Here is a 57157-nt window from a genome sequence, read left to right as displayed (position 1 = left end):
GCGCAACCGATCGCCCTGCCGGACCTGCTCGTGCAGGGCCTGGGAACCGCCCCGCGAGGCGGCGTCCTTGAGCACGCCGATCAGGTAGCGGTGGCGCTCCTGGGGGTGGTTGCACAGTGAGTACTGGCGCACCAGGCCATCGGCCAGGTGCACGTCGATGTGCGCGCCGGCGCTGAACGCCGGCAACGCCTGGCCGTCGGCCGCGGCCAGCTCGTAGCTGCAGATATCCACGGCTTCATCGTGACGCGCGGTCACCACCACCTCGATCATGAGGCTTCTCCCACGGGCGCGCGCTCACGGCTGATGAGGCGGTCCAGCACGCGCCGCGACTGCACGCCGCCGGCGTCGATGTTGAGTTTGAGCAGGTTGCGCAGCGGGTTCGCCAGCAGGTTCTGCTGCTGGCGCTCGAGCATCTCCAGGTCTTCGCTGAAGATCTTGCCCTGCCCTTCGCGGATGCTGGCGGTCAGCGCCTCATCCTGCGGGTTGAAGTTGCGCGCCATGCCCCAGAAGTACCAGATCGAGGTCTCGGTTTCCGGGGTGATGAAGTCCACCACGATGCTCGACGCCTTGTGCTCGGCCGGCGCGTCATAGCCGCCCTTGCCGGCATGGGCCACGCCCACCTCGATCAGCACATGGCTGGGCGGGGTGAAGCGGCAGATCTGCCAGCGGTCCACCGGCACGTCGTCGGCCAGGTTGTTGCCGCGCAGGGCCATGCGCCAGAACGGCGGCGGCAGGATGTTTTCCATGTACCGGGCGGTCACCACCTCGTCGCCTTCCACCGTGGTGACCGGCGGCGCCTCGTCGATTTCCTTCTGGCCGATGCTGGACGCGTGCACGTAGGTCTCGTGGGTCAGGTCCATGAGGTTGTCGATCATCAGCCGGTAGTCGCAATTGATGTGGAACAGCCCGCCACCGTAGGCCCACTCGTCGCTGACGGCCCATTCCAGGTGATGGATCAGCGCCGGGTCGGCCTGTTCCTGGTCGCCTGGCCACACCCAGATGAAGCCGTAGCGCTCCACCACCGCGTAGGTCTTGTTGCAGGGGAAGCCGCGCACGCGCTGGCCGGGCATGGCCACGGTCTTGCCGTCGCAGCCCATCACCAGGCCGTGGTAGCCGCACACCAGGTTGCCGTCCTCGACGTAGCCCAGGGACAACGGCGCACCACGGTGCGGGCAGAAGTTTTCGACGGCGGCTACCTGGCCCTGGGCGCCGCGATAGAAGGCGATGTGCTCGCCACAGATCTGCCGCCCCAGGGGCTTGTCGGCGATTTCATCGGGGGTGCAGGCGACGTACCAGGTGTTCTTTGGATACATGGGGAGACCTCTCAGGTTTTGTTTTTATGGATCCATGGAATCCTAAAAACCCTGAGCAGGTCAACAAAAATAACAGACAATGGATCCATTGACCCCAAAACCATCCCTCAAACCAGCTGCAGGCCCGCCAACGCCCGGGCCAGGCTCTGCTGGTCAAACGGCTTGGCCAGCCGCGCAAAGGCCGTGGTGGCGCTGTCCACCTCGCCAAAGCCGCTGACGATCAACACCTGCAACCCCGGGCACAGCGCCAGGGCGCGGGCGGGCAGTTGCGGGCCGGACATGTGCGGCATCATGTGGTCGGTGATCAGCAGGTCGAAGCCGTCGCTGCCCTGCTCCAGCAGCGCCAGCGCCTGCTCGCCGGAGGCCGCGGTGTGCACGCGGCAGCCCAGGTCTTCGAGCATGGCTTCGGCGCTGACCAGAATCAGCGGGTCGTCGTCCACCAGCAGCACGCTCAGGCCCTTGGCCGTGCTGACCTGGCTGCTGGCGCTGGCCACCGGGGCCGTCACGGGGGCACCTTCGTCCACCGGCAACCACAGCTCGGCGGTGGTGCCGCCCGGCCGGGCGCTGCGCACCACCAGCTTGCCGCCCACCTGGGCGGCCACGCCGTCGACCATCGACAGCCCCAGGCCGGTGCCCTTGCCCACGCCCTTGGTGGTGAAGAACGGCTCGGTGGCCCGTGCCAGGGTCAATGGATCCATGCCCTCGCCCGTGTCGGTCAGCGACAGGCACACGTAGTTGCCCGCCGCCACGCCCTCCCGGGGCTCGGTGAGCTGGCATTCACGGGCCTCGATCACCAGCACGCCGCCATCGGGCATCGCGTCCCGGGCGTTCACCGCCAGGTTCAGCACCGCCAGTTCCAGCTGGTTGCCGTCGGCGCGCACCGGGCGTACGAACAGCGGAAAGCGCGTTTCGATCTGGATGCGCGAGCCCAGCGAGCTTTGCAGCAGGTCGGCCATGCCCCGCACCATCACCCCCAGATCCACCGCTTCCAGCACCAACTGCTGGCGCCGGGCGAAGGCCAGCATGCGCCGGGTCAGCGAGGCGCCGCGCTGGGCGCCCTGCACGGCGTTGTTGAGCAGCGGCGTGATGTGCGGGTCCGGCGGCAGGCGCCGGCGCACGATCTCCAGGCTGCTGAGAATCACCATCAGCAGGTTGTTGAAGTCGTGGGCGATGCCCCCGGTCAGCTGCCCCAGGGCTTCCATTTTCTGTGACTGGAACAGCGCCTCGCGGGCCTCGTCGAGGGCGCGCTGGGCCTCCACGCTTTCGGTGATGTCGCGGGTGATCTTGGCGAAGCCCAGCAGCGTGCCGCTGTCGTCGCGAATGGCGTCGATGACGATGTTGGCGAAGAACCGCGTGCCGTCCTTGCGCACCCGCCAGGCGCGGTTCTCGAAGCGCCCTTCGGCCAGCGCCGTGGCCAGGCTGCGCTGGGGCTCGCCGGCGTTGCGCGCCGCCTCCTCGAAGAACATCGAGAAGTGCCGGCCGATCACCTCGTCGGGGCGGTAGCCCTTGATGCGCTCGGCGCCGGCGTTCCAGTTGGTGATGATGCCGTCGGGGTCGAGCATGTAGATGGCGTAGTCGGTGACGCCCAGCACCAGCAGGCGAAACTGCTCCTGGGACTGGCGCAGCGCCTCCTGGGCCTGGCGCTGCTGGGTCAGGTCGCGGGTCACCTTGGCGAAGCCGATCACGCTGCCGTCGGGCGCACGCACGGGGTCGATGATCACGTGGCACCAGAACTGCGAGCCGTCCTTGCGCACCCGCCAGCCCTCGCTTTCGAACCGTCCCTGCTGCGCCGCGCAGGCCAGCGCCAGGCCGGGCTTGCCGGCGGCGCGGTCCTCGTCGGTGTAGAACCGGGAGAAATGCTGGCCCAGGATCTCCTGCTCGTCATAGCCCTTGAAGCGCCTGGCGCCGGCGTTCCAGCTGATGATTTCGCCGTCCAGGTTGAGCATGTAGATGGCGTAGTCGGTGATCGAGTCGATCAGCAGCCGGAAGCGGTCTTCGGCGACGTAAGGGGGCTGAACCAGTTCTAGGGTCATGGGAGGTTGGCCGGGCAGGAAGGCTGGGAACGGTACTGTAACGAGCATAGTGCCATCGACGAAAGCTGCCGATGCGTCCCCCCCTCCACGCACTGCGCCAAATGCCCCGGACCAGTGTCGGCAGCGCAACAGCGCATCCGCAATTTGCCCTCCCGGGGACCCCGCGCTTGCCGCCCGACACCCCGAAAACCGCTCTGGCCCGGGTGGTACGGCATTTGCTCCTGCACCCGCGGGCCAGACTATTCACATAGATGCTCCTCACAGACATTGGACTCTCAGGGGTATTGCACTTGACCATGAATCACCGGGCGCCCACGCGCGCCTTCACCCAGCTTTCCCTGGCCACCGCACTGGCCATCCTCGCCACCACCGCCCACGCCGACGACCCCACGCCAAGCCTTGGCACCGTGGAAGTCACCGGCCACGCCCAGACCGACGCCCAGGCCGACAAGGCGCGCCTGGACAAGGTGGCCGGCGCCACCAGCGTGGTCGACAACAAGGAGGTGGAAAAAGGCCGCGCCGCCACCGCCGAAGACGTGCTGGCCTACCAGCCGGGCGTCTACGCGCAGGCCACCAGCGGCCAGAGCGCGGCGAAGATCTCCATTCGTGGCTCGGGCCTAGACAGCTTCTACGGCGGCTACGCGCTGGGCATCAAGTACCTGTACGACGGCATTCCCATCACCGGCCCCGGCGGCACCCAGGAGGACCTGCTGGACATGGCCGCCGTCGACCACACCGAAGTGCTCTCGGGCGCCAACGCCTTCGAGTACAGCGCGCTGAACCTGGGCGGCGCCATCAACATGGTGACCCACACCGGCTACACCTCGCCAGGCAACTACGTGCGCCTGGAGGGCGGCAGCTTCGGCTACAAGAAGGAACAGCTGAGCACCGGCGGCGTGGTCGGCGACAGCGACTACTACCTGTCGGTGCTGCACAACGAACGGCGCGGCTACCAGGACGACTCGCCCAACCACGGCAACGACGTGATCGCCAACTTCGGCCACGTGTTCAACGACAAGCTGGAGACCCGCATGACCTTCCGCTACCGCGACGAGGTCAACACCAACGCCAGCCCGCTGACCCTGTACCAGATCAAGCACGACCCCACCGCCAACAACTACCGCTGGGTGCGCAAGAAGCCCGGCACCACCCTGCTGGGCAGCACCACCACCTACACCTTCGACGACAACGCCAAGCTGGAAGTGGGCCTGGGCTATCACCACTACACCCTCACCGACGGCCTGCATTACTACGCCAACCCCGGCCAGTGGGACTCCAGCGATTTCTCCACCTCGGTGCGCTACCTGCGCAAGGGCGACAGCCTGTTCGGGCTGCCCAGCGACACCACCCTGAGCTTCAGCAGCACCATCCTTGAGCCGGGCAACGAGAAGGTCCGCGACCCCAACACCTGGGCGCTGGTGCAGAAATACAACTTCGCCAGCTCGCGCGACACCGTGTTCTCCCTGGGCAACGAGCTGCAGCTCACCGACCGCACCTGGCTGACCACCGGCCTGTCCCTGGCCAACACCAAGCGCGACGTGCGCAGCACCTACGCCACCAACGCCAACACCAGCGAGTTCCCCAGCGCGGTGGACTACGACGACTGGAACCTGGCCCCGCGCCTCGGTTTCCGCTACGCGCTGACGCCGGGCCTGCAGCTGTATGGCAACGTCAGCCGCTCCATCGACCCGCCGGTGACCTGGTACTACTCCACCGGCCCCGTGTCCAACCCCTACGTCACCCCGCTGCATGCGCAGAAGGCCAACACCGTGGAGTTGGGCATCCGCGGCAGCCAGGGCATCTTCGACGGCAGCCTGACGGTGTACCGCTCCTGGGTGCAGGGCGAGCTGCTGTCGGCGGTGATCGCCGAAGCCACCGCCACCTCCAACCAGGTCATTTCCGACACCAACGCCTCGGGCACCATCCACCAGGGCGTCGAGCTGGGCCTGAACACCCGGGTGTGGACGGGCAGCCATGGCGCCAGCGTCAACTGGCGCCAGGCGTTCACGGTGAACGACTTCTACTTCCGCAACGACCCCACCTTCGGCCACAACCAACTGCCCGGCCTGCCCCGCCAGGTGTACCAGGCGGCCCTGCAGTACCAACACCCCAGCGGCTTCTACGGCGAGATCAACATGAACCATGCCTCCAGCTACTACGCCGACTTCGCCAACACCGTGAAGGCACCCGAATACACCATTTTCGGCGCCAAGGTCGGCTACCAGGCCCCGGGTCAGCGCTGGAACGTGTTCCTCGACGCCCGCAACCTCACCGACAAGCACTATGTCACCGCCACCCAGACCACCTACGACCTCAAGGGCGTGGACTCGGCGAACTTCTACGTGGGCGACGGCTTCGGCGTGACCACTGGCGTCTCCTACCGGTTCTGATCACACCCCCGTAGCAGCTGCCGCCAGGCTGCGTCCTGGCCTTGCGCGGTGCCGGGGACGCCGCCTGGCGGCAGCTGCTACAGGCCGTTTCGTTCTAAGCAAGTAGCGCAATATGATTATTCGCACATAAACAGACTTGCTAAGGTGCCGCCATCAGCACCACCGGTCGCACCTTATGCCTGCCTACCTCGACGCCGCCCACCAGCGGCACATCAACCACCTGCTGACTACCTGGACCGCCCGCAGCGACTGGCCCACCTGGCTGCTGTTGCTGGGCACCTACGCCGGTTGGCTGGGCCTGGTGCACGCCACCCCGTACCTGGGCCAGGGCCTGACGCTGCTGGTGCTGGTGCCGCTGATCACCCTGTGGATGTCGTTGCAGCACGAGCTGCTGCACGGCCACCCTACCCGCTGGCCATGGCTGAACAAAGGCCTGGGCTACGCGCCCATCGCCCTCTGGTACCCCTACACCCTGTACCGCGACGACCACCTGCGCCACCACCGCGACAGCGAACTGACCCGCCCGGCGCTGGACCCGGAAAGCCGCTACCTGGACGAACAGGCCTGGGACCGCAGCAGCCCTGCCGAACGCGGCCTGCACTGGCTGAACAAGACCCTGTACGGCCGCCTGCTGGTCGGCCCGGCACTGGCCCTGGGCAGCCTTTGCGGTGGCCAGCTGGCACGCCTGCGCCGTGGGCAAGGCTGGGGCATGTGGCTGTGCCACGGCGCCTGGGTGGCGGTGTTGCTGGCCTACGTGCAGGCCCAGGGCCTGGCTATCGGCACCTACCTGCTGGCCAGCGTGCTGGCGTTGGCGCTGTCGATGGTGCGCTCCTACCACGAGCACCGCCCCGCCACCTCGCCGGAACAACGCTCGGTGCTCAACGAAGCCGGCTGGCCGTGGCGCTGGCTGTTCCTCAACCTCAACCTGCACCTGGTGCACCACGACCTGCCGGGGCTGCCCTGGTACTACCTGCCCCGGGTGTACGCCGCGCGCCGCGACGACTGGCTGCGCCGCAGTGGCCAGTTCCGAGTGGGCGGCTATGGTGAACTGTTCCGCCGCCACGGCTGGCGCCCCATCGACAGCCCGCGGCACCCCTGGCATTCAGGAGCCCGGCCGTGACCGCCGCACAGATCGCCGAACTGCCCATGTACGTGGCGCCCAGCGCCGTGCGCGAGGCCAGCGAGCAGTGGCTGGCGCTGACCTTGCAACTGCTGGGGGTTGGCGCGCGCGAACGCTTTGCCGGCGACCTGTACGACCTGTGGCTGCACCCGCGACTGCTGTTGGCGCAAACCTGCGGCTACCCGCTGCGCACCCGCTTGGGCGAACAGGTGCAGCTGGTCGGGCGCCCGCGCTTCGACCTGCCTGACGCCCAGGACGGCGCACATTGCAGCCTGCTGGTGGTGCGCCGCGACGACCCGCGCCAGGCACTCGAACAATGGCGTGGCAGCCATGTGGCGCTGAACAGCCGCGACTCCAACAGCGGCACACACCTGCTGTACGACATCCTGGAAGCCCTGGCCCCGCGCGGGCAGTTTTTCGCTCGTGAAAGCCTCAGCGGCAGCCATCGCCAGAGCCTGGCCTGGGTAGCCACCGGCAAGGCTGACCTCGCGGCCATCGACAGCGTCACCTTCGCCTACCTGCCGGCGGAGGAAACCGCTGGCGTACGCATCCTCGGGCGCACCGGCCAGAGCCCGACCCTGCCCTACATCACCCGCGCCACCGGCACCGACCCCGAGGCGATACGCGCCGCCATGAACCAGGCCCTGCCGCCGTTCCGCGACACCCTGCACATAACCCAAATCCTCCCCGCCGCCCTCGCCGACTACCACCCGTAGCAGCTGCCGCAGGCTGCGTCCTGGGCGCTGCGGTGGCGCTGTCATCTTGCGGCGCCTGTGATGCGGCCTGTGGCCGCTGCTACAGGGTTGCGTGGCAGCTGTCTGTACGTTGGCGCACAGACCTCGTCACCTCGCCCGCTCCACACTGGAAGCCTGCCCCATGGCAAGGATTTCCATGAATGCCTTCTGGACCCACCTGCTCGCCCGGCTTAGGCCGGCTGCCCCGCGTAATTTCACCTACGAGGCCATCCTGCGCGCCGAGCTGTTCAGCGCCGAGCAGATGGCCGACCACGGCATCGTGCTGGCCCGCCAGCACGCGCTGAGCCCTGGCGGCGGCAACGACTCACTGCTGACGCGCCTGGGCGACAACCAGGCCACCCTGGCACACAGCTGCGCGGCGCTGACCCGCGCCCATCCGTCCACCCGCCGAGTGACCCCGGCCGCCGAGTGGCTGCTGGACAATTATTACCTGGTGGAGGAACACATCCGCATTGCCCGCAGCCACCTGCCCAAGGGCTACAGCCGCGAGCTGCCACGCCTGGGCAACGGCCCCTGCGCCGGGCTGCCAAGGGTCTACGACATCGCCCTGGAAACCATCGCCCACGGCGATGGCCGGGTCGACGAAGACAGCCTGGTGCGCTTTGTCGACGCCTACCAGACGGTGACGGCCCTGACCCTGGGCGAGCTGTGGGGCATCGCCATCATGCTGCGCCTGGCGCTGATCGAGAACCTGCGCCGGGTGGCCTCGCGCGTGATGGCCAACTGGGCCGACCGCAACCTGGCCAACGACTGGGCCGACCGCCTGACCGACACCGCCGAGCACACCCCACGCAACGTGGTGCTGGCGGTGGCCGACATGGCCCGCTCCGAACCGCCCATGTCGCCCGCCTTCGTCGCCGAACTGACGCGACGCCTGCAAGGCCAGAGCGCCCTGCTGATCCAGGCCCTGACCTGGGTGGAGCAGATGCTCGCCGAGTCCGGCCAGACCATCGAGCGCCTGGTACAACTGGACGCCCAACAGCAGGCTGCCGACCAGGTATCAATCAGCAACAGCGTCGCCAGCCTGCGAACGCTGTCGACCACCGACTGGCGCGAATTCGTCGAGCGCATGAGCCTGGTTGAGCGCACCCTGCGCGAAGACCCGGCAGGCGTCTATGCGGCCATGGACTTTGCCAGCCGCGACCACTACCGGCACGTGATCGAACGCCTGGCCCGGCACTGCCGGCACACCGAGGCCAACATCGCCATGGCGGTGCTGGCCCTGGCGGCGGACCAACACCGCCTGGCCACCGCCGACAGCGTGGCCGGGCATGTCGGCCATTACCTGATCGGCAACGGCCTGGCGACCCTGGAGCAACAACTGCACGCCCAGGTGCCCTTGGCCGAACGCGGCCAACGCTTGCTGCGCCAGGCGCCCCTGGCGTTTTTCCTCGGCCCGGTGACGCTGCTGTCGCTGCTGTTGGCGTGGCCGCTACTGGCCAGTGTCGACGGGCTGGCCCTGTTGCTGCTGGCCCTGCCGGCCCTGCTGTTGACCAGCCGCCTGGCCATGAACCTGGTCAACAGCCTGGTGACCTTCACCGTGCCGCCCTGCCAGTTGCCGCGCCTGGACTTCAGCGAAGGCATTCCCGCCGTCGCGCGCACCCTGGTGGTGGTCCCCACATTGATCGCCAGCGTTGCCGACGTGCAGGCATTGGTGGAAGAGTTGGAAGTACGCTTCCTCGCCAACCGCGACGAACACCTGCATTTTGCCCTGCTCACCGACTTCATGGATGCCCCGGCCGCCAGCCAACCCGGGGATGAGGCGCTGCTGGCGCGAGCCAGGCAGCTGATCGAGGCACTTAACCTGGCCTACCCGGGGCCGTCCGGCGAACGCTTCTTCCTGCTGCACCGGCCACGGCAATGGAACCCCGCCGAGCAGGTGTGGATGGGCGCCGAACGCAAGCGCGGCAAGCTCGCCGAGCTCAACACCCTGCTGCGCGAGGGCAACCGTGCCGGCTTTGCGCTGATTGTCGGCGCCATCGAGGCCCTGGGCCGGGTGCGCTACGTGATCACCCTGGACACCGACACGCAACTGCCCCGCGACACCGCGCGGCAGTTCGTCGGCGCCATGGAGCACCCGCTCAACCACGCGCGCCTGGACGCCACTGGCAAGGTAGTGGCCGGCTACGCCATCCTGCAACCGCGCGTGGGCATCAGCCTGCCCAGCGCCGCCCGCTCGTTGTACGCCTGCCTGTTTGGCAGCGATGCCGGTATCGATCCCTACACCCGTGCGGTCTCCGACGTGTACCAGGACCTGTTCGACAACGGCTCGTTCATCGGCAAGGGCATCTACGACGTCGACGCCTTTGAACAGGCGGTGCACGGGCGCTTTCCCGACAACCGCATCCTCAGCCACGACCTGATCGAGGGCTGCTACGCCCATTCCGGGCTGCTCAGCGATGTGCAACTGTTCGAGCAGTACCCCTCCTGCTACAGCACCGACGTCAAGCGCCGCCACCGCTGGATCCGCGGCGACTGGCAGTTGCTGCCGTGGCTGCTGCCCTGGGCGATGGGCGCCGAAGGTGATTGGCGCAGTACCGGCCTGAATGCCCTGGCGCGGTGGAAGATTTTCGACAACCTGCGCCGCAGCCTGGAGCCGACGGCGGTGTTGGCGCTGCTGTTGTGGGGCTGGCTGGGCAGTGCCCAACCGCTGGCCTGGACCCTGACGGTGCTGGCCCTGTTGCTGGTACAACCGCTGCTGGACAGCCTGCTGGGGCTGCTGCACAAGGCCGCCGACGCGTCGTGGCGCCAGCACCTGGCGGCCGCCTTGCGCAGCGCCGGGCTGCAGTTCGTGCGCAGTGCCCTGGCCTTGGCGTGGCTGCCGTTCGAGGCGGCGTTCAGCCTGGATGCCATTGGCCGCACCTTGTGGCGCATGGCGGTGAGCAAGCGCCACCTGTTGCAATGGAGCGCCTCCCGGGACGTGGAGCGCACCCGCAGCAATGACCTTGGCGGCCTTTACCGCATGCTGTGGGCCTGCCCGCTGCTGGCGCTGGGGCTGGGCCTGGTGCTGCTGGCCCGGCCCATGGCCCTGGCGGTGGCCATGCCGTTCCTGTTGCTGTGGCTGGTCGGGCCTGCCCTGGCCTGGTGGGTCAGCCGCCCCTCGAGCCTGGCGGTGTTCGACCCCTCGGCCGAGGAGCAGCGTTTCCTGCGCACCCTGGCCCGGCGCACCTGGGCGTTCTTCGACCAATACGTGTGCGCCGACGACCATTGGCTGGTACCGGACAATATCCAGGAGCCCCCCTATGCCCACGTGGCCCACCGCACCTCGCCCACCAACCTGGGCATGGCGCTGCTGGCGCACCTGGCCGCGCACGACTTCGGCTACCTGGGCCATGGCCGCCTGCTGCAACGCCTGGACCTGATGCTGACCAGCATGGAGGGCCTGGAGCGCTACCGCGGGCATTTCTACAACTGGTACGACACCCAGGCGCTGGTGCCCTTGGCGCCGCTGTACGTGAGCACCGTGGACAGCGGCAACCTCGCCGGCCTGCTGCTGACCCTGCGCCCCGGGCTGCTGGCGCTGGCCGCCGGGCCACCCGCTGGCAAGCCGGTGGCCAACGGTTTGCTGGACACCCTCGATGTGCTGCTGGCCGCCTGCGCCGCCGTCGACCTGCCAGCGCAGGCGGTCGACGACCTGCGCACCGACACCCTGGCCTGGCTACGTGCCGACGAAGGCGCCCAGCCCGCCCTGCTGGAACTGCTGCAACGGGGCATGGACCTGCCGGTGCCCACCAGCATCGACGATGTCGGCTACTGGCGCCAGGCGTTGCACGCCCAGTGCGTGGATCTGCACCAGGACCTGACCGCGCCGCACGCCGATCTGCCAGGACTGGCCAGCGCCCTGGCTGCCCGTGTCGCGGCCATGGCGGTGATGGACTTCAGCTTCCTCTACGACGCACCGCGGGACCTGTTCGCCATCGGCTACAACGCCAGCGACCGGCGCCTGGACGGCGCCTACTACGACCTGCTGGCCTCGGAGGTGCGCCTCACCCATTTCGTCGCCATCGCCCAAGGCCAGGTGCCCCAGGCCAGCTGGTTCTCCCTGGGCCGGCTGCTGACCAGCAACGGTGGCGTGCCGGTGCTGCTGTCGTGGTCGGGGTCGATGTTCGAGTACCTGATGCCGCTGCTGGTGATGCCCACCTACGCTGGCACCCTGCTGGACCAGACCTGCCAGGCCGCCGTGGCCCGCCAGGTTGAATACGGCAACCAGCTGGGCCTGCCGTGGGGCGTGTCCGAGTCGGCCTACAACGCCCAGGACGCCGCCTTCAATTACCAGTACCGCGCGTTCGGCGTGCCGGGGCTGGGGCTCAAGCGCGGCCTGGGCGAGGACCGCGTGGTGGCGCCCTACGCCAGCGTGCTGGCGCTGATGGTCGACCCGCAAGCGGCCAGCCGCAACCTGCAACGCCTGGATGAGCAGGGCCTGAGCGGCCGCCTGGGCCTGTACGAAGCGGTGGACTACACCCAGGCGCGCCTGCCACCGGGGCAACGCCAGGCGGTGGTGCGCTCGTTCATGGCCCACCACCAGGGCATGAGCCTGCTGGCCCTGACCTCGGTGCTGCTGGACCGGCCCATGCAGCGCCGCTTCGAGTCCGACCCGCAGTTCCAGGCCTGCGCCCTGCTGCTGCAGGAGCGGGTGCCGAAAAACGCCGCGCGCTACCTGCAGGCCGACCACACCAGCGCCAGCGACGACGACAGCCGCCACGGCGAAGCCGTGCTGCGGGTGTTCAACGACCCGGCGCAGCAACGCCCTGCCGTGCAGTTGCTGTCCAACGGCCGCTACCACGTGATGGTCAACAGTGCCGGGGCCGGCTACAGCCGCTGCGACGATGTCGCCGTGACCCGTTGGCGCGAGGACGCCGTCAACGACAACCTGGGTATCTTCTGCTACCTGCGCGACGTCGCCAGCGGCACGTTCTGGTCCACCAGCCATCAGCCGACCCTACACACGCCCTACAGCCAGGAAGCCATCTTCAGCGACGCGCGGGCCGAGTTTCGCCTGCGCGAGCGACACGTCGACTGCCACACCGAGATCGTCGTCTCGCCCGAAGACGACGTCGAGCTGCGGCGCCTGCACCTGACCAACCGTGGCCGTAGCCGCCGCACCCTGGAACTCACCAGTTACGCCGAAGTGGTGCTGGCCCCGGCCCTGGAGGACGCCCTGCACCCGGCGTTCAGCAAACTGTTCGTGCAGACCGAGCTACTGCCCGAGCTACAGGCCATCGTCTGCACCCGTCGACCGCGCTCCCAGCTTGAAACGCCGCCGTGGCTCTGCCACCTGCTGGCCGCCCATGGCGTCGACATCGACAGCATTTCCTACGAAACCGACCGCGCCCGCTTCATCGGTCGCAACCGCACGTTGATGGCGCCCGCGGCCCTCGACCCCGGCGTGGAGCAGCTGAGTGGCAGCCAGGGCCCGGTGCTGGACCCGATTGTGGCGGTGCGCTGCCGCATTACCCTGGACCCGGGCCAGACCGCCACCCTGGACCTGGTCACCGGCCTTGCCGCCAGCCGCGAGGCCTGCGTGCAACTGATCCACAAATACCGCGACCGCCACCTGGCCGACCGGGTCTTCGACCTGGCCTGGACCCACAGCCAGGTGCTGCTGCGCCAGCTCAATGCGTCCAGCACCGACGCCCACCTGTTCGAGCACATGGCCGCGTCAGTGATCTACGCCAACGCCGGCCTGCGCGCCGACAGCGCCACCCTGCTGAGCAACCGCCGCAACCAGTCGGGGCTCTGGGGCCAGGCCATTTCCGGCGACCGGCCCATCGTGCTGGTGCAGATCGGCGACGCCGCAAACCTGGAACTGGTGCGGCAGATGGTGCAGGCCCACGCCTATTGGCGGCAGAAAGGCCTGACCGTCGACCTGGTGATCTGGAATGAAAGCCAGGCCGGTTACCGGCAGGTGCTGCAGGACCTGATCATGGGCCTGGTGACCTCCGGCAGCGAAGCCAGCCTGGTGGACCGCCCCGGCGGCATTTTCGTGCGCCCGGCCCAGCAGCTGTCGGCCGAGGACCGTACCCTGCTGCTGGCGGTCGCGCGCCTGGTGCTGCGCGACAGCCTGGGCAGCCTGGCGGAGCAGGTGCATCGGCGGCGCAGCGATCCGCTGTTGCCGCGTTTCGATGCCAGCCTGGTGGCGATGCCCGTGCCGGCGCCATTGCCAGCGCCGCACCCAACGCTGGTGATGGCCAACGCCTACGGCGGTTTCAGCAGCGACGGTCGCGAATACATCATCGACCATACCCCGGGCCACCCGACGCCAGCGCCCTGGGCCAACGTGCTGGCCAACCCGCAGTTCGGCACCCTGGTGTCCGAGGTGGGCAGCGCCTACACCTGGGCCGAGAACGCCCACGAGTACCGCCTCACCCCGTGGCACAACGACCCGGTCAGCAACGGCGGCGGCGAAGCCCTTTACCTGCGCGACGAAGACAGCGGCCGCTTCTGGTCGCCCACGCCGCAGCCGTGCCCGGGCACAGGCCGCTACCGCACCCGCCACGGTTTCGGCTACAGCGTCTTTGAGCATGAGCAGGACGGCGTGCACAGCGAACTGTGGGTATACGTGGCGCTGGACGCGCCGGTGAAATTTTCGCGCTTGGTGGTGCGCAACGCCAGCGGTCGTGCGCGGCGCTTGTCCGCCACCTGCTACGTGGAGTGGGTGCTGGGCGACCTGCGCAGCAAATCGGCCATGCACGTGGTGACCGAAGCCGACCCGTTCAGCGGCGCACTGTTCGCCCGCAACGCCTGGTCGATCGAGTTCGGCGACCGCGTGGGTTTCCTCGATACCGACGAGCCCGGCCGCCGCATTACCTGCGACCGGGCCGAATTTCTTGGCCGCAACGGCAGCCTGCAGGCGCCGGCGGCGTTGTCCCATTCACACTTGCAGGGGCGCACCGGCGGTGGCCTGGACCCTTGTTCCGTGATGCAGGTCAGCCTGGAACTGGCCGCCGGCGCCAGCCAGGAGGTGATCTTCCGCCTGGGCGCCGAACAGGACGCCACCGCCGCTACCCGCCGCGTGCAGCAGTACCGTGGCGTCCGCGCGGCAGCCGTGGAACTGGACAACGTGCGCGCCTACTGGCACAGCACCCTGGGCGCCGTGCAGGTGAAGACGCCCGACCCCAGCCTGGATGTGCTGGTCAACGGCTGGCTGATGTACCAGGTCATCGCCAGCCGCTTCTGGGGCCGCAGTGGTTTCTACCAGTCAGGCGGCGCCATCGGCTACCGCGACCAGTTGCAGGACAGCATGGCGATGCTCCACGCGGCCCCCGAGGCGGCGCGCAGCCACCTGTTGCTGTGCGCCCGCCATCAGTTCCGCGAAGGCGACGTACAGCACTGGTGGCACCCGCCCCTGGACCGCGGCGTGCGCACCCGCTGCTCCGATGACCTGCTGTGGCTGCCCCTGGCCACCAGCCGCTATGTGCAGGTGACCGGCGACCTGGGCGTGCTGGACGAACGCGTCGACTACGCCCAGGGCCGGCTGCTGAACCCGGACGAAGAGTCCTATTACGACCTGCCCGGCACCTGTGGCCAGCCCGAAAGCCTGTACCAGCACTGCCAGCGCGCCCTCGACCACGGCCTGCAATGCGGCGCCCATGGTCTGCCACTGATGGGCAGCGGCGACTGGAACGACGGCATGAACCGGGTGGGCGAGCGCGGGCTGGGCGAGAGCGTGTGGCTGGGCTTCTTCGGCTTTGACGTGCTGCAACAGTTCGCGCTGACCGCGCAGCGCCACGGCGACAGCGCCTACGCCGTGCGCTGTAGCGAACGCGCCGCCGCCCTGCAAGCCCAGCTCGACGCCCATGCCTGGGACGGCGCCTGGTACCGCCGCGCCTGGTTCGACGATGGCCAGGTGCTGGGCTCGGCCAGCAACGACGAATGCCGCATCGATTCCATCGCCCAGAGCTGGGCCGTGCTGTCGGGGGCGGCGCCCCAAGCCCGTGGGCGCCAGGCCATGGCAGCGTTGGACCACAACCTGGTGCACCGCGACATCGGCATCGTGCAGCTGCTGACACCGCCCTTCGACAAGGGCCAGCTGGACCCCGGCTACATCAAAGGCTACGTGCCGGGCGTGCGCGAGAACGGCGGCCAGTACAGCCACGCCGCCGTGTGGGCGAGCATGGCCTTCGCCGCCTTGGGCGACGTTGACAAGGCCTGGGAGTTGATGCGCCTGATCAACCCGGTCCGCCAGGGCAGCCCGGCGCTGATCGACCGCTACAAGGTCGAGCCCTATGTGATGGCCGCCGACGTCTACGGCCCGGGCCCCCATGCCGGGCGCGGCGGCTGGACCTGGTACACCGGCTCTGCAGGGTGGATGTACCGGCTGATCCTCGAATCATTGCTGGGGGTACGCCGCGAGGGCACGACGTTGCGGCTACAACCGCTGCTGCCGGCGGACTGGTCGGGCTACAGCCTGGAATACCGCTTCGCGGGCACGGTGCATCGGTTCAATGTGCAGCGCGGGGCGAAAGACGTGGTGTTGCTGAGCGATGATGGCAAGGAGAGAGTCAGTGGGGAGGCCTGAAAACTGGCGTATGGTGTCTTCATGCCAGACACTTCCCAGCCACACCAGAACCACCTCCTTGCCGCCCTGCCCCCCGAGGCGCTGGCGCGCCTGCGCCCGCACCTGAAACGGGTGGAATTGCCGCTGGGCAAGGTGCTGTACGAATCGGGCGATGCCTTGCGGCAGGTGTACTTCCCCAGCAACGCCATTGTCTCGCTGCTGTACGTGATGGAAAACGGCGCCTCGGCGGAGATCTCGGTGGTGGGCAACGAAGGCCTGGTCGGCGTGGCGGTGTTCATGGGCGGCGAAAGCACCCCCAGCCGCGCCATCGTGCAGAGCGCCGGCCAAGCCTGGCGCCTGCCGGCGCAAAGGCTGAAAGACGAATTCAACCGCCACGGCGACATGCTGTTGCTGATGCTGCGCTACACCCAGGCGCTGATCACGCAGATGGCGCAGACCGCCGTGTGCAACCGCCACCACGCCATCGACCAGCAATTGTGCCGCTGGCTGCTGCTGTCCCTCGACCGCCTGCAGGGCAACGAACTGACCATGACCCAGGAACTGATCGCCAACATGCTCGGCGTGCGCCGCGAAGGCGTCACCGACGCTGCTGGCAAGCTGCAGCGCCTGGGCGTGATCGAGTACAGCCGCGGGCACATCAAGGTGCTCGACCGTGCGCGCCTGGAGCAACTGAGCTGCGAATGCTACGCAGTGGTACGCAAGGAAACCGAGCGCCTGCTCCCGTACCTGCCGTGAAAACAACTGTCTTGAAACCGCGTTGCCGGTATCGCGACTAAAGTCGGCTCCTACGCCGTGCGTGGTAGGAGCCGGCCTTGGCCGCGATGCAGACGACGCGATCGGCGGGGGGGGGGCGCGTCCCTGTAGCAGCTGCCGAAGGCGGCGTCCGGGTTCTCCCCGCTGTGCCGGGGAAAATCACGGCGCCCCGGACGCAGCCTGCGGCAGCTGCTAGGGGTATGATGGGGGCTTGTCCAGCCTGTTTCGGTTTTTGCCATGAACATCAGCATTCTCTATGCCCTGGCCGCCGCCGCGCTGTTCGGCGCCAGCACGCCGCTGGCCAAGTGCCTTGGCCTGTCCATTCACCCGGTGCTGCTGGCTGGCCTGCTGTACCTGGGCAGCGGCGTCGGCCTGCTGGCCGTGCGGCTGCTGCGCGACAAGGGCTGGCAGCGCCCGCGCCTGGCGCCCGGCGAGTGGCCGTGGCTGCTGGGCGCCATCGGCTTTGGCGGGGTGCTGGGGCCGGTGGCGCTGATGCTGGCGCTGACGCGCACCCCGGCGGCCAGCGCCTCGCTGCTGCTGAACCTGGAGTCGGTGCTGACCGCGCTGCTGGCCTGGGTGGTGTTCAAGGAAAACGCCGACCGCCGCATCGTGCTGGGCATGGCGGTGATCGTCGCCGGCGGCGTGGTCCTGGCGTGGCCCGGCGCCGGCCTGCAGCTGCACAGCCTGCTGGGCCCGCTGGGCGTGGCGGCGGCGTGCCTGTGCTGGGCCATCGACAACAACCTGACGCGCAAGGTATCCGCCTCGGACGCGCTGTTTTTGGCCGGCATCAAGGGCCTGGTGGCGGGCGCGGTGAACACCGCCCTGGCGCTGCTGCTGGGCGCGCAGCTACCGGGCCTGGCGTTGCTGGCGCCCACTTTGCTGGTGGGCCTGCTGGGCTATGGCGTCAGCCTGGTGCTGTTCGTACTGGCCCTGCGCGGGCTGGGCTCGGCGCGCACCGGGGCGTATTTCTCCACGGCGCCGTTCCTGGGCGCGGCCATCGCCCTGCTGGTGCTCGGTGAGCCGGTCACTGCCAGTTTCTGGCTGGCGGCGGCGCTGATGGCCGTGGGCGTGTGGATTCACCTCACCGAACACCACGCCCACGAACACCAGCACGAGCCGATGGCCCATACCCACCCCCACGTGCACGACGAGCACCACCAGCACAGCCATGATTTCGCCTGGGACGGCGTCGAGCCCCACGTGCACCCGCACCAGCACCAGCCGTTGCGCCACAGCCACGCGCACTTCCCCGACATCCACCACCGCCACGATCACCCGTAGCAGTCGCCCACCAGTTTGTGGAAGATCGTGGTGGCGCACAGGCCGCCGGCTGGCCACAGGGCGTAGGCGGGCACCTGCCCGGTCAGCTGCCAGCCCAGCCGTTGGTACAGGCGCTCGCCGTCGCCGCCGGTGGCCGTGTCCAGCACCAGGACGCTCTTGCCTTCGTCGATAGCTGCACGCTCCGCCGCCTCCATCAGCGCCTGCCCCACGCCCAGCCGGCGGCCACGGCGGTGCACCAGCAGCTTGGCGATGTCGGCGCGGTGCGGCTGGTTCTCCGGCTGGGCCAGCACCACCTGCACCGTGCCCAGCAGCTGCCCGCCTGCGTCCTCGGCCACCAGCAAGGCCCGCTCGCCCGCGTCGACGCTGGCGCGCAGGCCCTGCCAGAACGCCTCGGCACGCGCCTGCGACAAGGGCAACATGAAGCTCACCGAGGCGCCGCCTTCGACGCAGTCGATGAGAATGTCGGCGAGCTGCACGCAGGTGGCGTCGTCGAGGTGGGTGAGGCGTTTGATGTGCATAAGGCTCTCCTTAGCGGCGACTGTCAGTGACGATGATCACGGCGTAGCGCGCCGGCTCGCCGTGGGGGTTGTGAAAGCGGGTCGGCTTGTCCAGGGGAAACGCCAGACAGTCGCCGGTTTCAAGCTGGTAGAGCTGCTCGCCCACCTGAATGTCCATGCGCCCGGCCAGCAGCCACACCTGCTGGTCCACCCGCACATCACGAGTGGAGGTTTCATAGGCCACCGACGCGCCAGCCGGAAATTCCACCTCCACCAGTTGGATGGGCGACTGCGCGCCGCTGGGCGAGACGTTGCGGCGGATGTAGCCTGATTGCGGGTCGCGCCATTGCAGTTGGTCGGCGGCGCGCAGCAGTTGCCCTGCCTCTTCGGCAGGTGCTTCGAACAAGGCGGACAGCGGCACGCCCAAGGCGGTGGCGAGCTTCTCCAGGACCACGGCGGTAGGGCTGCTCTGGCCGCGCTCGATCAGGGAAATCATCGAGCGGCTGACGGCGCTCTTGTCCGCCAGGGCTTCCAGCGACAAATGCAGGGATTTGCGCAAGGTGCTGATGCGGGTGGCGATGCGGGTGTTGATGTCCATGCGGAAGGCCATGACGGTGGTGTAACCACATCATCCATCATGATGGAATTACCAGTCAACATATTGGATACCACTCCAGGAACAACGGACGCCGCGTGGAAACCGGCTACGCTGAATCTCTCGTCCTGTCGCGTGTTCGAGGTGTGTCATGGCACGTATCCACCCGCTCCCCCTCCTCGCCCTGGTGCTGCTGACGGCCTGCGCCGGCCCCGGGCAACCGCCCATCAAACCTGTCTCCGCTGCCGCCACGCCGCTGACTGACGCGCAAGTGCGCCAGACCCTGATCGGCAACAAGCTGACCAACATCGGCACCTCCGGGCGCCCGTACTCGTTGAGCTTCCGTGGCGATGGCACGGAGATCTTCCAGATGGGCGGCGACACCCCGGTCACCGAACACTGGACCGTGCAGGACGGGGTAATCACCTTCACCTCGCCCAACCAGCCGGTGGAACGCTACCGCCTGCTGCAGGACAAGGATGACTACTGGCTGGTGGACCCGCAGACCGGTGCAGTGCATTACCACTACTCGCTGGCCCCGCAGTAACGCGGCGTCAACCGTTCGGCGCAATGGATCCCAGATGTGCACGGGCTCATCTAGGCTTTGATTTGTCCCGAAAAAATGGTTTTCGGGCTATCGAAGAGGGTGTGCCATGAACAACAGGACTCTCGCCGCCGCCTCACTGCTTGCCCTGCTGGCCGGTTGCGCCAGCAGCTCCAACCACGAACCGCCCCCCGTGCCGCCGGGCGCGGTGACCCTCAACGATGGGCAGGTGCGCGATACCCTGGTAGGCAAGAAGTTCTATGGCACCACCCGCATGGGCTACCCCTACTCGCTGGCCTTCGCCGCCGATGGCACCGACGTGTTCAGCATGAGCACCGAGCAACCGGTGGCCGAAAAATGGACGCTGAACAACGGCACCGTGTGCCTGATCATGAAGGACTACCCCACCGAATGCAGCCAGGTGAAAATGGCCGAAGGCGCCTACTGGTTCGTCGACCCGAACACCGGCAAGGTCAATTCCTGGCTGAGGCTGAACCCGTAGCCTGGCGACGCTCGCGATGCGGCCCCTCAAGGAGAACCCGTTGAAGAAAAGCGAGCTCCCGGTCAAGACCTGTGTGGTCTGCGGCCGGCCGTTCAGCTGGCGCAAGAAGTGGGCGCGCTGCTGGGACGAGGTGCGCTACTGCTCGGAGCGCTGCCGCCGCCACACACCACCGCCCCCGTAGCAGCGGCCGCCAGGCCGCGTCACGGCCGCCACTACTCCTGCATCAGGCCTCTGGATTCAACGTCGCGCTGTCGATGACGAAGCGGTACTTCACATCGCCCTTGAGCATGCGCTCGTAGGCCTGGTTGATCTCGTCGGCGCGGATCAGTTCGATGTCGGCGGTGATGCCGTGCTCGGCGCAAAAATCGAGCATCTCCTGGGTTTCAGGAATACCACCGATCATCGAGCCGGCCAGGGTGCGGCGCTTCATGATCATGTTGAAGACGTTGGGCGAGGCATGCGGCGAGGCCGGGGCGCCCACCAGGGTCATGGCGCCGTCACGCTTGAGCAGCACCAGGAAGGCGTCGAGATCGTGTGGCGCGGCCACGGTGTTGATGATCAGGTCGAAGCTCTTGCCGTGGGCGGCCATCTGCGCGGCGTCGCGGGACACCACCACTTCGTCGGCGCCCAGGGCCTTGGCAGCCTCGCGCTTGGACTCGGACGTGGTGAAGGCCACCACGTGGGCGCCCATGGCGTGGGCCAGCTTGATGCCCATGTGGCCCAGGCCACCAATGCCGACGATGCCGACCTTCTTGCCAGGGCCGGCCTGCCAGTGGCGCAGCGGCGAATAGGTGGTGATGCCGGCGCACAGCAGCGGCGCGACGGCGGCCAGCTGGCTGGCCGGGTGCCGCACGTGCAGCACGTAGCGCTCATGCACGACGATGCTTTCCGAGTAACCGCCCAAGGTCCAGCCCGGCGCGTCGGGGGTGGGGAAGTTGTAGGTGCCGATCATGCCGTCGCAGTAGTTTTCCAGGCCCTCCTCACAGTCCTGGCAGTGGCGGCAGCTGTCCACCAGGCAGCCGACGCCCACCAGGTCACCGACCTTGAATCCGCTGACGTGGCCGCCCACGGCGCGCACACGGCCGACGATCTCGTGGCCAGGCACGCAAGGAAATTGGGTGCCTTCCCACTCCGCGCGGGCCTGGTGCAGGTCCGAATGGCAGACGCCGCAGAAGGCGATGTCGATGGCGACGTCGTGGGCGCCAGGCTCGCGACGGTGGATTTGCAGGGGTTCAAGCGGCTTGTCGCCCGCGTGGGCGCCGTAGGCGTGTACTGGCATGACAGGGTTCCATTGATAGTGGCTGGCGGTAGCCAGCGCTCGCCCCCATGATCAACGTTGGTGCCGGTGCACCGTTAGAGCAATCCGGTTGAATGCTTGCCTGATCCTGCGAGCGGCCGCCGCGCGTGGAACTCCAGCGTGAAACCCCGTTCTAGACGCTGCTGAAACCATTTCGCTATCATTGGCGGTTTTCCCTGTTGCCAGCCCTGAAGAACGGAGCGACGCATGACCATCCAGCAATCACCGGGGCTTGTGCTGCCCGCGCGCGCCGCCGCCAAAATGGAGGCCGCCATGGCGGTGGGCAGTTTTGCCATCGGCACCGGCGAGTTCGCCATCATGGGCCTGATGCCCGACATCGCCACTAACCTGCACCTCAGTGAACCGCAGGTGGGCCACGCCATCAGCGCCTACGCCCTTGGCGTGATGGTGGGCGCGCCGCTGCTGGCGATCCTTGGCGCCAAGCTGTTGCGCAAGCACCTGCTGATGCTGCTGATGGTGCTGTACGCGGTCGGCAACCTGGCCACGGCCTTCACCCCCACGTTCGCCAGCCTGGTAGCGTTCCGCTTCATCAGCGGCCTGCCCCACGGCGCCTATTTCGGCATTGCCGCGGTGGTGGCGTCGAGCATGGTGCCGGCCAACAAGCGCGCCGGCGCCGTGGCGCGAGTAATGATGGGCCTGACCCTGGCGATGTTGCTGGGCAACCCCATCGCCACCTTCCTGGGGCAGTTCTTCGGCTGGCGCTCGGCGTTCGCCCTGGTGGGCGCCATTGCCATCACCACCATCGCCCTGATCTGGCGCTTCGTGCCGGACCGCCATGACGAGCCGCGCAGCGACCCGCGCAAGGAAATGCGCGCGTTCAAGCAGCCGCAGATCTGGATGGCACTGAGCATCGGTGCCATCGGTTTCGCCGGCATGTTCTGCGTGTTCAGCTACCTGGCGCCGACCATGCTCGACGTCACCCGCGTGAAGCCGGAGTGGATCCCCTTCGGCCTGGCGGCGTTCGGCGTGGGCGGCATCATCGGCAACATTGCCGGCGGCAAACTGTTCGACCGCCTGGGCTTCCGCGCCGTGGGGCTGCTGCTGGTGTGGTCGATGGCTGTGCTGCTGTTGTTCCCCGTGGCCGCCGGTTCCCTGGCCGGGGTGATGCTGGGCATCGGCCTGGTGGGCACCATGGTGGCCCTGGCGTCGCCGCTGCAGATCCGCCTGATGGACATCGCCCACGAGGCCCCAAGCCTTGCGGCGGCCTCCAACCACGCAGCCTTCAACCTCGCAAACGCCCTGGGCCCATGGCTGGGCGGCATAGCCATTACCGCAGGGCTGGGCTGGACCAGCACCGGCTACATCGGCGCGGCGACGGCGCTGGTGGGGTTGGGGCTGTACCTGGTGGCGCGGCGGATGAAGGGTGGGGAGTGATCGTTGCTGTAGCCGCGGCCGCCAGGCCGCGTCACGGCCAGCGAGCTTAACCTGAGGCCACGCAGGACGCCGCCTGACGGCAGCTGCTACAGTTGGATTTTTTTCCAGGTAGGCCGCTGACTCATCATGCTGGATACGTTGATCGAGCTGTTGCAGGGCCTCAGCGCACTGGACGATTACGCGCACATGGAAGCCGCCCCGGCCTGGATCCGCCGGTGTCGGACGCTGATCCGCGTGGCGTTCGTGCTGTGCGTGCTGCCGGCAGGCGTGGTGGCGCTGGTGTGGCTGCTGGGCTGGCTTCACGGGCTGGGCGCCACGGGATGGAAGGTGCTGGGGGCGATCGCCGTGATCCAGCTGCTGGGCATACTGGCCCTGCTGCACCGCCGCCGATCCCCACCCCCGTAGCAGCGGCCGTCAGGCCGCGTCAAAGCCTGGCACACCGCGGTGTGCCGTGACGCGGCCTAAGGGCCGCTGCTACAGTGGGCGCGTTTTTTTCCTGGGAATCGTTTCTGGCATGCCGGTGGTTGCTCGCTTCACCGCTTTTCTCGACCAGGCCCGCCGCGCCGTAGCGCTGGTGTGGAGCACTTCGCGCCCGCTGTTTGCCGGGCTGGTGCTGGCCACGCTGGCGGCGGGCATGCTGCCGGCGCTGGCGGCGTGGATTGGCCAGCGCATCGTCGATGCCGTGCTGGCGGCCATGCAGTTGCACGCCAGTAGCGGCCAGGCGCCGCTGTGGCCGGTGCTGCGCTATGTGCTGGCCGAGGCCGGCGTGCTGGGCCTGCTGGCGGCGGCGCAGCGTGGGCTGTCGGTGCAGCAGGCGCTGCTGCGGGTGCAGCTGGGGCAGAAGGTCAACCTGCTGATTCTGGAAAAGGCCCAGACCCTGTCGCTGCTGCAATTCGAAGACTCGGCCTTCTACGACAAGCTGGTGCGCGTGCGCCGCGACGCCTCCACGCGGCCGCTGGGCCTGGTGACCAAGGGCCTGGGACTGGTGCAGAACCTGATCTCGCTGATCAGCTTCGCGGTGCTGCTGGTGCACTTCTCGCCCTGGGCGCTGGCGATCCTGGTGCTGGGCGCGCTGCCGGTGTTCTTTGCCGAGGCGCACTTTTCCGGTGACGCCTTCCGCCTGTTCAAGCGCCGCGCGCCCGAAACCCGCCAGCAAGGCTACCTGGAAGCCCTGCTGTCCCAGGAAGCGCACACCAAGGAGGTCAAGCTGTTCGGCTTGGCGCCGCTGCTGCTGCAGCGCTACCGCGACAACTTCACCCGCCTGTACGCCGAGGACCGCCGCCTGACCCTGCGCCGCGACGGCTGGGGCTTCGCCCTGGGCCTGCTGGGCACCGCGGCGTTCTACCTGGCCTACGCCTGGGTGGTGCTGGACACGGTCAACGGCCAGACCACCCTGGGCCAGATGACCATGTACCTGGTGCTGTTCAAGCAGGGTCAAAGCGCCATCAGCGCCAGCCTGGGCGCCATCGCCGGCCTGTACGAGGACGGCCTGTACCTGTCCGACCTGTACGAATACCTGGGCCACCCGGTTACCCCCGCGCGCGGCACCCTCACCCACGGCATCAAGCCCGGCGACGGCCTGCGCTGCGAACAGCTGGGCTTCCGCTACCCCGGCGCCAGTCGCGATACGCTCAGCGGCATCAACCTGCACCTGGCGCCGGGCCGCAGCCTGGCGCTGGTGGGCGAGAACGGCTCGGGCAAGACCACCCTGATCAAGCTGCTGACCCGCCTCTACACCCCGGACCACGGACGTATCCTGCTGGACGGCAGCGACCTGCAGGACTGGGACGAACACGCCCTGCACCAGCGCATCGGGGTGATTTTCCAGGACTACATCCGCTACCAGATGACCGTGGGCGAGAACCTCGGCGTGGGCGACGTGCGCGCCTTCGGTGACCAGGGCCGCTGGCGCGATGCCGCGGCGCAGGGCATTGCCGCTGATTTCATCGAACAGCTGCAGCACGGCTACGCCACCCAGTTGGGCCGCTGGTTCGTTGGCGGCCAGGAGCTGTCGGGCGGGCAATGGCAGAAGGTCGCGCTGTCGCGCGCCTACATGCGCCGGGACGCCGATATCCTGATTCTCGACGAACCCACCGCCGCCCTGGATGCCGGCGCCGAGGCCGCGGTGTTCGAGCATTTTCGCGAGTACGCGCGCGGGCGCATGACGCTGCTGATCTCGCACCGTTTCTCCAGCGTGCGCAGCGCCGACCACATCGTGGTGCTGGACCAGGGCCGGGTGCTGGAAGAAGGCAACCACCCGCAGCTGATGGCCGCCGGTGGGCGCTATGCGCAGCTGTTCGACCTGCAGGCCCAGGGCTACCGCTAGCCCCCGTTGCAATAAGGCGGCGTGATTGCTTCAATGACGCCCCCGCCCTTCGCTAAGGCTTGTCATGATCGAACTGAACCAGGTCACCGCCTACCAACAGGAAAACCGCGTCTTCGACCAGCTGTCGCTGCACATCGGCGACCGCGAGCGCGTGGCCATCCTGGGCCCCAACGGCGCCGGCAAGAGCACGCTGCTCAAGCTGATCAACCGCGAGATCTACCCGGTGGAGCGCCCTGGCAGCTTCCTGCGCCTGTTCGGTCACGAGACCTTCAACCTGTGGGACCTGCGCGCCAAGATCGGCTTCGTGTCCCAGGACATGCAGGAAGACTACACCCCCTACACCTCGGCGCTGGACGTGGTGATTTCCGGCTTCTTCGGCGCCATGGGCACCCACGCCCACCTGCAACCCAATGCCGAGCAAATCGCCCACGCCCGCGAACTGCTGGGCCAGCTGGGCATGCAGATCGACGAACAGCGCATGTTCCAGCGCCTGTCCACCGGGCAGAAACGCCGCCTGCTGCTGGCCCGCGCCCTGGTGCACAACCCGCGCGCCTTGATCCTCGACGAACCCACCGCCGGCCTCGACATGGGCGCCAGCCTCAGCCTGCTGAGCCTGATGCGCGAGTTCTGCCACGACGACCGGGCAATGATCATCACCACCCACCACATCGACGAGATCATCCCCGAGATCGAGCGCGTGGTGCTGATCAGCCAGGGGCGCATCATCGCCGACGGGCCCAAGGCCCAGGTGCTGACCAGCGAGCAGCTGTCGAACCTGTACCAGACCCAACTGCAGGTCAGCGAGCACGACGGCTGGTACCGCTGCTGGCACGGCTGAACCCTGTCACCTATTCAAGGAGTTGCAATGCACACGTTGCCCATCACTGCCGTGCCGGAGCTGGATTTCGACCTGGAGGCCGCGACACGGCTGGGCCAGGCGCTGGCCGATGACTACCGCGCAGCCACGCCGTTCGCGCACATCGTGCTCGATGATTTCCTGCCCCAGGACCTGATCCAGCGCATCTGCGAGACCTTCCCCGTGGAGGCCACCGCCAACGAGACCCTGTACGAGCGCGGCTACAAGGGCCAGCTCAAGCGCCAGATCAGCCCCAACGAATGCCCGCCGTACCTGCGCTCGGTGTTCGCGGTGTTCAACTCGGCGCCCATGCTCAGCTTCCTCGAACAGATGACCGGCATCGAAGGGCTGATCCCCGACCCGTATTTCGTCGGCGGCGGCCTGCACGAGACCAAGGCAGGCGGCTTCCTGGGCGTGCACTCGGACTTCCGCCTGAACAAGAAGCTCAAGGTGCAGCGGCGCATCAACGCCATCATCTACCTCAACCCCGAGTGGGAAGAGGCCTACGGTGGCCACCTGGAGCTGTGGGACAAGCCCATGCGCACCTGCCTGAAGAAAGTGTTGCCGGTGTACAACCGCTGCGTGATCTTCAACACCGACCCCGACAGCAACCACGGCCACCCCGAGCCGCTGACCTGCCCGCCGGACCGCTCGCGGCGCTCCATCGCCCTGTACTACTACACCGCCGACCTGCCCGAGGCCGACCCCAACCAGCGCCACAAGACCCACTACAAGCCCCGCCCCAAGGACCTGGTGAGCCCGGGCTACTACATCAACAAGTTCTTCAAGAAAAAGCGCTGAGCCTTGTCCAACCCTGTTGCGTAGCCGCTGCCGAAGGCTGCGCTGGCCCTGCGCCCCACTGAAGATCTCCAGGGTTCACACCGACCAGCGCAGCCTGACGGCAGCGGCTACGCTACTGGCATCACAACAACAAGATGCCCGGCCATGAACATCCTCCACGACGAGCGCCTGGACGGTGCCCTGCCGCAGGTCGACAAGCAGGGCCTGATCAACGCGCTGATCGGCGCCCTGCCCGACCTCGACCTGCTGTACCGCAGCGAAGACCTCAAGCCCTACGAATGCGACGGCCTCTCGGCCTACCGCACCACGCCGCTGCTGGTGGCCCTGCCCCGCCACCTTGAGGAGGTACAGACTATCCTGCGCATCTGCCACCAGCGCCACGTGCCGGTGGTGCCCCGTGGCGCCGGCACCGGCCTGTCAGGCGGCGCGCTGCCCCTGGCCCAGGGCGTGCTGCTGGTGCTGGCGCGCTTCAACCAAATCCTGCACATCGACCCGCAGGCACGCACCGCCCGGGTGCAGCCGGGCGTACGCAACCTGGCCATCTCCCAGGCTGCGGCGCCTCATGGCCTGTACTACGCCCCCGACCCGTCGTCGCAGATCGCCTGTTCCATCGGCGGCAACGTCGCCGAAAACGCCGGCGGCGTGCACTGCCTCAAGTACGGCCTGACCGTGCACAACCTGGTCAAGCTTGAGGTGCTGACCGTGGAGGGCCAGCCCCTGACCCTGGGCAGCGACGCCCTGGACAGCCCCGGCTTTGACCTGCTCGCGCTGTTCACCGGCTCCGAAGGCATGCTCGGCGTGGTCACCGAGGTCACCGTGCGCCTGCTGCCCAAACCCCAGGTGGCCAAGGTGCTGCTGGCCGCCTTCGACTCGGTGGAAAACGCCGGGCGCGCCGTGGCCGATATCATCGCCGCCGGCATCATCCCCGGCGGCCTGGAGATGATGGACAACCTGGCCATCCGCGCCGCCGAGGACTTCATCCACGCCGGCTACCCGGTGGACGCCGAGGCGATCCTGCTGTGCGAACTGGACGGCGTCGAAGCCGACGTGCACGAAGACTGCGCGCGCGTGCGCCAGCTGCTGGAAGCGGCCGGCGCCACCGAAGTACGCCAGGCCCTGGACGAGGCCGAGCGCGTGCGCTTCTGGGCCGGGCGCAAGAACGCCTTCCCCGCCGTGGGGCGGCTGTCGCCGGACTACTACTGCATGGACGGCACCATCCCGCGGCGCGAGCTGCCCGCCGTGCTCAAGGGCATCGCCGCGCTGGCGGCCGAGTACCAGCTGCGCGTGGCCAACGTCTTCCACGCCGGCGACGGCAACATGCACCCGTTGATTCTGTTCGACGCCAACCAGCCCGGCGAGCTGGAACGCGCCGAGGCCCTGGGCGGCAGGATCCTGGAGATGTGCGTGGCGGTGGGCGGCAGCATCACCGGCGAGCACGGCGTGGGCCGCGAGAAGATCAACCAGATGTGCGCCCAGTTCAACGCCGACGAACTCACCGTGTTCCACGCCATCAAGGCCGCCTTCGACCCCAGCGGCCTGCTCAACCCCGGCAAGAACATCCCCACCCTGCACCGCTGCGCCGAGTTCGGCGCCATGCACATCCACCACGGCCAGTTGCCGTTCCCGGACCTGGAGCGCTTCTGATGAGCCTGGACACGCTGCTGGACGCCGTGCACCAGGCCATCGCCAGCGCCACGCCGCTGCGCATCCGCGGTGGCGACAGCAAGGCGTTCCTGGGCCGCCCCACCCCGGGCACCCCGCTGGACACCCGCGGGCACCGGGGCATTGTCAGCTACGACCCCACCGAACTGGTGGTCAGCGTGCGCGCCGGTACGCCGCTGCGCGAACTCAACGCGGCGCTGGCGGAAGCCGGGCAGATGCTGCCCTGCGAACCGCCGGACTTCGACGGCCAGGCCACGGTGGGCGGCATGGTCGCTGCCGGCCTCGCCGGGCCACGGCGGCCATGGAGCGGCGCGGTGCGCGATTTCGTCCTCGGCACGCGGGTGATCACCGGCACCGGCAAGCACCTGCGCTTTGGCGGCGAGGTGATGAAAAACGTCGCCGGCTACGACCTGTCGCGCCTGCTGGCCGGCAGTTTCGGCAGCCTGGGGCTGCTCACCGAAGTGTCGCTGAAGGTGCTGCCCAGCCCGCGCTGCTGCGCCAGCCTGACCCTCGACCTGGGGCCCGCCGAAGCCCTGCGCCGGCTGACCGAATGGGGCCAGCAGGCGCTGCCCATCAGCGGCGCCTGCTACCACGGCGAGGTGCTGCACCTGCGCCTGGAGGGCGGCGAAGGCTCGGTGGCGGCGGCCCGCGAACGGCTGGGTTGCAGCGCCGCCGACGCGCAGTTCTGGGTGGACCTGCGCGAGCAGCGCCTGCCATTTTTCCGTGACCCACGACCGCTGTGGCGGCTGTCGTTGCCGTTCAACGTCGGCCTGCTGGAGCTGCCGGGCACGCAGCTGCTCGATTGGGCCGGCGCCCAGCGCTGGCTGAAATCCGACGCCGAGGCCGGGCAGATTCGCGCGGCGGCCAGCGCCCTGGGCGGCCACGCCAGCTGCTTCAGCAGCGGCGCCTGCGACACCCCGTTCCAGCCCCTGGCCCCGGCCCTGCTGCGCTACCACCAGCAACTCAAGGCGCAGCTCGACCCCCACGGCATTTTCAACCCTGGCCGCCTGTACCCGGAGCTCTGACATGCAAACCCACCTCAGCGAACAGGCGCGCCAGCTGCCCCGCGCCGCCGAAGCGGAACAGGTGCTGCGCAGCTGCGTGCACTGCGGTTTCTGCAACGCCACCTGCCCCACCTACCAGTTGCTGGGCGACGAACTGGACGGCCCGCGCGGGCGCATCTACCTGATGAAGGAAATGCTCGAGGGCGCGCCCATCACCGCCGCCACCCAGACCCACCTGGACCGCTGCCTGAGCTGCCGCAACTGCGAAAGCACCTGCCCGTCGGGCGTGGAGTACCACACCCTGCTGGACATCGGCCGCGACTTCATTGAGCAGCAGGTGCCGCGCCCGCTGGGCGAGCGCCTGCTGCGCGGCGGCCTGCGCGCGGTGGTGCCGCACCCGGCGCTGTTCACTGCGCTGACCCGCGCCGGCCAGGTGCTGCGGCCGTGGCTGCCCGGTGGCCTGCAGGCCAAGCTGCCGCGCCAGGCTCGGCCGGCCGGGGTGCGCCCGCCCATCCGCCACCCACGGCGCATGCTGATCCTGGAAGGCTGCGTGCAGCCGGGCTTCTCGCCCAACACCAACGCTGCCACCGCGCGGGTGCTCGACCGCCTGGGTATCAGCCTGCTGCCCGCGCCCCATGCCGGCTGCTGCGGCGCCGTGGACTTCCACGGCAACGCCCAGCACCGCGGCCTGGACCGCGCGCGGCGCAACATCGACGCCTGGTGGCCGGCGGTGCAGGCCGGGGTCGAGGCCATCGTGCAGACGGCCAGCGGCTGCGGTGCCTTCGTCAAGGAATACGGCGTGCTGCTCAAAGACGATGCGCACTACGCCGACAAGGCCCGCCGCGTCAGCGCCCTGGCCCGCGACCTGGTGGAGGTGCTGCGCGACGAACCGCTGGCTGCATTGAACGTGCACGGCGAGCTGCGCCTGGCCTTCCACTGCCCCTGCACCCTGCAGCACGCGCAAAAACTGGGCGGCGCCGTGGAAGGCGTGCTGACGCGCCTGGGCTTCAGCCTCAGCGCGGTGCCCGACGGCCACCTGTGCTGCGGCTCGGCGGGCACCTATTCGCTGACCCAGCCGGCGCTGGCCCGGCAGCTGCGCGACAACCGCCTGGGGGCGCTGGAAAGTGGCCACCCGGACGTCATCGTCACCGCCAACATCGGCTGCCAGACCCACCTCGACGGCGCCGGCCGCACCCCAGTGCGCCACTGGATAGAAATCATCGACGAGTCCCTACCACCCCCGTAGCAGCCGCCGCAGGCGGCGTCCTCCATCCGCGGTGCATCAGGTACACCTCAGCGCCCGGGACGCGGCCTGCGGCCGCTGCTACGGGGTGGGGGTCCGTCTCACGCGGTGCATCAGGTACACCACAGCGGCCACGCGGACGTCAACGTCACCGCCAACATCGGCTGCCAGACCCACCTCGACGGCGCCGGCCGCACCCCGGTGCGCCACTGGATAGAAACTGCTAACCCCGTAGCAGCTGCCGCAGGCGGCGTCCTCCACCCGCGGTGCATCAGGTACACCTCAGCGCCCGGGACGCGGCCTGCGGCCGCTGCTACGGGGTGGGGGGCCGTCTCACGCGGTGCATCAGGTACACCACAGCGGCCACGCGGACGTCATCGTCACCGCCGACATCGGCTGCCAGACCCACCTCGACGGCGCCGGCCGCACCCCGGTGCGCCACTGGATAGAAACTGCTGACGCCGTAGCAGCTGCCGCAGGCGGCGTCCTCCACCCGCGGTGCATCAGGTACACCTCAGCGCCCGGGACGCGGACTTCGGCCGCTGCTACGGGGTGGGGGTCGACAATTGCTGGTGGATCATGGCCAGCGCTTCGGCAACCGAGTGCCGGGCGGTATCTAAGGTGAACGGCGCAGGCTGCCAGGGCTCGTACTCATGGGCCTGCACCGAGGCCCAGCTGGGCGGCACCAGGCCGGGCACATCGACAGTGCGAGCCTGGGCACGGCGCTGGTGCTCGGCAAGGTCCGAACACACCACCTGCACATCCAGCAGCGCCACCCCGGCGGTCACCGCCACGTCGCGCCACGCCTGGCGGCTCTCGGCCACCGGGTTGACGCAGTCCACCACCACCCGGTTGCCCAGCTGCAGGTTGCCCAGCGCCACGGCATTGGCCACCCGGTAGCCATTGGCCCCCACCTCGCAGCCGCCGTAGCGCAGCGCCTGTTCGATGCTGTCGAGGCGCACATACAGCGCGCCCATGTGCCGGGCGAGGGCCTTGGCCAGGGTGGTCTTGCCGGTGGCGGGCAGGCCGCTGAAGACGATGAGCATGGCTTCTCCTTGGTTACCCGGCCGATGCTGCCCGCATACACGACCCGCCGCAAGCACGACCAACGCCTCTTGCATAGGTATAGGGGGTATACCTATACTGCGCGCATTCACATTTCAGGTACCTCCCATGGGCCACATTGCTTCCAACCGCGACGACCTGCTCAAGCGCGTCAAGCGCATCGCCGGGCAGATCCAGGCCATCGAGCGCGCCCTGGAGGGCGACCACGACTGCGCCAAGACCCTGCACCTGGTAGCCGCCACCCGCGGCGCCATCAACGGTTTGATGGACGAGATCATCGAAGACCACGCCCGCGAGCACGTCGCCAACCCGGCCCTCACCGACGCCCAGCGCAACCAGGGCGTGGAAGAGCTGCTGGAAGCCATCCGCCGGTACTCCAAATGAGCGCCGCCCTGCACGGTCACAGCCACGTGTTCCTGGGCTCGGCCCACGCTGAGAACGCCCGCCGCACCCTGTGGGTGGTGGTGCTGACGGTGGTGATGATGGTCGGCGAGATCGCCGCCGGCTACTTCACCGGTTCCATGGCGCTGCTGGCCGACGGCTTTCACATGGCCACCCACGCGGTGGCGCTGGGCATTACCGCGGCGGCCTACGCCTACGCCCAACGCCACGCGCAGAACGCCCGCTTCAGCTTCGGCACCGGCAAGGTCGGCGACCTGGGCGGCTTCGCCTCGGCGCTGATCCTGGGGCTGGTGTCGCTGGGCGTGGCGATCGAGTCGGTGCAGCGCCTGCTGCACCCGGCGGACGTGCAGTTCGGCACCGCCACGCTGATCGCCATTGTCGGCCTGCTGGTGAACGTCGCCAGCGCCCTGCTGCTGGGGCATGGCCACAGCCACGGCCATCACGACCATGATCATGATGACCATCACCACGACCTCCATGCCCATGACAACAACCTCAAGTCCGCCTACGTGCACGTGATCGCCGACGCCTTCACCTCGGTGCTGGCCATCGCCGCCTTGCTGGCCGGCCGCTACCTGGGCTGGGTGTGGCTGGACCCGGTGATCGGCATCGTCGGCGCGCTGGTGATTGCCCGCTGGGCCTGGACCCTGATGGGTGCCACCGCCGCCGTGCTGCTGGACCACACCGACGACCACGTGGCGGAAGAAATCCGCGCGCTGGTGGAGGCGCCCGGTGACGCCACCATCACCGACCTGCACGTGTGGCGCGTCGGCCCTGAAGCGCGCGCGGCGATTGTCAGCGTGGTGGGCCAGGCGGGCGTTTCGGCCGAGGCCATCCGTGAGCGCCTGGCGCCGGTGCATGAGGTCAGCCACCTGACCGTGGAAGTCCAGCGACGGGGTCAGGGTTGATGGCCAAGGAAATCGAAAACCCCTGCACGGCGCTGTGCCAGCTCAGCGGCGACCTGTGCGTGAGTTGCGGGCGCAGCAAGGACGACATCCGCAAATGGAAGCGCATGAAACGCCCGGAAAAGATGGCCGCCGTGCAACGCGCCACCGCACGCCTCAAGGCCCTGAAAAAGAGATAGCCCCGTAGCAGCGGCCAAAGGCCGCGTCCGCGCTCCTCCTGATACACCGCGCTGGCTGGGACGCGGCCTATGGGCCGCTGCTACGCTGTGTGCGTGGTTTCATCAAAGGAGGCAGCCCTTGAGTACTCTGGTTACCGGTGCCACCGGTTTCGTCGGCTCCGCCGTGGCGCGCCGCCTGTTGCAGCAGGGCCATGCCGTGCGGGCGCTGGTGCGGCCGGGGGCCGACCGCGCCAACCTGGCGGGCCTGCCCATCGAGGTGGTGGAAGGCGACCTCACCCGCCCCGACACCCTGGCCCGCGCCTGTGCCGGCTGCGCGGCGTTGTTCCATGTGGCCGCCGACTACCGCCTGTGGGCACCTGACCCCAACGACCTGTACCGCACCAACGTGCAGGGCACCGAGGCGCTGCTGCAGGCCGCCGGCGACGCTGGCGTGGCGCGCATCGTCTACACCAGCAGCGTCGCCACCCTGGGCATCCCGCCCGGCGGCGCCGAGGGCGACGAAAGCACCCCGGTGGCGCTGGCCGACATGATCGGCCACTACAAGCGCTCCAAATTCCTCGCCGAGCAACGGGTGCGCGAGCTGGCCGCCGCCGGCTTGCCGGTGGTCATCGTCAACCCGTCCACGCCCCTGGGCCCGCGGGACATCAAGCCCACCCCCACCGGCCGCATCGTCCGCGACGCCCTGGCCGGGCGGTTGCCCGCCTACGTCGACACCGGCCTGAACCTGGTGCACGTCGACGACGTCGCCCTGGGCCACTGGCTGGCCTTCGAGCACGGCCGGGTGGGCGAGCGCTACGTGCTGGGCGGCAGCAACCTGAGCCTGCGTGAAATGCTCGAACAACTGGCCGCCCTGTGCGGCCGCCAGCCGCCACGCTGGCGCCTGCCCCACGGCGTGGTGCTGCCCATCGCCCACCTGGCCCAGGGCTGGGCGCGGCTCACCGGCACCCAGCCCCTGGCCACCGTGGAAGAGGTGCGCATGGCGCGCAAGCTGATGTACTTCTCCAGCGCCAGGGCCCGCCGCGAACTGGGCTACGCCCCACGGCCGGTGCAGCAGGCGCTGGAAGACGCGGTGCGCTGGTTCAGCCGCGCATGAAACGCCGCGCCAGGCGCGCCAGTTTCGGCACGAACGTGGGCCGCAGCAGCCGCTGGTCGTAGCCGCCCATGCGCCGCCGGTCCTCGGCCAGGCACAGGTCCAGCAAGGCGCCCACGCTCAGGTCCAGGCCGATCTGCTGGTTGCCGGTGAGGGCGAAATTGGCGTCCTGCATCTGCCCGGCGCCATCCAGCCCGCGGGCGATACCGATACGTTCCCACACCAGGAACGCCCACACCCGCGCCACCTTGAACTCGAACGCCAGCCGCTGCCACCACGACAACTGCCGGCGGTACCAGGCCACCCAGTTGGCGAAGAACAGAATATGCCGGGCCTCCTCCTGCACCACCGGCTCGAAGGTATCCACCAGCTCGGCGGGGAAATAGCCGGTGCGCTTGGCCGACTCGAACAGGCCGAAGGCGAAGAAACTGTCGATGCATTCGCTGTAGCCGGTCACCAGCCAACCCCACTGCGGGTCCTTGGGCACCAGGTACTCCGGCTCCGGCGCCAGGGCGATGCCGTAGGCCTCCACCAGTTTGCTCAACACCACCTTGTGCCGCGCCTCCTCGCCGCCGTCCATCACCAACGCCTCGTGCAGCAGCGGGTCGCGGACGGTGTGGGCGTAGGTGTGCACCTGCAATTGCGCGCGGCCTTCGGTTTGCACGGCGATGTCCCAGATGGGCAACGAAGTGATACGGCCCAGGGCTTCGTCGTCCAGCGTTGGCCAGAGCATGACGGCGGGTTTGTAGGGGTTGTGGGTGTCGAGCAGCATGCGGCAGAACAGGCGCTTGTGCGCCTCGGAGCCCACCTTGATCTGCCCAGGCTCGCTGCTGCGCCAGTGGCGCATGGCGTGGTCGGCTGCGTCGATGACGGCGTCACTGCACATGGTGTCTCCTTCTACGAAGTTCAGTTTTGAAGTCATGAACCATTTGCTGTTGCTGTTGCTGTGCTTTTGCTCCTGCTTTTGCTTTTGATCTGGCTCTTGATCTGGCTCTTGATCTGGCTCTTGATCTTGGCCCCGTTAAGCGCCCGGGCCGACCGGAGGCGTTGATCAAGCGGGCCTCGGCGGAGCCGAGGGAGACGGAACCGGAGGCGCTTCTATTCCGGGCCGTCGTCCGCTTGAGCGACGCCGGAGGGAGGGGACCCGTAGCGCAGCGGAGGGCCCAAGCAGGGGCGAGCCCTTTTTGCTTCCTTTTTGGGGCGACTGCCAAAAAGGGAGTCGCCGTAAGGGCGAAACGGTCGGTGGTATCCCCGCGAAAATGGATATGTTCGAAATCGCCGAAGCGGGATTCGAAAGCCCTATGTATATCCAGCAATTAGGGTGATGCCACTTCACCTTTCCGGCCTTACGCCGGCTCACTTTTTGTCAAACGCCACAAAAAGTAAGCAAAAAAGGCTTGCCCCTGCTTGGTCCCTCCGGCGTCGCCCAAGCGGACGACGACCCGGAATAGAAGCGCCTCCGGTTCCGTCTTCCTCGGCTCCGCCTCGGACCGCTTGCTCGACGCCTCCAGTCGGCCCTGGCGCTTTACGGGGCATACAATCAAGATCAAAGGCCTCACGGAAGCAAAAGCGGTCCGCGGTGTCAGGGCTGTTGCTGTTGTTGCTGTTGCTGTTGGCGTTGCGGCCGCTGCCGCACCTGCCGCACCTCCACCCAATACCAGGAAACCAACGCCGGCACCCCAAACCCAATCTCCCGCAACCGCTTCACCAACGACAACGCCAGGCTCGCCTCCACCGGCACGCCAATCAAACTGCCAAACAATACCAACCCACCCTCCTGCACCCCCAGCCCCGCCGGCACGATGAAGATCAGGTGCCGCAGCGCCTGGGTCACCGCCTCGATGGCGATGGCGTCCCAGACGCTCACCTCGAACCCCAGCAACCGCAACGCCAGCCACGTCTCCAGGCTGCCCACCACGAACCCCGCCAGCTGCCAGCCGCCGGCCGCCAAAAGCCGCCAGCGCGGGGCGCCAAGGGCACGGATATCCTGGTCCAGGCGCTGGCCGTTGATCAGTTCAGTGAGCCGCGTGCGGCCACCCAGGATGCGTTCCGCCACGCTTTCCAGGCGCGCGAAGAGCTGCCCGTGACGCACCAGCCAGAACAGCCCCAGGGGCAACGGCAGGCTGGCGAGCAAGGCGAACAACAGCGAATCCAGCGCCCCCACCTGACGGGTGATGGCGATCAGCAACACCACCCCCAGGGCGGTGAACAGGTACTGGTTGACCAGGGTCAGCAGCACTTCGAGGACGATGCTGGCAGTGGCCGCTGCGCCGTCGACGCCGCGCCACTTCACCAGGCGGATGCCGACGATCTCACCGCCAATGTTGGCCACCGGCAGCAGCCGGTTGAAGGCCTCGCGGATGGCCGCGATCCACAGCAGCACCGCCACCCCGGCGCGGCCTTCGGGGTCGCGCGGGGCCAGCAGCACGCGCCAGCCGAGCACGTCCAGCCACAGTGGCACGAGGTGAAACGGCAGCAGCCACAGCAGCGCCCAGCCGGCGTGCTGGACGGCGGCGAGGATGGCGCCCATGTCCTGGTGCAGCACCAGGGCGATCACCGCGATCAGCCCCAGCAGCCCGGCCGGCCAGGTCCAGCGGTTCATGGTTGCAGGGCCGCCGGGTCGCCGAAGCCGTTGCACAGCCGGCAGTGGTGATCGACGGCCTGGCGCACCCGCGGCGACAGCAGCGCGGCCAGTTCGTCGGCGTGGCGGTAGCTGCCCATGGCCGGGGTCAGGCCGCCATGCACCGCCGGGTGCAGGTACAACTCGGACAGGCCGCCGGGCAGCCGGGCCAGGGCGTCCAGCAGCACGCCTTCGTCCATGGCGCCGCTGTGGCGCAGGCCGAACACGTGGTCGTTGCAGGCCACCCCGGCACGCCCCAGGCGCCAGCGCATCAGCGCCAGCCACGGCCGCAGCCAGGGGCCCATGCCCGGCTCGGCCGGCACACGCACGGCGCGCAGGCCGAAGTCGCGGCCGATGCGCAGGATCAGCGTCAGCACCGTGGGGTGCAGGTGGAAGTGCTTGTGGGCGTTGACGTGGTCCAGGCGCAGGCCGGTGGCGGCGAACGCCTGGAACTGCGCACGGATCTCCGCCGCCAGCTGCCGGCGCACCCTGGGCAGGAAGAAAAAGCGCACGCCGGCACCGACCATGTTGCTGCCGAACTGGCCGCTGGCGTCCACCAGGTCGGGGATTTGCGCGGGCGCCAGCACCGCCCTGCCCTCGGCCAGCACCAGGTGCAGGCCCACGGCCAGGCCAGGCAGGCGCCGGGCCCGGGCCACCGCATCGGCCGCCGCCGGCGCCGCCACCATCAGGCTGGCGGCGCGCAGCACGCCCTGGCTGAAACCCTGCTCCACCGCCTGGTTCACCGCCGGGTGCAGGCCGAAATCATCGGCGGTGACGATCAGCCGCGGCCGGGTGTCGGCTGCCATCAAGCCTGGTGCTCACGCAGGAAGCGGAAAAACTCCACGCCCTCGCGCAGCCGGCGCTTGGTCATTTCCCAGCTGCCGAGCATCTCGCGCACGATCTCCCAGATCTTCGAGGGGCGGAAATAGAAACTGCGGTAGAAGGTCTCGATGCCGTGGAAAATGTCTTCGCGCGACAGGTGCGGGTAGCTGATGGAGGCCAGTTGCACGCCCTTGTCGTTGACCAGATGGCCGCCCTCCTCGGGCTGCAGCCAGCCGTTCTCCACGGCCTGGCGGTACAGGGTGGTGCCGGGGTACGGCGCCGCGAGCGACACCTGCACGGTGTGCGGGTTGATCTCCTTGGCGAAGGCGATGGTCTTGGCGATGGTCTCGCGGGTCTCGCCCGGCAGGCCGAGGATGAAGGTGCCGTGCACCTGAATGCCCAGCTGCCGGCAGTTCTCGCTGAAGCGCCGGGCGATGTCCACGCGCAGGCCCTTCTTGATGTTGTGCAGGATCTGGTCGTCGCCCGACTCGAAGCCCACCAGCAGCAGGCGCAGGCCGTTGTCCTTCATGATTTTCAGCGACTCGTAGGGCACGTTGGCCTTGGCGTTGCAGCTCCAGGTCCAGCCCAGCTCATGCAGGCCGCGGGCAATGTCGTGCACCCGGGGCAGGTTGCTGCTGTCGGTGAAGGTGTCGTCGTCGAACATCAGCTCCTTGACCTGGGGCATGTTCTCCTTGATCCACTTCGCCTCGGCGATCACGTTGGCCGCCGAGCGCACCCGGTAGCGGTGGCCGCCGACGGTCTGCGGCCACAGGCAGAAGGTGCATTTGGAGCGGCAGCCACGGCCGGTGTAGATCGATACGTAGGGGTGCTTGAGGTAGCCGATGAAATAGCGCTCGATCTTCAGGTCGCGCTGGTACACCGGGGCCACGAACGGCAGTTCGTCCATGTCCTCGATCATCGCCCGGGGCGGGTTGTGCACCAGCTTGCCGTCGGCGTCGCGCCAGGTGATGCCCGCCACCTGGGCCAGGGGCCGGCCAGCGGCGATCTCCTTGCAGGTGTAGTCGAATTCCTCGCGTGCGACGAAGTCGATGGCGCTGCTGGCGGCCAGCGAATCAGCGGGGTCCACCGCCACCTTGGCGCCCACCAGGCCGATCAGCATGGCCGGGCAGCGTGCTTTGAGCAGCTCGACAAAACGCACGTCAGTGGGAAAGGACGGCGTGCTGGTGTGGATGATCACCAGCTCGAAGGCGGCGGCAATGTCGAGGGTGGCCTCCACCGACAGCTCTTCAACCGGTGCGTCCAGCAGCCGCGCGCCGGGCACCATGGCTGCGGGCTGGGCCAGCCAGGTGGGGTACCAGAAGCTCTTGATTTCACGCCGGGCCTGGTACCGCGAGCCCGCCCCGCCATCGAACCCGTCGAACGACGGTGCCTGCAGAAAAAGCGTCTTCATGGGATTCTCAGCTCCAACGGCCCTTGGCCGGGTTTGCCTGACATTCACCTGCGCCGATCAAGAATAGCGTATCGGCCCGTCCTTACGCGCATGCATCACCTGCCCGCGCCATTTCACCCGCCAGCCGGTCAGCGCCACGGCCCACTCCAGCAGCAACAGCACATCACGCACCGGCATCAACCAGGCGCTTTGCGCCCCCGCCCCGCGCCGCCAGCGCAGCACCCGCGCGCCCAGGGCCAGCACCGCCAACGCCAGGTTCGGCGCAGTGGGCGCCAGGGCCAGGCCCAGCAGCGCCAGCGGCCAGGTGAAGCACACCACGCTGGCAAAGAAGCCCGCCGGGGCGATGGCGCGAATGGTGCGCAGCCAGCGCAGCTCGTGGCTGACCAGCGTAGCAAAGCGAGTCTCGCTGACCTCGGTGCCCACCCACACCGGCGACAGCACCGTGCGCAAGCCGGCGCGCCGGGTCAGCTCGCCCAGCCAGAAGTCGTCGGCCAGGGTGTCGGCCAGCGTTGCCAGGCCGCCGATGGCCGCCAGGCTGTCGGCGCGCAGGGCGATGGTAGAGCCGAAGGCAAAGCGCCGCGAGCCCAGGGCGTGGGACAGGCGCACCGAGGGCGCGAACCAGTCGTCGATGAACAGGCAGCCCAGCCGCGACCAGAAGCTGGCCTGGGCCACGCCGTGGTACAGGCAGGTGACCACGCCCACGCCCGGGTCGGCCAGCGGTGCCACCACCGCGTCCAGGTAACCGGGGGGCACGCTGATGTCGCTGTCGGCCAGCACCAGCCAGTCGTGGCGGGCCTGCGCCTGCAGGTTGAGCAAGTTGCTGACCTTGAGGTTGCTGCCGTGCACGCGCGGCTCCAGCACCAGCTGGATGTCGCGGCCCGGCAGCGCCGCCTGCAGCGCCTGCACTACGGCGATGGCCGGGTCGTGGGCCTCGCGCACGCCGCAAAGCAATTGGTCGCCCTGGCGCAGCTGGCTGGCCACCGTGAATAAATTTTCATACAGCCGCGGCTCGGCGCAGTGCAGGGGCTTGAGCACCGACACCGCGGGCCGGCCGGCCGTGGCCTGGGCCGGCAACGGCTTGCGTACCGCCCACAGGCTCGCCAGCGCGTAGCCTGCGGCTGCCAGCAGCAAACCGCTGCCCAGCCACTGCCCTGCATGATTGAGAACCTCTGCCAAGCCCATCGCAGCCTCGCCTGTTCGCCCGTGCCAGTCTGACACCTTAGCCTGTGTTCACGCAGCTTGCCGATGATCGAACACATCCACAAACCGGGTCGCACACTGAAAATTGTGCACTATAGTGATGAGCGTTGACTGGGCCCAGGAGGTAGACCCTTGACCACTCCGGAACTGGAAAGTCGCCCTTGGCGGCATTCACGCAGTGTCGTGTCGTTCAACGACGAACCGCTGGTATTGGTAGACGAACAGGACCGCGAAGTCGGTTTCCTCGACAAGGCCTCGGCCCACCAGGGCCAGGGCGTGCTGCACCGTGCCTTCTCGCTGCTGGTGTTCAACCACAAGGGCGAGTTGCTGCTGCAACAGCGCGCCGCGGGCAAGCGCCTGTGGCCCGGCTACTGGTCCAACACCTGCTGCAGCCACCCGCGCCGCGACGAAAGCATGGAGGTGGCCATCGAGCGCCGCCTGGAAGAAGAACTGGGCATGCGCTGTGACTTCCGCTTCCTGTTCAAATTCCAGTACCAGGCCCAGTTCGACGCCCAGGGTGCCGAGAACGAATTGTGCTGGGTGTACGCCGGGCGCACCGACGCAGCCCCGGTGCTCAACCTCAACGAGGTATCGGCCCTGCGCTACATCGCCCCCGAGGCGCTGGACCAGGAAATAGCCGAGCGGCCGCACACCTTCACCCCCTGGTTCAAGAGCGAATGGCAACGGCTGCGCCGTGACCACGCCGAGGTGTTCGCCCCGTTGGCTTGATGACGCGAAGGAGACTGTGGTGGGTATTCCAATTATTCAGCAGGTCAAGATCGCCGGGTACATCCTGGGCAAGAAGCTCACCGGCCAGCGCCGCTACCCGTTGGCGATGATGCTCGAGCCCCTGTTCCAGTGCAACCTGGCCTGCGCCGGCTGCGGCAAGATCGACCACCCCAAGGACATCCTCCAGCGGCGCATGAGCGTCGAAGATGCCCTGCGCGCGGTGGACGAATGCGGCGCCCCGGTGGTGTCGATTCCCGGCGGCGAGCCGCTGATCCACAAGGAGCTGCCGCAGATCGTGCAGGGCATCATCGCCCGCAAGAAGTTCGTCTACCTGTGCACCAATGCCATCCTGCTGGCCAAGCACATCGACGAGTACCAGCCCTCCCCCTACTTCACCTGGTCGATCCACCTGGATGGCCTGCGCGAACGCCATGACCAGTCGGTGTGCATGGACGGCGTGTTCGACAAGGCGGTGGCGGCGATCAAGCTGGCGCTGTCGCGCGGCTACCGGGTCACCGTCAACTGCACCTTGTTCAACGAAGAACCGCCGGACGACATCGCCGCCTTCTTCGACTACGCCATGGAACTGGGCGTGGAAGGCATCACCGTGTCCCCCGGCTTCAGCTACGACCACGCGCCGCGCCACGACGTGTTCCTGGGCCGCACCGAAAGCAGCCAGCTGTTCCGCGAGGTGTTCAAGCGCGCCAAGGGCCGCTCGCGCAAATGGGTGTTCAACCAGTCGTCGATGTTCCTCGACTTCCTGGCCGGCAACCAGCGCTACCAGTGCACGCCCTGGTCCAACCCCACCTACAACATTTTTGGCTGGCAGAAGCCCTGCTACCTGCTGGTGGACGAAGGCTACGCGCCCAGCTACCAGGCGCTGATGGACAGCACCGAATGGGAACGCTACGGCGTGGGCATCAACCCCAAGTGCGACAACTGCATGGCCCACTGCGGGTTCGAGGGCACCGCCGTCGACGACACTTTTGCCCACCCGCTCAAGGCCTTGCGCGTGGCGCTGCTGGGGCCGCGCACCGAGGGCGCGATGGCCGAGGCGCTGCCGGTGCGCTATGCCCAGCCCATACCGGTGAAGCTGATCGACACACCGTGACCGCCGCCGGCGCCGCGCTGGCGGCCACGGCACATAACTAGAAAAGGACCACCGATGATTATCGCCTACCAAAAACAGTGCCAGGCCTGGGTCGACGCTGGCCTGCAGGAGTTGCTACAGACGCCCAGCGCGCCCTTGCAGCATTTGTACGACGCCATGCGCTACAGCGTGCTCAACGGCGGCAAGCGGGTGCGCCCGCTGCTGGTGCACGGCGCCTGCCAGGCCCTGGAGGGCGACCCGCGCCAGGCCTTGGGCGCCGCCTGCGCCGTGGAGCTGATACACGCCTATTCACTGGTGCACGACGACCTGCCGGCCATGGACGACGATGACCTGCGCCGCGGCCAGCCCACCACCCACAAGGCCTTCGACGAGGCCACCGCGATTCTCGCCGGTGACGGGTTGCAGACCCTGGCCTTCGAGACCCTGTGCAGCGAGCGCCACAACCCCGCCGACCCCGGCCTGCGCCTGCGCATGCTGCGCACCCTGGCCCAGGCTTCCGGCCCGGCGGGCATGGCCGGCGGCCAGGCCATCGACCTGGCGGCGGTGGGCAAGCAGCTGGACCAGCCGGCGCTGGAAACCATGCACCGGCACAAGACCGGCGCGCTGATCAGCGCCAGCGTGCGCATGGGCGCCCTGGCCAGCGGCCGTGCCGACGAGGCGGCGCTCAAGGCCCTGGCCGACTACGCCCGGGCCGTGGGCCTGGCGTTCCAGGTGCAGGACGACATTCTCGACGTGGAAAGCGACACCGCCACCCTGGGCAAGCGCCAGGGCGCCGACGAAGCCCACCACAAGCCCACCTACCCTGCCCTGCTGGGGCTGGCGGCGGCCAAGGACTATGCCCGGCACCTGCTGGACGAAGCCCTCGGCGCGCTGAACCCGCTGGACCATCACGCCGACGCGCTGCGGGCGCTGGCGCGGTTCATTGTCGAGCGTCATCACTGAGGCCGCCCCGGCGTTCGCCAGCCGGGCCACGTGGGGAGAAGACCATGCAGAAAACCTTCCTGGAAATACCCCGCACCGCGCCGGCCACGCCGCTGCTCGACCACACGCCCACGCCGCTGCAATTGCGCCGCCTCAACGAGGCGCAGTTGCAGGCCCTGGCCGATGAACTGCGCCAGGAACTGCTGTACACCGTGGGCCGCACGGGCGGCCACTTCGGCGCCGGCCTTGGGGTGATCGAACTGACCATCGCCCTGCACTACGTGTTCGACACCCCGGTGGACCGCCTGGTGTGGGACGTGGGCCACCAGGCCTACCCGCACAAGATCCTCACCGGGCGCCGCGGCCTGATGCACACCCTGCGCCAGCAGCACGGCCTGGCGGCGTTTCCGCGGCGCTGCGAAAGCGCCTACGACACCTTTGGCGTTGGCCATTCCAGCACCTCCATCAGCACGGCCCTGGGCATGGCCATCGCTGCCCGCCTGCGCGGCCTGCCGCACAAGACCGTGGCGGTGATCGGCGACGGCGCGATGACCGCCGGCATGGCCTTCGAGGCCCTGAACCATGCCCCGGAGGTAGGCGCCGACCTGCTGGTGGTGCTCAACGACAACGACATGTCGATTTCCCGCAACCTCGGCGGGCTGTCCAATTACCTGGCGCGGGTGTTGTCCAGCCGCACCTACAGCTGCATGCGCGAGGGTGGCAAGCGGATCCTTGCGCGCCTGCCCGGCGCCTGGGAGCTGGGCCGGCGCACCGAGGAATACGCCAAGGGCATGCTCGCCCCCGGCATGCTGTTCGAAGAGCTGGGCTGGAACTACATCGGCCCCATCGACGGCCACGACCTGCCCACCCTGGTGGCCACCCTGGGCAACATGCGCGACCTCAAGGGCCCGCAGTTCCTCCATGTCGCCACCCGCAAGGGCAAGGGCTTCGCCCCCGCCGAGGCCGACCCCATCACCTGGCACGCCATCGGCAAGCTGCCGCCCCCCGAGGCCGCGGCGGTGCCCAAGGCTACCAGCGGGCCGAAGTACTCCAGCGTGTTCGGCCAGTGGCTGTGCGACATGGCCGCCGCCGACCCGCGCCTGACCGGCATTACCCCGGCCATGAAGGAAGGCTCGGACCTGGTGGCCTTCAGCGAACGCTACCCCCAGCGCTATTTCGACGTGGCCATCGCCGAGCAGCACGCCGTGACCCTGGCCGCCGGCATGGCCTGCGAGGGGCTGAAGCCGGTGGTGGCGATCTACTCGACGTTCCTGCAGCGCGCCTATGACCAGCTGATCCACGACGTGGCCCTGCAGAACCTCGACGTGCTGTTCGCCATCGACCGCGCGGGCCTGGTGGGCGAGGACGGCCCGACCCACGCCGGCAGCTTCGACCTGTGCTACCTGCGCTGCGTGCCGGGCATGGTGATCATGGCGCCCAGCGACGAGAACGAACTGCGCCGGCTGCTGAGCACCGGCTTCCAGTATTCAGGCCCCGCCGCCGTGCGTTACCCGCGCGGCACCGGGCCCAACGCGCGCATCGAGCCGGGGCTGCAGCCGCTGGAGATCGGCAAGGGCGTGCTACGCCGGCGCGGCCGCCAGGTGGCGCTGCTGGTGTTCGGCACCCTGCTGCCGGCGGCCCTGCAGGTGGCAGAGGCGCTGGACCTGAGCGTGGCCGACATGCGCTTCGTCAAGCCCCTGGACGAGGCGCTGATTCGCCAGCTGGCGGCCGAGCATGAGTTGTTGGTGACGGTGGAGGAAAACAGCCTGATGGGCGGCGCCGGCAGCGCCGTGGGCGAATACCTGGCCGCCCAGGGCATCACCATGCCGCTGCTGCAGCTGGGCTTGCCGGACCGCTACATCGAGCACGCCACCCCGGCGCAGATGCTGGCCGAGTGCGGGCTGGACGCGGCGGGCATCGAGACCGCCATCCGCCAGCGCCTGGCGCCCGCCGTGAAGGTAGCCTCACGCTCAGCCTGACACCCCGTAGCAGCTGCCGCAGGCTGCGTCCGGGCACACCGCGGTCAACCGCTCTTCTTGCCCATCAACCCGCGCACAGTTTCCTGCAGGTCGGCGGGCAACACCACCACCTTGGCGTTGTTGCTGGCCGCCAGCGACTGCATGGCGTCGATGTAGCGCTCGCCCAGCAGGTACATGGCCGGCACCATGTCATCGCCGATCGCCTGCTTGATCTTGACGATGGACGTCGCCGAGGCCTCGGCCAGCTTCACCGTGGCGGCAGCGTCCTTGGTGGCCGCTTCTTCGCGCGCGGTAGCCGCCAGCACCGCCGCCTGGCGTTCGCCCTCGGCGCGGGTCACGGCGGCCTTGCGCTCACGCTCGGCGGCGGCCTGGCGTTCCATGGCGCCCTGCATGGACGCCGACGGCTTGATGTCCTGGATCTCCACCGAACGCACGGCAATGCCCCAGTCGTCGGTCTGGGTGCTCATGGCCTCGGCCAGCTTGGCCTTGATGGCCTCGCGGCTGGACAGCGCCTCGTCCAGGTCCAGGGTACCGATGATGGCGCGCAGCGCGGTCATGGTCAGGCTGGACACCGCGTACTGGTAATCCTGCACGCCATAGGCGGCTTTCTGCGGGTCGATCACCTTGAGGAAGCACAGGGCGTTGGCAACGATGATGGCGTTGTCCTTGGTGATGATTTCCTGCTGCTGGATGTCGAGGATGATGTCCTTGGTGGGCAGGTTGTATTGCACCCGGTCCATGTACGGAATGACGAAGTTGAGCCCCGGCTTGAGGGTGGTGTGGTAGCGCCCCAGGCGCTCCACTATCCATTCCTCGCCCTGGGGCACGATGCGCACGCCCTTGGCCAGGGTGACGAGGGCGAAGGCGGTGAGCAACAACGGGATGATCAAGCTGCTGAAGAGCATGGTGTCGGTCCTTGAGAATGTTGAGCAGGAAAATCAGGCCACGGTGACGCGCACCGTGCCACCTTCCACCTTCACCAGGCGCACGCGGGTGCCGGCGCTGATGGCTTCGTCGGCCACGCAGGCCCACTCCTCGGCGCCGAGGATGGGCTTCTGGAAGCGCACCCGGCCCTTCTGGAACGGCGCCACGGCCACGGTCAGCAGGCCCACCTCGCCCAGCACTTCGTCCACGCTCCAGCGGGTTTCGGGGCGGCGCTTGCGAAAGAACTTCAGCCACACCAGGGCGATCAGCGAGGACAGCAGCACCCAACTGACGATCTGCGTGCCCAGGGTGACAGCGGGCACGACCAGCGCCACCACGCCGATGAGCACGGCGCCCACGGCGAACCAGAGGATGAAGAACGTCGCGGTGAAGAGCTCCAGCACCGCCAGGGCCACGCCCAGGGCGATCCAGATCTGCCAGTCAAAATCCATGTCGGCTCGCTTGTGTGTATCGGGGAAGGAGGTACAGGCGAGAGTGTGCCAGAGAACCCGGCAGCGGATCGAGAAGAGGATGTAACAAGACAGGATGCCACAGCCTTGTAGCCGCTGCCGACAGGCTGCGCTGACCCTTGGGTACGCTGGAAATTTCCAGTGTATTTGAGGGCCAGCGCAGCCTTCGGCAGCGGCTACGAGGGCGCGTGGCTAGGCGATATCAGCGGGTACCCGCGCTGCGCAGCGCGTTGGGGGTGTAGTCGGCTGGGGTCATCTTCAGGTCGAACTGCACGAAGTTGCGCTCTTCGTTGCTCATGCCGGTAACGATGTAGCGGCCGCCCAGCAGGTCATACAGCCCCTCGAACGCCTCGGCCTGCACCTGGCGGTGGTAGTACGGCATCAGCATCGCCTGCCCTACGCGCCACAGCTGGCCGCGGCCGTCGTACAGGTCGGACATGGCGATGTTCCAGCTGTCCTCGTCCACATAGAAGGTGCGCTTGCCGTAGATGTTGCGCGCGCTGGGCTTGAGCGTGGCTTCCACCACCCACACCCGGTGCAGCTCATAGCGGGCCAGGGTCTGGTTGGTGTGGCCGGCCTGCAGGATGTCGGCGTATTTCACCGTCGGCAGCGCCAGGCGGAAGTTGTTGTAGGGGATGTACATCTCCTGCTTGCCCACCAGCTTCCAGTCGTAGCGGTCCGGGGCGCCGTTGAACATGTCGAAGTTGTCCGAGGTGCGCATGCCGTCCGAGGCGGTGCCCGGGCCGTCATAGGCCACCTGCGGGGCACGCCGCACGCGGCGCTGGCCGGCGCTGTAGACCCAGGCTTCGCGCGGCTGCTTGATCTGGTTCAGCGAGTCGTGCACCAGCAGCACGTCACCGGCCAGCCGCGCCGGCGCGGTGACTTCCTGCTTGAAGTACAGCAGCGCGTTCTGCGCCTCCTGGGGGTCGATGCCGGGCATCTGGTCAGGGAAACCGACCTGGTCACGCAGTTGCACGATGTTGTAGGAGCCGTTGGCCTGGGGCGCGGCCTGGGTGTACACGCGGCTGAGGTTGCCACCGCGGTAGCGGGTGATGTGGTTCCAGATCACCTCCAGGCCGTTCTGCGGGATCGGGAAGGCGTAGAAGCGGCTCTGGTCGAAGTTTTCCAGGCCGTTGCCGTCCGCCACCAGGTTGACCTTGGCAGCGCTGATTTTCGCCGCCGCGGCCACGTTGGCCGGCACCGCGACGCTGCGGTGGGTGGTGTACACCGGAATCACGAAGGTGTCGGGGTAGCGCTTGAACAGGGCGATCTGCCCGGCCGAGAGCTTGCCCTGGTACTGGTCGAGGTTCTTCGCGGTAATGGTGAACAGGGGTTTTTCGCCGGCGTAGGGGTCACCCAGGAAGCCATTGCTGTCCACCGGCGCGGCGTTGGTTTTCAGGCCGCCGTCGTAGGCCGGGATGCTGCCGTCCTTGTTGCCGGCCTTCTCGCCACCCAGCGGGGTCAGGGTGGTGCCCAGCTTGGCCACCTGGTCGGGGCTGACCGCCGCCATCACGTTCACTGCCACCAGGCTCAGGGCCAGGGCGGCGCATTGCATTGCCTGCTTGCCAATCATCATGAGTTCCCCACCTTAGAAGTTCACGCCGAAGCTGAGGGCGACGAAGTCGCGGTCAGACACGGTGTTGTAATCGCCACCAAAGAAGTTGGTGTAGTTGAGGCTGGCGGTGTAGGTGTTCTGGTAGTCGGCATCCAGCCCCAGGCTGACGGCCTTGACCCCCTCGTTGAACACCGGCCCATAGCCGTGCACGTCATGTGACCAGGCAATGTTGGGCTTGAGGTTGATGCCGGCGATGGCGTTGGCATAGTCCCAGATGGCCCGGGCGCGGTAGCCCCACGAGGTGGTGGTGTAGAAGCCGCTGGAACCGTATTCGGCATCGGCGGCGGCGTTTTCGGGGATGCCGAATACCGCGTCGCGGCCAAAGCGGTTGCCCGCCACGTTGCCCACGCCGGAGATGTGGTCCATGCCCACCTCGCCCACCAGCGTCAGGCGCTGGGCGCCCATCACCTGGTCGAAGAAGTGGGTGAAGGTGGTCTGCACCTGGGTGACCGGCTTGCGCACGTAGCCGCTGTCCACCTGGTTGGCCTGGGCCAGCGCCGCGGCCGCGCCGCCGGTAGCCGCGGCGGTGGCCACGGAACTGGCCAGCATGGTCGTGACGTCGGTGGTGTTGAGCTGCAGCGGCATGTTCGGCCGGTAGCTGACCTCGCCGCTCCAGGCGGTGCCGGTGGGCAGTGTGGTGGCGAAGCTCAGGCCGTACAGGCGGATGTCCTCGGGGTATTCGAGGAAGTAGCTGCCGCGCCCCAGCAGAATCGGCTGCGCCAGCGCCGGGGTGGTCAGCGCGCGACGGATGTCGGCGGCGCTGGCGTTCTGCACGCTCACGAACGGGGTACGGCTGTGATAGTTCATCGCGTACGCACCGTACTCGGTGTTATCGCCCAGCCAGCGCAGGGCCAGGCCCCACTGGCCGGAATCGCGTGGGTCATTGTCGGAACCGCGCGGCACGATCAGGCCCTCGGGTGTCACGTTCACCCCCAGGGAATTCAGCGCGGCCTTGGTGCCCGGCTGATTCAGCGCGTTGACGGTGGTGGCGTCGAGGATGGTGTAGTTGTTGCGGCAGCCCTTGGCGGCCACGTCGGTGGACGAGAAGAAGGTACCGCAGTTGTCGAGGATGGTGTTGTCCCAGCCCAGTTGGTAGAACGCCTCGGCGGACAGTTTGTCGGTCAGGCCCTGGGACACGTACAACATGTTCACCGGGATCAGACCTTCCTTGATTTCCGCACCGGGGCGGCGGAACGCCGACACGTCGATGGGGTTGATGGAGTTGATACCACCGCCAATGAAAGTACTTTCACCCCAACTCACCACTTGCTTGCCCAGGCGCACGCTGCCGGGCTTTTCCGCGAGCTGGTAGTTGTAATAAGCGAAGGCGTCAAGTAATTCGATGCCGGAAGATTTGGCCGCTTCCTGGCGATGGTCATTACTGACGTTCTTGAAGTCCTGGTTCTCGTCCTGAAGTTCGAAGTCATACCAATACTTGGCGCGGGTAAACACGCCAAAATTATCGTACTTCAATTCCAGGTCATGGATGCCCTTGAAAATCTTGGAGAAAGTCTCGCCTTTCTCGAAGTTCAAGCGCCCGTCATCGTTGGTCTGGGTAAAGCCATGACCGCCGTTGGCCGAGCCGATCAGCGACTGCTTGGGGCTCTGGGTGCTCCAGCTGGCGCCGATGGACAGGGACGAGTCGAACTGCCCCTCGATTTCCCCAATGTTGAAGTTCACCGCCTGTGCCTCGAAGCTGACGGCACACCCCGCGACGACGGCCACAATGGTTGATGAAAAACCCGCGAACCTTATTTTTGTTATCATTTGGCGCTCCCTGGTGAATCCCCACATTATTGTTGCACCGCCCGCGCGAACGCCCGGTCATGCCTTTTTTTATTCCGTGAAGACAGCTAAAGATGCGGAAGGTTAATTCAACTGTACGCATTTGAAACAACCTGCCAACAATCTATGTGCCATCCCTGATACTGTCAAATTGGCCCAAACGCGTGCAGGCCCATGGCGCCGGGCCTGGGTACGATTGTTGCTTGGGCAGTTAAAACCTTTCAGCCCCGCCAAACTCGCGGGCTGCACCAGGTATATGCGGGGGCGTTATAGGGGCCCATAAACAAAAGCCCGCGATGAGCGGGCGGTGTTATTCATGGCGCAATGTGAGCTGTATCACCAAACAACATGTGTGACACATTGTTTCACCGAGGATGGGGTCGTTGCCGGACGCACCCTTCGGCAGCTGCTACGTCTGTGGGAGCGTCCGAGGCGACGCGGACTCTTCAAATAAGCGCCTGCTTCAAACTCGCGATCACCATCTCGCCCATGCGCGTGCGCGTCTGCACGGTGGCGCTGGCGCGGTGCGGTTGCAGCACCACGTCTTCGCGGGCGAACAGCGCCGGCGGCACGTTGGGCTCGTCGACGAACACGTCCAGCCCGGCCCCGGCGATGTGCCCCGCTTCCAGCGCGGCCACCAGGTCCGGCTCGTTCACCAGCTTGCCGCGCGCCACGTTGATCAGGTAGCCACCGCTGCCCAGGGCCTGCAGCACCTTGGCGTCGATGATGCCTTCGGCCTTGTCTGCCGCTGCCGCCACGATCAGCGCATCGCTGTGGCGCGCCAGTTCCACCAGGTCGGCGACGAAGGTGTACGGCACGTCCCCCATGGGCTGCAGGTCGGTGTAGCTGATGGGGCAGCCGAACGCCGTGGCGCGGGTGGCGACGGCGCGCCCTACCCGGCCCAGGCCGACGATGCCCACGCGCAGGCCACTCACCTGGCGCGCCAGGGGCAGCGGCGCCAGTGGCGTGGCGCTGGCGGGCCACTGGCCGCTGCGCACGTAGCGGTCGCTGGTGCACAGGCCGCGGCAGGCGGCGATCAGCAGGCCCATGGCAAGGTCGGCAACGTCCTCGGTCAGCGCGCCCACGGTGGCGCTGACGGTGATGCCGTGGTCGCGGGCATAGGCCAGGTCCACGGCGTCGGTGCCCACGCCGTTCACGGCCACCACTTCCAGGTGGGGCAGCTGTTCCATCACCTGGCGGGTAATGCCGGTGTGGCCGCCGGTGATCACGCCACGGATCTGCCCGCCCACTTCACGCAGGTACGCGGCCTTGTCGGCCTGCTGGTAATAGGGGTGCACGGTGAACAGCGTGGCCAGCTGCTCGCGAATTTCGGGGATGAGGATGGGGCTCAGTTGCAGAATGTGCGGCTTCATGGTGACCTCGTAAACAAAGGGGAACGGCGCGGCTCAGCCACGGCCCACGAACGGCATGTTGGTGGCCATCACCGTCATGTTCAGCACGTTGGCCGACAGCGGCAGCCCGGCGATGTAGCGCACCGCGTCGGCGATGTGCTGCACGTCGACCATGGGTTCCACGGCGATCTCGCCGTTGGCCTGGCGCACGCCCTTGGTCATGCGCACCGACAGCTCGGTGAGGGCGTTGCCGATGTCGATCTGGCTGCAGGCGATGTTGAACTCGCGGCCGTCCAGCGCCAGGCTCTTGGTCAGGCCCAGCACCGCGTGCTTGCTGGCGGTGTAGGGCGCGCTGAACGGCCGTGGCGCGTGGGCCGAGATCGAGCCGTTGTTGATGATGCGCCCGCCCTGGGGCTGCTGGCGGCGCATCAGGCCGAAGGCGCCGCGGCTGCACAGGAACACCCCGGTGAGGTTGGTGTTGATCACGTTCAGCCACTGGTCCACGGCCAGCTCGTCGATGGGCACCGCGGGGGTGTTGACCCCGGCGTTGTTGAAGATCACGTCCAGGCGGCCGTACACCTCCTCCACCGTGGCGAACAGCGCGTCGACGCTGGCCGGGTCACGCACGTCGGTGGGCACTGCCAGCGCCTCGCCGCCTTCGGCACGGGCCTTTTCCACCAATTCCTGCAGGGGCTCGGCGCGGCGGCCGGCCAGCACCAGGGTGAAGCCGTCGGCCAGCAGGCCCAGGGCCACGGCGCGGCCAATGCCACTGCCGGCGCCGGTTACCAGAGCCACTTTGCGCGTTGTCGTTGTCATGTCGCTCACTCCTTGATGAATGGATTAACGGCGCGCGCCCACGCGCACGCTCAGTTCGCCGATGCCGTCGATGCCGGCGCTGATCACGTCGCCCGGTTCCAGCGCGGCCACCCCCGGCGGCGTGCCGGTCATGATCAGGTCGCCGGGGCGCAGGGCGATGGACTGGGACAGGCGGCTGATGATCTCGCTCACCGACCAGATCTGCTGCTCCAGGCTGGAGCGCTGGCGCTCCACGCCGTTGACCTGCAGCCACACTGCGCCGCGGTCGGGGTGGCCGATGCGGCTCACCGGCACTACCGCGCCGATCGGCGCCGAGCCGTCGAAGGCCTTGGCCGCCTCCCAGGGCTGGCCGGCGGCCTTGGCGGCCATCTGCAGGTCGCGGCGGGTCAGGTCCAGCCCTGCAGCGTAGCCCCAGACATGCTCTAGCGCGCGGTTTTCAGGGATATCGCCGCCACCGCTGCCGATGGCCACCACCAGCTCGATCTCGTGGCAGAACTCGCGGGTCAGCGGCGGGTACGCCAGCTCGCCGCCGGCCTGCACCACGGCGCTGGCCGGTTTCATGAAGAACATCGGCGCCTGGCGCACGGCGTCCTGGGCGTCGCCCCAGGGGTAGTTGCGGCCCAGGCAGAACACCCGGTTCACCGGGAAGCGCGCGTCACTGCCCTGCACGTCCAGGGTCACGCCCGCGTCGGGGGCAAATACGAAAGGGCTCATGGTCTACCTCGTGGCCTGTGTGTCGTTGGCCCACAGCGTACGGCGCCGTGGGCGGTGAAAGTTGGAGAAAACCGTGGCTGTCCTGGAGTAAACCGGGCTCAGCGGGCACGCAGTTGAATGCGGTACAGGCGCCCCAGCAGCAGCGAGTACGACAGCGTGCCGCACAGCGCCACCGCGCCGATGAACCAGAAGGCGTAGGCGAACGAGCCGGTGGCATGGACGATGCCGCCGATGACGATAGGCGTGACGATGCCGCCGATGTTCGCCGCCAGGCTGGTGATGCCACCGGTCAGGCCCACCAGCTCCTTGGGCGCCACCTCTGACACCGCCGCCCACGACGCCGAGGCGATGCCCTGGGCGAAGAACGCGGTGGTGAGGATGGCGATGCACACCACGTTGGAGTCGGTGAAGTTCATCAGCACGATAGACATGCCCAGCATCGAGCCCACCACCAGCGGCAGCTTGCGTGCAAAGGACATGGAATAGCCGCGGCGGATCATCCAATCCGAGAGAATCCCGGCCAGGAGAATGCCCACCGTGGCGCCGAGGAACGGCATCACCGCGAAAATACCGACCTTGATCATGGTCAGGTGGCGCTCTTCGATCAGGTAGGTGGGGAACCAGGTGAGGAAGAAATACAGCGCCGAGGTGCTGGCGAATTTGCCGATGCAGATCGCCCAGATCTGCCGGTAGCTGAGCAATTCGCCGATCTGCCGCCAGCTGAAGCGGGTGCGCTGGGCGCTGGCTTTCACCAGGCCGCCGCCGTCCTCGATGTACTGCAGTTCCTGGGCGCTGACCTTCTTGCAGGCCAGCGGGTCGCGATACAGGTACAGCCAGGCCACGCCGAAGGCGATGCCCACCAGGCCCGTGGTGTAGAACACGTGGCGCCAGTCATAGGTGGTGGCCAGCCACAGCAGCGCGCCGGTAAACAGCGCCGTGCCCAGGTACTGGCCGCACACGTAGATGCTGCTGGCCAGGCCGCGCTCGCGGGCCGGGAACCACACCGCCACCGCGCGGCTGTTGGCCGGAAACGCCGGGGCTTCCAGGGCGCCGACCGCCAGGCGCAGGCCGAACAGCGAGGCAAAGCCACCCGCCAGGCCCTGGCCGACGGTAACCGCCGACCAGGTGATCAGCGACAGGCCGTAGGTGAAGCGCGAGCCAAAGCGGTCGGCGACGAAGCCGGCCGGCACCAGCGCCAGCGCGTAGGTCCAGGCGAAGCCGGAGAAAATCAGGCCCATCTGGATCTTGTCCAGGCCCAGGTCCTTGGCCATGAACGGCGCGGCGATGGAGATGTTCACCCGGTCGACGTAGTTGATGATGGTGGCGATCAGCAGCAGCGACAGCATGAACCAGCGTCGCCGGGTGGGCAGCCGCGCGGCGCTGGTGCTGTGGTCAAAGGTTTCGGCGGGGGCGGCCACCAGGTCGGCGTCGACGTTGGGCATCTGCCGGTTGCTGGGGGCCAGGTACTCGTGGGGAGTCGTCTGCATGGTACGAACACCTTCTAATTATTGTTGATAGGTATCGAGTCGGACGCCCCCAAGGTGATCGTACAACCATTGAAAATCAACGGGCCGGTTAGAACGTTTTTGCACAGCGAAACCGGCTCTCGGTCAAAAGTCCAAAAACAAAAAGCGCTGAAAACAGGCTGGCAAAACACCAATTTATCGCCAGGATTATTGAGTTAGAGCGGTTAACATCGGCCAGGCACACAGCAGGGTTTTTGCACTTGGCAAAAACCACAAAGCCACGCAAAGTGTGCAAAGTGATCGTACAATCACCCAAAACAACACGCCTGACAGCCGCCCCCAGCGGCTGAACAACAGGAGAGACACCATGCAGTCTTCCAGCCGCGTGCCCACCTTCGGCATGCAGCAACGCAGCGAACGCCCCGACTTCTACATCCGCGACGAAAGCGTGCGCAAACCCGAGACGGCCCCGCACCGCCACGAGTATTTCCAGATCCAGGTGAACCTGGGCGGCGACACCGTGCAGCACATCGGCAACGTGCAGCGGCCCTTCCCCAGCCGCGCCCTGGCGTTCATCCTGCCGCACCGGGTGCACATGATCCCCCACCCTGCGCACGCGCATTTCCAGCTGATCAATTTCTCCCAGGCCTTCCTGCTGCCGCACCTGAGCTGCGACCCGCTGGACCTGGAAGACGTGTCGATTGCCCTGGCCCCGGAGCTGGCGCCGTTTCGCTTCCAGGAGCACCTGGACTTCATCCTCGAGCCCGCGCCCTTCGCCCAGGTGTGCGGGTTGCTGGAGCAGATGCACGCCCTGGACCGCGACCGCCAGTTCGGCATGCGCGAGTCGCTCAAGGGCCTGCTGCTGCAGCTGATCGGCGGCGTCTGCAGCCAGTACGCCGAGCCGCTCAAGGCCCTGGCCAGCGGCAATGCCGCCCAGCTCAGCCGGCGCGATGCGCTCAAGCGCATGTCCACCTACGTGCGCGCGCACCTGGCCGACCCGGAGCTGGACCTGAAGAAGGTGGCGGCCGCCACCTACCTGTCGCCCCACTACCTGACCCACTGGCTGAAAAAGGAGATCGGCAAGAGCTTCAGCGAGCTGGTGCTGGAGCGGCGCATGCACCTGGCCCGGCAGCTGCTGCTGGACAGCCTCAAGCCGGTGGGTGAGATCGCGCGGCTGTGCGGGTTCGCCGACGAGGCCTATTTTTCCCGGCGCTTCCGCCATATCCACGGCCTGCCGCCGGGGCAGTACCGGCGCCAGCAGCAGGCGGTTACCGGCCAGGCCGGCTAGCCCCTATACTGGCGGGCATCGCCCTAGCATCAAGGACAGTACATGCGCGTCATCGTCATCGGCGGGTTGGGCAACTTCGGCGCCCGCATCTGCCGCCGCCTGGCCATGGAGCCGGGGCTGGAACTGGTGGCCACCGGCCGCAAGCCGGTCAGCGGCAGCGCCTTCTTCGGGCCGCTCAGCGCCATCACCACCGCGCCCCTGGACATCGACAGCCCGCGGTTGCAAAGCCAACTGGCCGACCTGCGGCCGCAACTGGTGATCCACTGCGCCGGCCCCTACCAGGGCCAGGACTACCGCGTGGCGCTGGCCGCCTGCGCGGTCGGCGCGCATTACCTGGACCTGTCCGACGGCCGCGATTTCGTCGCCGACTTCCGCGCCAACGTGCACACCGCCGCCAGCGCCGCCGGGGTGCTGGCGGTCAGCGGCGCCAGCACCCTGCCCGGCCTGTCCACCGCCGTGGTGGACCAGTTGAGCGCCGGCTGGGCACGCCTGGACAGCGTGCAGGTGGCCATCGCCCCCGGCCAGCAGGCGCCACGCGGCGAAGCGACGATCAAGGCGGTGTTCGGCTACGCCGGCCAGGGCTTTAAGCGCTGGCATAACGGCCGTTGGGCCACGGTGCACGGCTGGCAGAACCTGCGCCGCTTCAGCTTCGAAGGCATCGGCCCGCGCTGGGGCGCGGCCTGCGACGTACCCGACCTGGAACTGTTCCCGGCGCGCTACCCCGGCGTGCGCGAGGTGAGCTTCCATGCTGCCCTGGAGCTGCGTATCCAGCACCTGGGCTTGTGGTTGGTGGCGGCGTTGCGGCGGGTGGGCGTGCCGCTGCCGATTGCCCAAAACGCCGCGCGCTTGAACCGCTGGGCCAATGTGCTGCTGGACCGTTTTGGCAGCGACCTGGGCGGCATGCGCGTGCGGCTCAAGGGCGTGGGCGCCGACGGCCGTGGCGTGGAATGCACCTGGCAGCTGACTGCGCCGGGGGGCAATGGCCCGGAGATTCCGTGCATGGCCACGGTGTTGCTGGCGTGCAAACTGGCCCGCGGCCAATTGCACCAGACTGGCGCCATGGCGTGCATGGGGTTGCTGACGCTGGATGAGTTCGCACCGGAGTTTGCGCGGTGGGGGTTTGCGCAGAGGGTGGAGCACAAGGTGACGTGATGCACCGAGGTGAAGCTGGTTTGTGAGTTGCTGTTGATCTGCTGTTGATCTGCTGTTGATCTGCTGTTGATCTGCTTGTGATCTGCTTGTGATCTGCTTGTGATCTGGCTTGTGATCTTGATCTGGCTCTTGATCTTGATTGTATGCCCCGTAAAGCGCCCGGGCCGACTGGAGGCGTCGATCAACGGGCTGCCCGAAGGGCCGAGGCCGCAGGCCGAAGAGACGGTAACCCGCAGGCTTCTATAGCGGGTGCCGT

The 57157-nt window shown here is 67.8% G+C and carries 48 protein-coding genes and 1 pseudogene (1 of these 49 cut by a window edge); 29 read left to right on the top strand and 20 right to left on the bottom strand.

From position 1 onward, the window contains the following. The 3 genes from AC0Z2B_RS13650 to AC0Z2B_RS13640 all read right to left on the bottom strand — a co-directional run. Nucleotides 1-270, bottom strand: partial view of a PDR/VanB family oxidoreductase gene (locus tag AC0Z2B_RS13650; protein ID WP_476297267.1) — the 5' portion only. The gene continues 681 nt to the left of window position 1, outside the view; the window shows 270 of its 951 coding nt (coding positions 1-270); the start codon lies at nt 268-270; the stop codon falls past the left edge of the window. Continuing rightward, on the bottom strand, nt 267-1313 hold the full coding sequence (locus AC0Z2B_RS13645; protein WP_476297265.1) for an aromatic ring-hydroxylating dioxygenase subunit alpha: 1047 nt from the start codon (nt 1311-1313) through the stop codon (nt 267-269). Before AC0Z2B_RS13645 ends, AC0Z2B_RS13650 begins: the two co-directional genes overlap by 4 nt. A gap of 107 nt (nt 1314-1420) precedes the next feature. Next, nucleotides 1421-3346, bottom strand: a complete 1926-nt coding sequence (locus tag AC0Z2B_RS13640; RefSeq protein ID WP_476297263.1) for a hybrid sensor histidine kinase/response regulator — start codon at nt 3344-3346, stop codon at nt 1421-1423. A 296-nt stretch (nt 3347-3642) separates the two neighbouring features. Between AC0Z2B_RS13640 and AC0Z2B_RS13635 the strand changes: the two genes are divergently transcribed. The 6 genes from AC0Z2B_RS13635 (at nt 3643) to AC0Z2B_RS13610 (ending at nt 18163) form a co-directional block, all read left to right on the top strand. After that, the gene (locus AC0Z2B_RS13635) at nt 3643-5736 is read left to right on the top strand and encodes a TonB-dependent receptor family protein (RefSeq protein ID WP_476297413.1); all 2094 of its coding nucleotides are present in this window, start codon (nt 3643-3645) and stop codon (nt 5734-5736) included. A gap of 175 nt (nt 5737-5911) precedes the next feature. Beyond that, nucleotides 5912-6856: a fatty acid desaturase gene (locus AC0Z2B_RS13630; protein ID WP_476297261.1), complete on the top strand. Its 945-nt coding sequence runs from the start codon at nt 5912-5914 to the stop codon at nt 6854-6856. Between the two features lie 26 nt (nt 6857-6882). Beyond that, complete coding sequence (locus tag AC0Z2B_RS13625) at nt 6883-7572, top strand: phosphate/phosphite/phosphonate ABC transporter substrate-binding protein (RefSeq protein WP_476297411.1); 690 nt, start codon at nt 6883-6885, stop codon at nt 7570-7572. 175 nt (nt 7573-7747) lie between these two features. After that, nucleotides 7748-16129 (top strand): GH36-type glycosyl hydrolase domain-containing protein, encoded by an 8382-nt coding sequence (locus AC0Z2B_RS13620; protein WP_476297259.1) that lies wholly within the window; start codon nt 7748-7750, stop codon nt 16127-16129. 21 nt (nt 16130-16150) lie between these two features. Further along, nucleotides 16151-16864, top strand: coding sequence for a Crp/Fnr family transcriptional regulator (locus AC0Z2B_RS13615; protein WP_476297257.1), 714 nt, complete (start codon nt 16151-16153; stop codon nt 16862-16864). Between the two features lie 255 nt (nt 16865-17119). Next, entirely contained in the window at nt 17120-18163 is a 1044-nt protein-coding gene (locus AC0Z2B_RS13610) for a DMT family transporter (RefSeq protein ID WP_476297255.1), read from the top strand. On the opposite strand, the gene AC0Z2B_RS13605 is transcribed toward AC0Z2B_RS13610, so the two are convergent. Together AC0Z2B_RS13605 and AC0Z2B_RS13600 are read right to left on the bottom strand one after the other, a co-directional pair. Then, nucleotides 18154-18681 (bottom strand): GNAT family N-acetyltransferase, encoded by a 528-nt coding sequence (locus AC0Z2B_RS13605; protein WP_476297253.1) that lies wholly within the window; start codon nt 18679-18681, stop codon nt 18154-18156. The genes AC0Z2B_RS13610 and AC0Z2B_RS13605 overlap by 10 nt on opposite strands. A 10-nt stretch (nt 18682-18691) precedes the next feature. Then, entirely contained in the window at nt 18692-19258 is a 567-nt protein-coding gene (locus tag AC0Z2B_RS13600; protein WP_476297251.1) for a helix-turn-helix domain-containing protein, read from the bottom strand. A 148-nt stretch (nt 19259-19406) separates the two neighbouring features. Here AC0Z2B_RS13600 and AC0Z2B_RS13595 point away from each other — a divergent pair, with 148 nt between their 5' ends. The 3 genes from AC0Z2B_RS13595 to AC0Z2B_RS13585 all read left to right on the top strand — a co-directional run bounded on the left by AC0Z2B_RS13595 (nt 19407) and on the right by AC0Z2B_RS13585 (nt 20482). Continuing rightward, nucleotides 19407-19802, top strand: a complete 396-nt coding sequence (locus tag AC0Z2B_RS13595) for a hypothetical protein (protein WP_416424868.1) — start codon at nt 19407-19409, stop codon at nt 19800-19802. Between the two features lie 106 nt (nt 19803-19908). Then, nucleotides 19909-20301, top strand: a complete 393-nt coding sequence (locus AC0Z2B_RS13590) for a hypothetical protein (protein WP_476297249.1) — start codon at nt 19909-19911, stop codon at nt 20299-20301. Nucleotides 20302-20341: 40 nt separating this feature from the next. Continuing rightward, nucleotides 20342-20482, top strand: coding sequence for a DUF2256 domain-containing protein (locus tag AC0Z2B_RS13585; RefSeq protein ID WP_476297247.1), 141 nt, complete (start codon nt 20342-20344; stop codon nt 20480-20482). 42 nt (nt 20483-20524) lie between these two features. Here the strand turns inward: AC0Z2B_RS13585 and AC0Z2B_RS13580 are convergent, their stop codons facing one another. Beyond that, on the bottom strand, nt 20525-21580 hold the full coding sequence (locus AC0Z2B_RS13580; protein WP_476297245.1) for an NAD(P)-dependent alcohol dehydrogenase: 1056 nt from the start codon (nt 21578-21580) through the stop codon (nt 20525-20527). Between the two features lie 225 nt (nt 21581-21805). Here AC0Z2B_RS13580 and AC0Z2B_RS13575 point away from each other — a divergent pair, with 225 nt between their 5' ends. The 9 genes and pseudogenes from AC0Z2B_RS13575 to AC0Z2B_RS13535 form a co-directional block, all read left to right on the top strand. Further along, a complete protein-coding gene (locus AC0Z2B_RS13575; RefSeq protein WP_476297243.1) occupies nt 21806-22993 on the top strand; it encodes an MFS transporter in 1188 nt (395 codons plus the stop codon). A 126-nt stretch (nt 22994-23119) separates the two neighbouring features. Then, complete coding sequence (locus tag AC0Z2B_RS13570) at nt 23120-23398, top strand: hypothetical protein (RefSeq protein WP_476297241.1); 279 nt, start codon at nt 23120-23122, stop codon at nt 23396-23398. A gap of 109 nt (nt 23399-23507) precedes the next feature. Beyond that, nucleotides 23508-25319, top strand: coding sequence for an ATP-binding cassette domain-containing protein (locus AC0Z2B_RS13565; protein WP_473002727.1), 1812 nt, complete (start codon nt 23508-23510; stop codon nt 25317-25319). Between the two features lie 64 nt (nt 25320-25383). Further along, the gene (locus AC0Z2B_RS13560; RefSeq protein ID WP_473002728.1) at nt 25384-26157 is read left to right on the top strand and encodes an ATP-binding cassette domain-containing protein; all 774 of its coding nucleotides are present in this window, start codon (nt 25384-25386) and stop codon (nt 26155-26157) included. A 27-nt stretch (nt 26158-26184) separates the two neighbouring features. Continuing rightward, the gene (locus AC0Z2B_RS13555; RefSeq protein WP_416424877.1) at nt 26185-26976 is read left to right on the top strand and encodes a 2OG-Fe(II) oxygenase; all 792 of its coding nucleotides are present in this window, start codon (nt 26185-26187) and stop codon (nt 26974-26976) included. Nucleotides 26977-27120: 144 nt separating this feature from the next. Then, complete coding sequence (gene glcD, locus AC0Z2B_RS13550) at nt 27121-28620, top strand: glycolate oxidase subunit GlcD (RefSeq protein ID WP_476297239.1); 1500 nt, start codon at nt 27121-27123, stop codon at nt 28618-28620. Next, entirely contained in the window at nt 28620-29663 is a 1044-nt protein-coding gene (gene glcE / locus AC0Z2B_RS13545; protein ID WP_476297237.1) for a glycolate oxidase subunit GlcE, read from the top strand. Before glcD ends, glcE begins: the two co-directional genes overlap by 1 nt. A 1-nt stretch (nt 29664) precedes the next feature. Next, entirely contained in the window at nt 29665-30888 is a 1224-nt protein-coding gene (gene glcF / locus AC0Z2B_RS13540; RefSeq protein ID WP_476297235.1) for a glycolate oxidase subunit GlcF, read from the top strand. 355 nt (nt 30889-31243) lie between these two features. Next, nucleotides 31244-31345, top strand: a pseudogene (locus AC0Z2B_RS13535) (hypothetical protein); the annotation flags it as partial. 85 nt (nt 31346-31430) lie between these two features. Here AC0Z2B_RS13535 and AC0Z2B_RS13530 read toward each other — a convergent pair. Further along, on the bottom strand, nt 31431-31931 hold the full coding sequence (locus AC0Z2B_RS13530) for a P-loop nucleotide/nucleoside kinase family protein (protein WP_476297233.1): 501 nt from the start codon (nt 31929-31931) through the stop codon (nt 31431-31433). A gap of 127 nt (nt 31932-32058) precedes the next feature. Between AC0Z2B_RS13530 and AC0Z2B_RS13525 the strand changes: the two genes are divergently transcribed. From AC0Z2B_RS13525 to hpnA, 4 genes are all read left to right on the top strand, one after another. Beyond that, nucleotides 32059-32334: a metal/formaldehyde-sensitive transcriptional repressor gene (locus AC0Z2B_RS13525; RefSeq protein ID WP_416424882.1), complete on the top strand. Its 276-nt coding sequence runs from the start codon at nt 32059-32061 to the stop codon at nt 32332-32334. After that, nucleotides 32331-33260 (top strand): CDF family Co(II)/Ni(II) efflux transporter DmeF, encoded by a 930-nt coding sequence (gene dmeF / locus AC0Z2B_RS13520; RefSeq protein ID WP_476297231.1) that lies wholly within the window; start codon nt 32331-32333, stop codon nt 33258-33260. Before AC0Z2B_RS13525 ends, dmeF begins: the two co-directional genes overlap by 4 nt. After that, complete coding sequence (locus tag AC0Z2B_RS13515) at nt 33260-33436, top strand: DUF1289 domain-containing protein (RefSeq protein ID WP_475507347.1); 177 nt, start codon at nt 33260-33262, stop codon at nt 33434-33436. Before dmeF ends, AC0Z2B_RS13515 begins: the two co-directional genes overlap by 1 nt. Nucleotides 33437-33554: 118 nt before the next feature. Further along, a complete protein-coding gene (gene hpnA / locus AC0Z2B_RS13510) occupies nt 33555-34529 on the top strand; it encodes a hopanoid-associated sugar epimerase (RefSeq protein WP_476297229.1) in 975 nt (324 codons plus the stop codon). Here hpnA and AC0Z2B_RS13505 read toward each other — a convergent pair. From AC0Z2B_RS13505 to hpnI, 5 genes are all read right to left on the bottom strand, one after another. Next, nucleotides 34516-35412, bottom strand: coding sequence for a ferritin-like domain-containing protein (locus AC0Z2B_RS13505; RefSeq protein ID WP_416424886.1), 897 nt, complete (start codon nt 35410-35412; stop codon nt 34516-34518). The genes hpnA and AC0Z2B_RS13505 overlap by 14 nt on opposite strands. A gap of 696 nt (nt 35413-36108) precedes the next feature. Next, nucleotides 36109-37128, bottom strand: coding sequence for a lysylphosphatidylglycerol synthase domain-containing protein (locus AC0Z2B_RS13500; RefSeq protein ID WP_476297227.1), 1020 nt, complete (start codon nt 37126-37128; stop codon nt 36109-36111). Then, nucleotides 37125-37952, bottom strand: coding sequence for a hopanoid biosynthesis-associated protein HpnK (gene hpnK, locus AC0Z2B_RS13495; RefSeq protein WP_416424888.1), 828 nt, complete (start codon nt 37950-37952; stop codon nt 37125-37127). Before hpnK ends, AC0Z2B_RS13500 begins: the two co-directional genes overlap by 4 nt. Beyond that, nucleotides 37952-39379 (bottom strand): hopanoid biosynthesis associated radical SAM protein HpnJ, encoded by a 1428-nt coding sequence (gene hpnJ / locus AC0Z2B_RS13490; RefSeq protein WP_473002748.1) that lies wholly within the window; start codon nt 39377-39379, stop codon nt 37952-37954. Before hpnJ ends, hpnK begins: the two co-directional genes overlap by 1 nt. Nucleotides 39380-39436: 57 nt before the next feature. Continuing rightward, nucleotides 39437-40561 (bottom strand): bacteriohopanetetrol glucosamine biosynthesis glycosyltransferase HpnI, encoded by a 1125-nt coding sequence (hpnI, locus tag AC0Z2B_RS13485; protein ID WP_476297225.1) that lies wholly within the window; start codon nt 40559-40561, stop codon nt 39437-39439. A 150-nt stretch (nt 40562-40711) separates the two neighbouring features. On the opposite strand from hpnI, the gene idi reads away from it, so the two are divergent. From idi to dxs, 4 genes are read left to right on the top strand one after another with little or no spacing between them, the layout of a single operon-like run. Then, nucleotides 40712-41308, top strand: coding sequence for an isopentenyl-diphosphate Delta-isomerase (idi, locus tag AC0Z2B_RS13480; RefSeq protein ID WP_416424891.1), 597 nt, complete (start codon nt 40712-40714; stop codon nt 41306-41308). Between the two features lie 19 nt (nt 41309-41327). Then, nucleotides 41328-42419, top strand: coding sequence for an adenosyl-hopene transferase HpnH (gene hpnH / locus AC0Z2B_RS13475; protein ID WP_476297223.1), 1092 nt, complete (start codon nt 41328-41330; stop codon nt 42417-42419). A 54-nt stretch (nt 42420-42473) separates the two neighbouring features. Beyond that, complete coding sequence (ispA, locus tag AC0Z2B_RS13470; protein ID WP_476297221.1) at nt 42474-43361, top strand: (2E,6E)-farnesyl diphosphate synthase; 888 nt, start codon at nt 42474-42476, stop codon at nt 43359-43361. A 44-nt stretch (nt 43362-43405) separates the two neighbouring features. Beyond that, on the top strand, nt 43406-45319 hold the full coding sequence (dxs, locus tag AC0Z2B_RS13465) for a 1-deoxy-D-xylulose-5-phosphate synthase (RefSeq protein WP_476297219.1): 1914 nt from the start codon (nt 43406-43408) through the stop codon (nt 45317-45319). A gap of 44 nt (nt 45320-45363) precedes the next feature. Here dxs and AC0Z2B_RS13460 read toward each other — a convergent pair whose 3' ends face one another. The 4 genes from AC0Z2B_RS13460 to AC0Z2B_RS13445 all read right to left on the bottom strand — a co-directional run bounded on the left by AC0Z2B_RS13460 (nt 45364) and on the right by AC0Z2B_RS13445 (nt 50095). Next, a complete protein-coding gene (locus tag AC0Z2B_RS13460; protein ID WP_473002757.1) occupies nt 45364-46224 on the bottom strand; it encodes an SPFH domain-containing protein in 861 nt (286 codons plus the stop codon). 33 nt (nt 46225-46257) lie between these two features. Continuing rightward, the gene (locus AC0Z2B_RS13455; protein ID WP_476297217.1) at nt 46258-46695 is read right to left on the bottom strand and encodes an NfeD family protein; all 438 of its coding nucleotides are present in this window, start codon (nt 46693-46695) and stop codon (nt 46258-46260) included. A gap of 220 nt (nt 46696-46915) precedes the next feature. After that, nucleotides 46916-48289, bottom strand: a complete 1374-nt coding sequence (locus tag AC0Z2B_RS13450) for a DUF1329 domain-containing protein (RefSeq protein ID WP_473002760.1) — start codon at nt 48287-48289, stop codon at nt 46916-46918. Nucleotides 48290-48301: 12 nt separating this feature from the next. After that, nucleotides 48302-50095: a DUF1302 domain-containing protein gene (locus AC0Z2B_RS13445; protein WP_476297215.1), complete on the bottom strand. Its 1794-nt coding sequence runs from the start codon at nt 50093-50095 to the stop codon at nt 48302-48304. Here AC0Z2B_RS13445 and AC0Z2B_RS13440 point away from each other — a divergent pair. Beyond that, complete coding sequence (locus tag AC0Z2B_RS13440) at nt 49995-50201, top strand: hypothetical protein (RefSeq protein WP_416427612.1); 207 nt, start codon at nt 49995-49997, stop codon at nt 50199-50201. The genes AC0Z2B_RS13445 and AC0Z2B_RS13440 overlap by 101 nt on opposite strands. Before the next feature lie 358 nt (nt 50202-50559). On the opposite strand, the gene AC0Z2B_RS13435 is transcribed toward AC0Z2B_RS13440, so the two are convergent. The 4 genes from AC0Z2B_RS13435 to AC0Z2B_RS13420 form a co-directional block, all read right to left on the bottom strand. Continuing rightward, nucleotides 50560-51486: a 2-hydroxyacid dehydrogenase gene (locus AC0Z2B_RS13435; protein WP_476297213.1), complete on the bottom strand. Its 927-nt coding sequence runs from the start codon at nt 51484-51486 to the stop codon at nt 50560-50562. A 33-nt stretch (nt 51487-51519) separates the two neighbouring features. Continuing rightward, nucleotides 51520-52281, bottom strand: a complete 762-nt coding sequence (locus AC0Z2B_RS13430) for an SDR family NAD(P)-dependent oxidoreductase (protein ID WP_473002766.1) — start codon at nt 52279-52281, stop codon at nt 51520-51522. Between the two features lie 24 nt (nt 52282-52305). After that, nucleotides 52306-52995: a fumarylacetoacetate hydrolase family protein gene (locus AC0Z2B_RS13425; RefSeq protein ID WP_476297210.1), complete on the bottom strand. Its 690-nt coding sequence runs from the start codon at nt 52993-52995 to the stop codon at nt 52306-52308. 98 nt (nt 52996-53093) lie between these two features. Then, the gene (locus tag AC0Z2B_RS13420) at nt 53094-54341 is read right to left on the bottom strand and encodes an MFS transporter (protein ID WP_476297410.1); all 1248 of its coding nucleotides are present in this window, start codon (nt 54339-54341) and stop codon (nt 53094-53096) included. Nucleotides 54342-54828: 487 nt separating this feature from the next. Between AC0Z2B_RS13420 and AC0Z2B_RS13415 the strand changes: the two genes are divergently transcribed. Further along, on the top strand, nt 54829-55749 hold the full coding sequence (locus AC0Z2B_RS13415; protein ID WP_476297208.1) for a helix-turn-helix transcriptional regulator: 921 nt from the start codon (nt 54829-54831) through the stop codon (nt 55747-55749). Between the two features lie 42 nt (nt 55750-55791). Further along, nucleotides 55792-56901 carry a saccharopine dehydrogenase family protein gene (locus AC0Z2B_RS13410; RefSeq protein WP_476297206.1) on the top strand — a complete coding sequence of 370 codons (1110 nt, stop codon included), beginning with the start codon at nt 55792-55794 and terminating at the stop codon, nt 56899-56901. The last annotated feature ends 256 nt before the right edge of the window (nt 56902-57157 follow it).

This window comes from Pseudomonas sp. GYB4201 (genome assembly GCF_056312595.1).
The sequence above is the reverse complement of the archived record's forward strand: the minus strand, read 5'-3'. Positions and strand labels throughout refer to the sequence as shown.

Coding starts and splice junctions, on each gene's coding strand:
- AC0Z2B_RS13645 (WP_476297265.1), bottom strand. CDS start 1,313: ATGTATCCAAAGAACACCTGGTACGTCGCCTGCACCCCCGATGAAATC.
- AC0Z2B_RS13640 (WP_476297263.1), bottom strand. CDS start 3,346: ATGACCCTAGAACTGGTTCAGCCCCCTTACGTCGCCGAAGACCGCTTC.
- AC0Z2B_RS13635 (WP_476297413.1), top strand. CDS start 3,643: ATGAATCACCGGGCGCCCACGCGCGCCTTCACCCAGCTTTCCCTGGCC.
- AC0Z2B_RS13630 (WP_476297261.1), top strand. CDS start 5,912: ATGCCTGCCTACCTCGACGCCGCCCACCAGCGGCACATCAACCACCTG.
- AC0Z2B_RS13625 (WP_476297411.1), top strand. CDS start 6,883: ATGTACGTGGCGCCCAGCGCCGTGCGCGAGGCCAGCGAGCAGTGGCTG.
- AC0Z2B_RS13620 (WP_476297259.1), top strand. CDS start 7,748: ATGAATGCCTTCTGGACCCACCTGCTCGCCCGGCTTAGGCCGGCTGCC.
- AC0Z2B_RS13615 (WP_476297257.1), top strand. CDS start 16,151: ATGCCAGACACTTCCCAGCCACACCAGAACCACCTCCTTGCCGCCCTG.
- AC0Z2B_RS13610 (WP_476297255.1), top strand. CDS start 17,120: ATGAACATCAGCATTCTCTATGCCCTGGCCGCCGCCGCGCTGTTCGGC.
- AC0Z2B_RS13605 (WP_476297253.1), bottom strand. CDS start 18,681: ATGCACATCAAACGCCTCACCCACCTCGACGACGCCACCTGCGTGCAG.
- AC0Z2B_RS13600 (WP_476297251.1), bottom strand. CDS start 19,258: ATGGACATCAACACCCGCATCGCCACCCGCATCAGCACCTTGCGCAAA.
- AC0Z2B_RS13595 (WP_416424868.1), top strand. CDS start 19,407: ATGGCACGTATCCACCCGCTCCCCCTCCTCGCCCTGGTGCTGCTGACG.
- AC0Z2B_RS13590 (WP_476297249.1), top strand. CDS start 19,909: ATGAACAACAGGACTCTCGCCGCCGCCTCACTGCTTGCCCTGCTGGCC.
- AC0Z2B_RS13580 (WP_476297245.1), bottom strand. CDS start 21,580: ATGCCAGTACACGCCTACGGCGCCCACGCGGGCGACAAGCCGCTTGAA.
- AC0Z2B_RS13575 (WP_476297243.1), top strand. CDS start 21,806: ATGACCATCCAGCAATCACCGGGGCTTGTGCTGCCCGCGCGCGCCGCC.
- AC0Z2B_RS13570 (WP_476297241.1), top strand. CDS start 23,120: ATGCTGGATACGTTGATCGAGCTGTTGCAGGGCCTCAGCGCACTGGAC.
- AC0Z2B_RS13565 (WP_473002727.1), top strand. CDS start 23,508: ATGCCGGTGGTTGCTCGCTTCACCGCTTTTCTCGACCAGGCCCGCCGC.
- AC0Z2B_RS13560 (WP_473002728.1), top strand. CDS start 25,384: ATGATCGAACTGAACCAGGTCACCGCCTACCAACAGGAAAACCGCGTC.
- AC0Z2B_RS13555 (WP_416424877.1), top strand. CDS start 26,185: ATGCACACGTTGCCCATCACTGCCGTGCCGGAGCTGGATTTCGACCTG.
- glcD (WP_476297239.1), top strand. CDS start 27,121: ATGAACATCCTCCACGACGAGCGCCTGGACGGTGCCCTGCCGCAGGTC.
- glcE (WP_476297237.1), top strand. CDS start 28,620: ATGAGCCTGGACACGCTGCTGGACGCCGTGCACCAGGCCATCGCCAGC.
- glcF (WP_476297235.1), top strand. CDS start 29,665: ATGCAAACCCACCTCAGCGAACAGGCGCGCCAGCTGCCCCGCGCCGCC.
- AC0Z2B_RS13530 (WP_476297233.1), bottom strand. CDS start 31,931: ATGCTCATCGTCTTCAGCGGCCTGCCCGCCACCGGCAAGACCACCCTG.
- AC0Z2B_RS13525 (WP_416424882.1), top strand. CDS start 32,059: ATGGGCCACATTGCTTCCAACCGCGACGACCTGCTCAAGCGCGTCAAG.
- dmeF (WP_476297231.1), top strand. CDS start 32,331: ATGAGCGCCGCCCTGCACGGTCACAGCCACGTGTTCCTGGGCTCGGCC.
- AC0Z2B_RS13515 (WP_475507347.1), top strand. CDS start 33,260: ATGGCCAAGGAAATCGAAAACCCCTGCACGGCGCTGTGCCAGCTCAGC.
- AC0Z2B_RS13505 (WP_416424886.1), bottom strand. CDS start 35,412: ATGTGCAGTGACGCCGTCATCGACGCAGCCGACCACGCCATGCGCCAC.
- AC0Z2B_RS13500 (WP_476297227.1), bottom strand. CDS start 37,128: ATGAACCGCTGGACCTGGCCGGCCGGGCTGCTGGGGCTGATCGCGGTG.
- hpnK (WP_416424888.1), bottom strand. CDS start 37,952: ATGGCAGCCGACACCCGGCCGCGGCTGATCGTCACCGCCGATGATTTC.
- hpnJ (WP_473002748.1), bottom strand. CDS start 39,379: ATGAAGACGCTTTTTCTGCAGGCACCGTCGTTCGACGGGTTCGATGGC.
- hpnI (WP_476297225.1), bottom strand. CDS start 40,561: ATGGGCTTGGCAGAGGTTCTCAATCATGCAGGGCAGTGGCTGGGCAGC.
- ispA (WP_476297221.1), top strand. CDS start 42,474: ATGATTATCGCCTACCAAAAACAGTGCCAGGCCTGGGTCGACGCTGGC.
- dxs (WP_476297219.1), top strand. CDS start 43,406: ATGCAGAAAACCTTCCTGGAAATACCCCGCACCGCGCCGGCCACGCCG.
- AC0Z2B_RS13460 (WP_473002757.1), bottom strand. CDS start 46,224: ATGCTCTTCAGCAGCTTGATCATCCCGTTGTTGCTCACCGCCTTCGCC.
- AC0Z2B_RS13455 (WP_476297217.1), bottom strand. CDS start 46,695: ATGGATTTTGACTGGCAGATCTGGATCGCCCTGGGCGTGGCCCTGGCG.
- AC0Z2B_RS13450 (WP_473002760.1), bottom strand. CDS start 48,289: ATGATGATTGGCAAGCAGGCAATGCAATGCGCCGCCCTGGCCCTGAGC.
- AC0Z2B_RS13440 (WP_416427612.1), top strand. CDS start 49,995: ATGTTGAAGTTCACCGCCTGTGCCTCGAAGCTGACGGCACACCCCGCG.
- AC0Z2B_RS13445 (WP_476297215.1), bottom strand. CDS start 50,095: ATGATAACAAAAATAAGGTTCGCGGGTTTTTCATCAACCATTGTGGCC.
- AC0Z2B_RS13435 (WP_476297213.1), bottom strand. CDS start 51,486: ATGAAGCCGCACATTCTGCAACTGAGCCCCATCCTCATCCCCGAAATT.
- AC0Z2B_RS13430 (WP_473002766.1), bottom strand. CDS start 52,281: ATGACAACGACAACGCGCAAAGTGGCTCTGGTAACCGGCGCCGGCAGT.
- AC0Z2B_RS13425 (WP_476297210.1), bottom strand. CDS start 52,995: ATGAGCCCTTTCGTATTTGCCCCCGACGCGGGCGTGACCCTGGACGTG.
- AC0Z2B_RS13420 (WP_476297410.1), bottom strand. CDS start 54,341: ATGCTGTCGCTGCTGCTGATCGCCACCATCATCAACTACGTCGACCGG.
- AC0Z2B_RS13415 (WP_476297208.1), top strand. CDS start 54,829: ATGCAGTCTTCCAGCCGCGTGCCCACCTTCGGCATGCAGCAACGCAGC.
- AC0Z2B_RS13410 (WP_476297206.1), top strand. CDS start 55,792: ATGCGCGTCATCGTCATCGGCGGGTTGGGCAACTTCGGCGCCCGCATC.